Below are 55,606 nucleotides of genomic sequence, written 5' to 3'. Positions count from 1 at the left end.
ACGACATCCTGCTGGTGATGCTCACCGGTATCAGCAACGCGCCAAGCAAGGTCATCGCCCGCAATGCCGGGGTCAAGCGCATCCTTGCCAAGCCGGTGGCCGGCTACACCCTCAAGACCACCCTGGCCGAAGAGCTGTCCCAGCGCAGCAAGGGCCAGCCGAGCATCCCGGTGCAGACCGGGCTGTCGGCGCCACTGAACCTGCCCAGCGATTTCCGCATCCTGGTGGCCGAGGACAACAACATCTCGACCAAGGTGATCCGTGGCATGCTCGGCAAGCTGAGCCTGGAGCCGGACACCGCCAGCAATGGCGAGGAAGCCCTGCAGGCGATGAAGGCCAACCATTACGACCTGGTGTTGATGGACTGCGAAATGCCAGTGCTCGATGGCTTCTCGGCCACCCAGCAACTGCGCATCTGGGAAGTCAGCAACCAGCGCCGGCGCACACCGGTGGTGGCCCTGACCGCGCACATCCTCGCCGAGCACAAGGAACGCGCACGCCTGGCCGGCATGGACGGGCACATGTCCAAGCCGGTGGAACTGTCGCAGTTGCGCGAGCTGATCGAGCATTGGGTGGCGCATCGCGAAGCCGAATCAAGTCAGATTCCAACCCCGTAATTCGCATACACTTGCTCCACATCACCCTTGCCGCGAGCCTCGACCATGCTCCATGAGTTGTTCAGCGTCTACCTGAAAATGCTCGTGCTCTACAGCCCGTTCTTCGTGCTCTCGTGCTTTATCAGCCTGACCCGCGGCTACTCCAGCAAGGAGCGCAAGCAACTGGCCTGGCGCGTGGCAATCGCCGTGCTGATCGCCAGCGTATTGCTATACCTGTTCGGCAGGGTGATCTTCGGCATATTCGGCATCACCGTGGATGCATTTCGCATCGGTGCCGGCAGCGTGCTGTTCATTTCCGCGCTGGGCATGGCCCAGGGCAAGTCGGCGGTGCAGACCGACAACGTGCAGCAGGATGTAACCATCGTGCCGCTGACCATCCCCCTGACCGTCGGCCCTGGCACCATCGGTGCACTGCTGGTAATGGGGATTGGCCAGCCGCACTGGGACGACAAGCTGCTGGCCATCGTCAGTATTGCCATGGCCAGCTTCACCGTCGGCCTGGTGTTGTACCTGTCGAACCGTATCGAGCGGATTCTCGGCGACCAGGGCCTGCAGATTGTCAGCCGTTTGATGGGGTTGTTTGTCTGCGCCCTGGCGGCGCAGATCATCTTTACCGGAATCAAGGGTTACCTGGTGCCCTAAAGCTCCAGTTCAAGGATTTCCCGCAGGGCGATAGTCGCCAGGCTCCGCTCCACCTTGCTTCTGAACTGTTGATCGAACAGACGGGTGTTAAAGCGCACCAGCTCGGCCCTGACCTGCTGGTGCCGGCGTTTACGAAACAGAAAGCCGGCGGTGATTTGCGATTGCTCAAGCTCTTCGTAATACAGCACCATATCCACCGAGCCATTTCGGCCCGGCGCACACGGCAACAACTGAAACACGCCCTGCTCACGCGTACGCCGCTCAAACTGTACCAAGGCCCTGGCGTCCTGCTTGAGCCCCCGCATGGCCAATTCCGTCGAACTTGCATACTGGCTGCCGGCGACGGCCGAGATGGCCTTTAGCGCGCTATCGACAACATCCGAGCGCTCGTTGCCCGGCCAATGGACCTCGCTAGGCGGCACCGCGTCCCAGCCGTAGAACTTCAGCTTGTTCTTGTAATAGCTGAACCAGTCCTGAACCTGGCCCTGCTCGTGGACAAAGCGCGTTTCCTGCTCGGCCTGCAGTATTGCCAGCTGTACCGAGCTGCGCTGCCCCGGCGACAAGCCGGGCATGAATGACATCAGGCTTGCGCCCACTACGGCTACCTGTTGTTCACTCATGGATGCCTCCTGGCAGATTCCTGGTCAACGAAGGATGCTCTTGTTGCTTACGCTCGATCAAAGCTCGCAACTGAACACGCTGCGGCTCGTACTGCTGACCATCCAGATGCGCCACCAGCCCTTTGACCAACACCTCCCCCTGAAACCCCTTGGCAAGCAACGGCCCCTCGATACTGACCTGCTCTACCGGCTCCGACGCATGCAAGGCGATGCTGCACAGGCTGATGACAGGCCCTGGATGAACCAGGCCAATCTCAAGGGCAATACGCGTGCCACACTCGCGCCCCTCGAAAGTGAAGTCGCGAAACTCATCCAGGCTGCTCTGCGTGCCCTTGAGTGTGCTCAAAGCCGCTTCAATGATGCCGTCCGCCGTCTCGTACTGGCTGTCCAGCCAAAGGCGCAACGGCTGAATGGGCGCCAACAACGAGCCGGCGCTTGCAGACTGCGTATCGTGGTAGAACTGGGTGATGATCCACCCCCGCGCCGAGAGTTCCTTTCGGTAACTTCCAAACCAGGCTTGATAGTGCTCGAAGCGCGACCCGGCCAGCTTGTTGGCCCGTAACTGCGAATACAGCAGCGAGTCGAACACCGCCTGGCGCTGGGCAGGCGCCACTTGCGGGGCAATCAACAGCAAGGTGCCGCCAGCCGTGCATACCGAATAGTCATCCGTTTCCATGGTCTTTGCTCCTGCAAAGGCAGGATGGCCCACCTGGCGAGCCATCCCGAACAATCAGATCTCGTAGTCCAGTACGTTATTGATGCTGCGCTCGCCGAGTCTCCCTTCAATGGTGGCGCGTACGCCCTCATACACTGACTTGTTGAACGACAGTGCTGCAGAGCCGGTGTAGAACTCGGCAGAGCTGCTGTTCCATTCCAGAACGAAGACATCCAGGTCCTTGGCAGAGGTGTCCGAATGTAGGCAGCTCATGGCCAGGACCACTTCACCCTCAGAGGTTTCGATACAGGAGGCCAGACCGATGGTGGCGGTTTTTTTGTTTTTGACGTTGCGATCAAACAGCTTCTGCGCCTGCTCGACCTGCCCCAGCTTTGCCAGTGCATCGCCAGTCAGCTTGTTCAGCGCCACACCGACGGGGCCGCCCATCACCGCAGTGCCTATCGCGCCCAGCGCCTTGGAGGCGACGGCACCGACAGTCAAGGTCTTGGAGGAAGTAAATTCGCGCTCATAGCTACGACGTGCGGTGACCCAGCCGCAGTCCTGCAGAACTTTAAGAAACTGCTTGAACCAGGCTTCACCCTGGCCTTCCTGGTCATACAGCTTGCTGGCCACCAGCGATGCGAACTGGTAGGAGTTTTTCACGTCGGTGCGGCTTTGCACGGACATGCCGGCACCAAACGCCATCAGCGATTGTTCCAGAACTGCAGCGGTATTGGTGCTCAGAATTTCGGTGGTGTCGTTCATCTCGAATAGTCCTTTTCATGAAGCCCCGGTCGCTATCGACGGGGGCTTCACGCTATTCGAGACGGCCGCTTCAATCAGGATCGAAAGCCTTCCACGGCAGCATCAATGCTGCGGTGGATACCAACGCGGGGTATAGACCCACTGACCACCGTCAGCGCGGGCAAACTCGCAGGTCGTCGAGGATCCGACCAGCACCATGGTGCGCATATCGACCATGTCCGTTTGCAGCTCACCGAGACTGACCACCCTCAGTGTCTGACCCGGCCTACCGATGTCGCGGCCAAGGACTACAGGAGTCAGCTCGGCTCGATGCTGGCGGACAATTTCCAGGGCCCGCCCGAGCTGCCACGGCCGCGAGCGCGAGATCGGGTTGTAGAAGGCCAGCGCCAGGTCGGCCTGGCAGGCCAGGTCCAGGCGCTTCTCGATGATCGACCAGGGCTTGAGGTTGTCCGACAGCGACAGCACGCAGAAGTCGTGGCCCAAGGGAGCGCCGGCCTGCGCTGCAGTTGCCAGGGAAGCGGAAACGCCGGGCAGCATTTCCAGCTCCACTGCGTGCCAATCCGGATCGTTCGACTCGTGCAGCGCTTCGAGCACCGCCGCGGCCATGGCGAACACACCAGGGTCGCCCGAAGACACCACCACTACCGAACGCCCTTGCGCCGCCAGCTCGAAGGCATGCCGGGCACGCTGCATCTCTTCGCGGTTGTCGGTGCAATGTAGCACCTGATCGGCACGGAACGGCCCGGCCATGCGCACATAGGTTTCATAGCCGAGTACGTCGTTGGCCCGCGCCAGCTCCGCCTTGACCGCCGGCACCATCAGGTCGGCAGCGCCAGGCCCGAGGCCGATCACCGCCAGGCGCCCGCGGGCGCGGCCGATCTGCTGCGGGTCGATCGGCTGGTTCGAGACCACGATGGCCAGGCCATCGCTCACCGACTGCGGTGGCAGCAATTGCGGCAGTGCCTGAGCGGCCAGGGCGCTGGCATCACCAGCGCCTGGGGCAAAGCGCAGGGCCACACCCAGCTCGGCAGCAGCCGCGTGCAGGGCCGGGTTGGCCATGTGCGGCTCTGCGGCCAGCAGGCAAGCCAGCGCCGGCTCGGCAATGCGCGCCGCCTGCAGGGCAGCGCGAATGGCCTGGGCCAGTTCCGGCAGCACTTCGCTGACCGCGACCATGACACAACGCGGGTAGATCACCAGCTCATTGGCCGAGGTTGCACGGGCATCACAACCAACATGAATCGCCAGGTGCGCCTGCTCGCTTTGCGGCAGCTGCGCCTGTTCAAGCCAGGGCGCAGCGCCGTCGATACGCACGCTTTCGCCGGCCAGCAGGTCGGAGACGAAACGCTTGCCCAGCTCAAGGTCGGCCAGGGCATAACCGCTGGGCGGGTTGAGCAGGCAGGTACCGAAACGCAGCTCGCCACTGGTAGTGATCGCCGCCGCCACGCCCAGGCCGGCGCCGATTTCCCGGGCCATGCGATTGACCCCGCCGAGCCCGCCGAGCAGCGGCACCACAGCGCTGCCATCCTCGGCCACCGCCAGCACCGGCGGCTCGGCGCCCTTCTCAAGCAACAGGCCGGCCAGGGTGCGGATGACGATACCGGCAGCGCACAGGGCGATGATCGGCGTGTCGTGCTGATAGAGCTGGCGCACGGTGGCGCCGAATTCCTGGTAACTGCGGTCGGCGCCTTCGACCCGGCCCTCAAGGCCATGAATCAATGCGTCCGGGTACAACTGCTGGATCTTGCGGGCAGTGGCCAGGCTGCCGTTGCCAAGGATGACAATGGCCGGAGCTTTACGGGTCATCAACCTTGCCACCTTTCACCGGGCACGATGATCAGCGAGAAGTACGGCGAGGACTGCGGATCGACCTGGTCCAGGGCGACGATCTTCTGGTTGGCCATGGTTGCCCGCTCCACATACAGGGCACGCTCGGCCAGGCCGAGCTCGGCCAGCACATCGCGAACCTTGGGGAAGTTACGCCCAAGTTTCATGATCACCGCGGCATCGGCATCGGCCAGGCGGCGCTTGAGTTCGTCATGCGCCAGCACGCCGGAGAGTACCGACAGGCTCTGGTTGCGATACACCAGCGGCGCACCGAGCACCGAGGCGCCGCCGAGCATCGAGCAGACCCCCGGGATCACCTGCGCATCGTAGCGCTCGGCGAGGCGGTCGTGCAGGTACATGTAGGAGCCGTAGAAGAACGGATCGCCTTCGCAGATCACCGCCACATCGCGGCCGGCATCCAGGTGCGCGGCAACCTCGAGGCTGGCGGCATCGTAAAAGTCGCTGATGACCTGTTCATAAGACAACGGCGCCGGCAGCACCTCGGTGGTCACCGGGTACACCAGCGCCAGCAAGGTCTGGGCTTCCTGCAGATGGCTTTCGATGATGCCGAAGGCGTTGCCGCGCTTGCCCTTGGCGACAAAGTAGGCCACCACCGGCGACTCGCGCAGCAAACGCAGCGCCTTGACGGTAATCAGTTCTGGATCGCCGGGGCCAACGCCCAGGCCCAGCAAACGTCCACGAGCCTGCATCATTCGACCTCCGTGGCCAGGGCATTGACCGCGGCGGCGGCCATGGCGCTGCCGCCCAGGCGCCCTTGCATGATCACGAACGGCACGCCACGGCTGTCGGCAGCGAGCATCGCCTTGGACTCGGCGGCGCCAACAAAGCCCACCGGGAAGCCGAGAATCAACGCCGGTTTAGGCGCGCCAGCGTCGAGCATTTCCAGCAGGTAGAACAGCGCGGTCGGCGCGTTGCCGATAACTACCACGCTACCTTCCAGGTGCGGCCGCCACAGCTCCAGGGCCACCGCCGAGCGGGTGTTGCCCAATTCTCGGGCAAGTTCCGGCACCTGCTCGTCGCGCAGGGTGCAGATCACCGGGTTGTTGGCTGGCAGGCGTGCACGGGTAATACCCTCGGACACCATCCGCGCATCGCAGAGGATCGGCGCGCCGGCGGCCAGGGCATCACGCCCGGCCTTGCCGGCACCCGGGGAGAACTGCAGGCCATCGATTGCATCGACCATGCCGCAGGCGTGTATCACGCGGACCGCAAGCTTTTCCAGATCGGCCGGGATGCGATCGAGCCGGGCTTCCTCTCGAATGATCGCGAAGGAATTGCGATAGATCTCCTGACCATCGCGGATGTAATCAATCATCAAGGGTGCTCCGTGAGCAGGCGTCTAGCAGTGCGCCGGCTTCTTTTAGTGTGAGGTTGCGTGCGCGCAGGCGGCCGAAGCCAGGCTCAATTGCATCACGCAGGTACAAGTCGTAGTGGCCGGGGCTTTGCGCCAGCAAGGTGGCGGGCGCCACGTGGGCCATGGCGCACGAGCGCAGGCAGCCGCTCAAGTGCACGCTGGCCGGTGCTCCGGGCGCCAGCATGGTGGCCAGCAGGCGCGCATCGCCCTTGGTTTCGGCCTGGCCTTTGGCGCAGCCGGCGCAACCGGTGCAGGCGACCAGGCGCGCCAGTCGATCATGGGTCGAGACCAGCAGCCCCAATCGGGCCAGGCCGTCGACCACCTGCCCGGCGTGATGGTGACCAATGTTGGGCAGCAGCACGCCCTGCCAAGGGGTCATGCGCAAGGTGCCGTCGCCCTGCTCCCGTGCCAGCCGGGCCGCAGCGCGCAGCATCGAAGGGTTCAGACGCCCCAGGGGCGCTGCCGAACCGACGGCGCTCAGGCCGTGTTGCAGCTGTGGATAAATCCCCAGATAGCCCGCCGTTACCGGCGAGCGACGCCACTGGCAAACCGCCGCATCCGCCCGCACCGGCAAAACCAGCCCGGCGATAAACGCCTCGGGCGTATGTTCGCTGAGCAACTGGCGCATCCGCGTCTGCTCTGGCCGGGCCAGATCGAGAAAGCGCTTGAGTACCGCCAGTACCAGTTCGTGCCCGCGTGTCAGGGGTACAGCACCCAACGGCGCATCCGCGGCCGGGCAACCGGCAAGGCCGAATGCCAGCCACAGTTCGTCGTCAAGCTTCAGCGGGCTGAGCCACAGGTCATGGGGGTGTTCAAGCATCGCCAGGGCCTCGCCGCCATCCAGCTGCACGGCGAACTTGGCCGAGAGCTGATGAAAACGCGGGGTGGTTTCCAGCGACTGCAGCACCTGCTGCGCCAAAGGCCGGGTATCGAACAGCATCTGCCGATCAAGGCCGGCGACGGGGCTGAGCATCAGGTTGCGCACATCGTCGCCGGCGGCCTCGCGCGGGCCCAGGCCTGCGGCCAGCAGCCCTTCGATCAGCCCGGCGTGGTCGCCGCCGATGCCGCGAATCTGCAGGTTGCCACGGTTGGTGACTTCGATTTCACCACCGGCATAACGCTCGGCCGCAGCGGCCACGGCCTCGGCCTGAGCCGCCGTCAGCGCCCCGCCGGCCAGCTTGATCCGGCAGATGCCGCCGTCCAGCGCCTGGACGATGCGCCACAACCCCGGACAGGCCGAGGGACGCAGCGAAGCTTGGGGCTGGTGGGCCGATACAGGCTGGTTCAAAAGGTCACCCGGCAATCGTGAAAAGGCACTTCAGTGTAGAAGGCGCGGTATTATGCCTGCTTTGTCCGAAGGCATGAAAAGCCTGCCGGTCGGATTGCGTTGAATTGAGGAAATCCATGTCGCCCTGGCTGACAATAGTAGGTATCGGTGAAGACGGCTTCAGTGGCCTGGGCAAGCAGGCCCGGCGCGCGCTGCTGGGCGCTTCACGGGTGTTTGGCGGCCAGCGCCAGCTGGACCTGCTGCCGCACTGCATCAGCGGCGAACGCCTGCTGTGGCCCAGCCCGTTTTCCCTGGCGCCGGTACTGGCCCTGCGCGGCGAGCCGGTGTGCGTGCTGGCCAGCGGCGACCCGATGTTCTATGGCGTAGGCGCAAGCCTTGCGCGCCAGCTCGATGTCAGCGAAATGAACGTGTTGCCGATGCCCTCTTCCTGCGCCCTGGCCGCCGCCCGCCTGGGTTGGCCACTGCAGGAGGTGCTGACGCTCTCGCTGGTGGCGCGGCCGATCGCTGCGCTCAACGCCCACCTGTACAGCGGCGTGCGCCTGCTGGTGCTGAGCAACGATGGCAGCAGCCCGGCCGCGATCGCCGCCCTGCTGCGCGAACGCGGTTTCGCGCTGAGCCGCCTGCAGGTCTTCGAGCACCTGGGCGGCAGCGCCGAGCGTCGCCTTGAGGGCACTGCCGCGCACTGGCCGCACCCGCAAGTTGCCGACTTGAACCTGGTCGCCATCGAATGCCTGGCCACGCCCGATGCACCGCGCCTGTCGCCGCTTGCCGGTCTGCCAGACAGCGCCTTCAGGCACGACGGCCAGCTGACCAAGCGCGATGTGCGCGCCATCACCCTGGCGCGCCTGGCCCCGCAGCCGGGCGAACTGCTCTGGGATGTCGGCGCCGGCAGCGGCTCGATCGGTATCGAGTGGATGCGCGCCCACCCCAGTTGCCGGGCGTTGGCGATCGAGTCAGACGAGGGCCGCCAGCAACTGATCGAACACAACCGCGATGCCCTCGGCGTGCCTGGCCTGCAGTTGATCCGGGGTCGTGCGCCGATGGCCCTGCAGGGCCTGGAACGCCCGGATGCGATCTTCATCGGTGGCGGCGTGACCCGCGAAGGCGTGCTGCAACACTGCTGGCAGCAACTGCGCCCGGGCGGCCGCCTGGTGGCCAATGCCGTGACCCTGCAAAGTGAACTGGCGCTGGTCAACTGGCGCGAGCAGCATGGCGGCGAGCTGACCCGCATCCATATCGCCCAGGCCCAACCCCTGGGCGAGTTCGACACCTGGCGCCAGGCCCTGCCGATCACCCTGCTAGACGCGGTCAAGCCTGCCGATGCGTGACGAAACCCACGAACAACCCGCGCCACTGCGCAGCGGCCTGACCACTGGCAGTTGCGCCACCGCCACTAGCCTGGCGGCGGCGCGGCTGCTGCTGGGCGGCCAGAGCAACGATGCGGTGCAGATCACCTTGCCCAAGGGCAAGGTGGTGCAGATGCGCCTGGAGTTTTGTCGCCTGCACGAGAACGGCGCCGAAGCCGGCACCCTCAAGGATGCCGGCGATGACCCGGACGTGACCCACGGCGCCCTGCTCTACAGCCGCGTGCGCCTGCAGGCCGAACCCGGTGTGCGCTTTGTTGCCGGCCACGGCGTCGGCACGGTGACCCGCCCAGGCCTGGTGCTCGGCGTGGGTGAACCGGCGATCAACCCGGTACCACGCAGGATGATGACCGAGCACCTGCTGCGCCTGGCCGCCGAATTCGCCTACAGCGGCGGCTTCGAGGTCACGGTAAACGTGCAGGACGGTGAGAGCCTGGCGCTGAAGACCATGAACCCGCGTCTGGGCATTCTTGGCGGCCTGTCGATCCTCGGCACCAGCGGCATTGTCCGGCCGTTCTCCTGCTCGGCCTATATCGCCTCGATCCACCAGGGCATCGACGTGGCCAAGACCAACGGCTACCAGCACATCGCCGCCTGCACCGGCAATGCCAGCGAAGACACCATGCGCCGGGTCTACAACCTGCCGGAAATCGCCCTGATCGAAATGGGCGATTTTGTCGGCGCGGTGCTCAAGCACCTGCGCAAGGTGCCTGTGGATAAACTCAGCCTGTGCGGCGGCTTCGGCAAGATCAGCAAGCTGGCCGCCGGGCACATGGACCTGCACAGCCGCCATTCGAGCATCGACCTGCCGCAGCTGGCCGACTGGGCTGCAGCCATTGGTGCCGACCCGGCGTTGCAAGACGCTATTCGCCAGGCCAACACCAGCCAGCAGGCCCTGGCCCTCGCCAGTGCCGCCGGCATTGCCCTGGGTGATGCGGTCTGCGCCCACGCCCTGACCTTTGCCCGCAGCGTGGTGCCGGCGCAGGTGCAGGTGGAAGTGTTCGCCATTGATCGTCAGGGCGGCATCGTTGGCCATGCGGGGGGCTTTGCATGACGCGCATCCTGTTGCTCGGCGGCGTCACCGAGGCGCTGGCCATTGCCCGCACCCTGGGCCCACAGCACGTCTACAGCCTGGCCGGGATCGGCCGGGTGCCTACTGACCTGGACTGTCAGGTACGGGTCGGCGGGTTTGGCGGCGCCGAGGGCCTGGCCGCTTACCTGCGCGCAGAACGCATCGACCTGCTGATCGACGCCACCCACCCCTATGCCGCCCGCATCAGCGCCAACGCCGCCCACGCCGCGCAACTCACCGGTGTGCCGTGCTGGGCGTTGCGCCGCCCGGCCTGGCAAGCCCAGGCCAGCGATGACTGGCGCGAGGTGAGCGACTGGGCCGAACTGATCGACGCCCTGCGCCCGTTCCAGCGCCCGCTGTTCACCCTCGGCCGTGAGCCGTTGCAGCATCTGCACGAAATTCCCGCCCATCAATTCTGGACCTTGCGCGCCCTCGAAGCCTGCCCCGGCAATGCACGCTGCGAAGTGATCGGCGCCCGCGGGCCATTCCACCTGGAAGACGAACGAGCGCTGTTCGAGCGTCGGCAGATCGATGTGCTGATCAGCAAGAACAGCGGCAGCGGAGCGACCGAGCCTAAACTTGAAATCGCCAGGCAACGGCGAGTGCCGGTGTTAATCCTCAAGCGACCAATGCTGCCGGAAGTTGACAGGGAGTTCTTCAGCCCATCAGAGATGCTGGCAGACCTGCCTTGATGGCTTCCTTTGCACCACTGAGCTTGCCAGCGATCGACCGCAGAACGGTCGCAGTCCAGACAACACAGCTTTATCGCCTTGTCTGGCCACATCGCTGGCAAGCCAGCCCCCGCAGAAAACGGAGGCATTTCAATACAAGCACGGCTAACTAACGATTAAAGCCTACAACTAACAAAGATTTTTCTCACTTGGATCAACATTCCCATCCAATATTCCAGGTAACGTCTATCCAGCCAAAATGCCGCCTCTCACTATAAAGAGGATGATTGCATGTCATACTCAAACATCTCATATATCCCCCCTGGTACCCGTCATATCTGTGTTACGAGAAGGCCACCAGCAGGGCCCTCAAAACTGTCATGGGGTCGTTGGTTCGACATGCCACCTCCTAGTCAAGATTTCATGGAAGACAGAGAGCAACCTAGACCCAGCCAAGAAGCCGCGCCGCATAGCCCATAGCTACTCCACTGCCTTACAATACCCCCCCTCCTCCCCCGGAAGACTTCACCCATATGGAAATGCAATGGTGGATCTGGCTGGTATTCGGTTTCGGCCTCGTAGTGCTCGAACTGGTCCTGCCAACCTTCTTCATCCTCTGGTTCGGCATTGGTGCCGTGCTGGTTTCGTTCATTGCCTTCCTGGCGCCGAGCCTGCAGCTCGATATGCAGGTGCTGCTGTGGGTGGTGTTCTCATCGATCACCACGCTGCTGTGGTTCAAGGTTTTTCGCAGGAAGCAGCCGGACACCCGCTGGACTGCCGATAGCGTGATCGGCGAAGTCGGCCTGCTCACTGCCACGGTTTCCGAATTCCACAAGGGCCGCGTGCGCTTTCAAAAGCCGATTCTCGGCAATGAAGAATGGGTGTGCGTCGCCGATGCCGAGATCCCGGCCGGCGAGCGCGTGCGCCTCACTGCCATCGAAGGCAATACCGCCCGGGTTGCCCGGGCCTGATCAGTAAAAGGAAGCATTGACTCATGACCAGCCTTATCGTCGTCGGCACCATCGCCGCATTCGCCCTCATCACCCTGTTCAAGGGCGTGCGCATCGTGCCCCAGGGCGAGGAGTGGATCGTCGAGCGCCTGGGCCGCTACCACAGCACCCTCAAGCCGGGCCTGAACCTGCTGATCCCGTACATGGACGTGGTCGCCTACCGCCTGCCGACCAAGGACATCATCCTCGACGTGCAGCAGCAGGAAATCATCACCCGCGACAACGCGGTGATCGTCGCCAACGCGCTGTGTTTCGCCAAGGTCGTCGACCCGCAAAAAGCCGCCTACGGCGTGCAGGACTTCAGCTTCGCGGTCACCAGCCTGACCATGACCTCGCTGCGTGCCATCGTTGGCGCCATGGACCTCGACGAAGCGCTGTCGAGCCGCGAGCAGATCAAGGCGCGCCTGCGCGAAGCGATGTCCGAGCAGACCGAAGACTGGGGCGTGACCGTGCGCTCGGTAGAGATCCAGGACATCAAGCCGTCGCAGAACATGCAGGCGGCCATGGAGCGCCAGGCCGCCGCCGAGCGTGAACGCAAAGCCGACGTCACCCGCGCCGAGGGCGCGAAGCAGGCCGCCATTCTCGAAGCCGAAGCGCGCCAGCAGGCGGCCAAGCTCGACGCCGAGGCGCAGATCAACCTCGCCGAAGCCTCGGCGCGTTCCATCACCCTGGTTCGGGACGCGGTCGGCACCGAAATCACCCCGGCCATGTACCTGCTCGGCGAGCGTTACATCGGCGCCATGGAAAGCCTTGCCAGCAGCGACAACGCCAAGGTTGTGGTGCTGCCGGCCGACCTGCAGGAAACCGTGCGCGGCCTGATGGGCCGCAACAAACAGGCCTGATGCGAACCGGGAGTGCGGCACTTCACCGCACCCCCGGTAATTTTTCCTATACTGGGCGCTACAATAGCCACCTCTGATTCCTGACCGGATCTTTCCATGTCCCCATATCGGCCCGCCATCGCCTGGATTGCCTGCTTCGCAGTGCTGTTCAATCTGCTGGCCATGCCGTTGGCGTCCGCAGCCCCCAAGGGGCCGGCCGAACAACTGCTGTGGGGGGCCTTCTGTTCGAGCGTCGGGGCCAAGGCCAATCCGGCAATCATGGCCCTTGGCAAGATCGACCTCGGCCAGCAAGGCGATGACCATTCGAACATGCAGCACTGCTGGTGCTGCTCGGGCGCCGCGCCGTTGCTGGCGCTTCCCGGGCATGCGCCGCAACTGAGCAAACCGCTGGCCCTGTCGATCGGGCTCGAACCGCTGCTCACCGCCTATCAACCCACGCCACGCCAACAGTGGCCGGCCCTCAACCCCCGCGCCTCCCCTCTGGTCTGAGTTCACTACGCTACCTGTTGCGAACCTGAGTCGACTGGAGAATCACCATGTTCAAGAACGCCCTGCTGCTGGCCGCGCTGATGCTGCCGGCGACCTTTGCCACTGCCCATGAATACACCGTCGGCGAGCTGCATATCGCTCACCCGTGGTCGCAGGAGTTGCCGCCGAACGCGCCCAACGTTGCCGCCTATTTTGTCGTGCATAACAACGGCAAGAGCGCCGACACCCTGACCGGCGTCGACAGCCCGATCAGCGACGATGCCCAGCTGCACGAGCATGTGCACAAAGATGGCCTGATGAAAATGCAGCAGGTAATGAGCGTCGAAGTGCCTGCAGGCGGCGAGCTGAAATTCGCCCCCGGCGCCTACCATGTGATGCTGATGCAGCCCAAGGACCGCAGCCTGCTGGCTGACGGCAAGCGCTTCCCGCTGACCCTGCATTTCAAGCACGCCGGTGACATCACCGTCGAGGTCGCGGTGCAGAAACAGGCACCCGACGAGGCAGCCGCTCACAATCACTGATCGCTGAAGGCTGCCCGGCGTGACTAGCGCCCGCAGCAGGTTCACCCGCCCCGCACGTCCTGGTTCCAGGACGCTTCGCGGCAGCTGGCTGAGCCTGTTTGCCATGTTGATGATCTTTATCGGCCCACTGGTTTCCCAGTCGATGCCGATGGATCACCGTGCCATGCCGCCAGGCATGAACATGAGCATGGCCATGGACAGCGCCGCCGATTGCCATGCCGACAACCATCACGGCGGCAGCCCGGCGCTGAAGGTGATCTGGGAGAAGTGCGGTTACTGCAGCCTGTTCTTCCATTGCCCGGCGCTGCCCCAGGCCCTGAGCCTGCTCAACACCGAAGCCGTACCCGCCAGCAACCGGCTGATCGTCTACCCGCGCCAGGGCCATGCCCGGCAAACGGTATTCCCCGGCGCCCGCAGCCGCGCGCCGCCACCCTTCATCGTCGTCTGAGTTCACTCCCTGCGCCCGAAGTCCGGCATCAGCCGTCGACTGCGCGCACCCTTATGACTGATCGATGTTGGAATCATTATGTCCGGCTGCACCGCTGTTTTTCGTCTGTCCCTGCAAGGGACCATCGCCGTGATCTGCGGCACCCTGCTCAGCCCTCTGGCCCTGGCCGCAAGCCAGGCCGAAGACGCACATGTCCATGACCAGGCCGAGCTGAGCCCGACGGTGATCACCGCCGTGGCCCCGAGCTCGCCGCTGACTATCGTCACTAACCCCAAGGACCCACGCCAGCCGGTGCCGGCCAGCGATGGCGCCGACTACCTGAAAACCATCCCCGGCTTCTCGGCCATCCGCGCCGGCGGCACCAATGGTGACCCGGTGCTGCGCGGCATGTTCGGCTCGCGCCTGAACATCCTCACCAACGGCGGCGTAATGCTTGGCGCCTGCCCCAACCGCATGGACGCCCCGACCTCGTACATCTCGCCGGAGACCTACGACCGCCTGACCGTGATCAAGGGCCCGCAAAGCGTGATCTGGGGCCCGGGCGCATCGGCCGGGACCATCCTTTTCGACCGCGAGCCGGAAAAATTCGGCGAGCTGGGCAGCCGCGTCAACGCCAGCCTGCTGGGCGGTTCCAACGGCCGCTTCGACAAGGTTCTGGATGCCGCCACCGGCAATCGCTACGGCTATGCGCGCTTCGTCGGCAACCAGTCGCGCTCGGACGACTATGAGGACGGCAATGGCGACACCGTGCCGTCGCGCTGGGACAAGTGGAACGGTGACGTCGCCCTGGGCTGGACCCCGGACGCCGACACCCTGGTGGAACTGACCGCCGGCAAGGGCGACGGTGAAGCGCGTTATGCCGGGCGCGGCATGGACGGCTCGCAGTTCAAGCGCGAAAGCCTTGGCCTGCGCTTGGAGAAGTCCAACATCGGCGAAGTCTTCGACAAGCTCGAAGCCCAGGTCTACTACAACTACGCCGACCACGTGATGGACAACTACAGCCTGCGCACGCCCTCGGGCATGGGCATGATGGGCATGCCGATGGTCAGCAACGTCGACCGCCGCACCCTTGGCGGGCGGATCAAGGGCACCTGGCGCTGGGATGACCTGCAACTGATCAGCGGCATCGACGCGCAAACCAACGAACACCGCCAGCGCAGCGGCATGGGCGTCGATGCGCACAAGCACATGGCCTGGACCAAGGACGCCGACTTCCACAACTACGGGGTGTTCGGCGAGCTGACCTGGTACGCCGCCGAACAGGACCGGCTGATCACCGGCGCGCGCCTGGACCGCGCCTCGGCCAAGGATTACCGCGCCACCAGCGCCACCCGTGGCGACACCCGCGCCGATACCCTGCCCAGCGGTTTTATCCGCTACGAGCACGACTTGGTAGATATCCCCGCCACCACTTACCTCGGCCTCGGCCACGCCCAGCGCTTCCCCGACTACTGGGAGCTGTTCTCGCCCAAGTCCGGCCCGGCAGGTTCGGTCAATGCCTTCGACAGCATCAAGCCGGAGAAAACCACCCAGCTCGACTTCGGCATCCAGTACCAGACCGACACCGTCGACGCCTGGGCCTCGGGCTATGTCGGGCAAATCCGCGACTACATCCTCTTCGACTACCGCCCGGGGATGATGGGCATGCCAAGCTCGCAAGCGCAGAACATCGACGCGCGGATCATGGGCGGCGAACTGGGTGCGGCGTACAAATTGACCAGCAACTGGAAAGCCGACGCTACCCTGGCCTACGCTTGGGGCAAGAACAGCAGCGACGGCAAGGCACTGCCGCAGATGCCACCGCTTGAAAGCCGCCTGGGCCTGACCTACAGCCGTGATGTGTGGAGCGCCGGGGCCTTGTGGCGCCTGGTGGCGGCGCAGAACCGCATCGCCGAAAACTCCGGCAACGTGGTGGGCAAGGACTACGAGAAGAGCGGCGGTTTCGGCGTGTTCTCGCTGAACGGCGCCTACAAGGTCAGCAACAACCTCAAGCTCAGCGCCGGGGTCGACAACCTGTTCGACAAAGCCTACGCCGAGCACCTGAACCTGGCGGGCAACGCCGGCTTCGGCTACCCGGCCACCGACCCGCAGCCGATCAACGAGCCAGGGCGTACGTTCTGGACCAAGGTCGACCTGAGTTTCTGATCCAACCCGGGCGCGATCGTTGATCGCGCCTTACCCAGGCAACACGGGAGCGCTGCATGAGCAAACCGCACATATCCTTCTACAACCTGGCGTGGCGCTGGCATTTTTACGCCGGGTTGTTCGTCGCGCCGTTCATGATCCTGCTGGCGATCACCGGGATCATCTACCTGTTCAAGCCGCAGCTCGACCCATTGCTGTATCGCGACTTGATGGTGGTCGATGCCTTGCATCACCGGCACAACGCCGACAGCCTGCTGCAACAGGTGCAGCAGGCTTACCCCAAGGGCCAGGTCAGCCAGTACCTGCCGGCAATCGCCAGTGATCGCAGTGCCCAGTTCGTGGTGCACAACGCTGGCCGTGAATTGAATGTGTTCGTCGACCCCTACAGCGGCCAGCTGCTCGGCGAACAGGACGCGAAAAACAACCTGCAGGCCGTGGCCCGTGCGCTGCACGGTGAACTGATGATCGGCACCACTGGCGATCGCCTGGTGGAACTGGCCGCCGGCTGGGGCGTGGTGCTGGTGGTCTCGGGACTGTACCTGTGGTGGCCGCGCGGCAAGCGCAGCGCCGGTGTGCTGTGGCCTCGCCTGAACGCCCGTGGGCGCCTGCTGTGGCGCGACCTGCATGCGGTCACAGGCTTCTGGGGCGCGGCGCTATTGTTGTTGATGCTGCTCAGCGGCATGACCTGGACCGGCTTCTGGGGCAAGCAGTACGCCGACCTGTGGAACCGTTTTCCGGCGGCAATGTGGAACGACGTGCCGCAGTCCGACCAGCAAGCCCGGGCGCTCAACAGCGCCAGCCGCCAGACCGTGCCCTGGGCCATGGAAAACACACCGATGCCGCAATCCGCCGCCCACGCCGAGCATGCCGGCCACAGCATGGGCTCCAGCGCCCCGGCGGCGCCGCAGGTCAGCCTGCAACAGATCGAAGAGCTGGCCACTACCCGCCGCGTCGAACCTGGCTACAGCATTACCCTGCCAACCAGTGCCGAAGGCGTGTACACCATTGCCGTGTTCGCCGACGACCCGCGCAACGACGCCACCTTGCATGTCGACCAGTACACCGGCCAGGTGCTGGTGGACGTACGCTGGCAGGATTACAGCAACGTCGCCCGCGCCACCGAGCTTGGGGTGATGCTCCACGAAGGCAAGATGTTCGGCACGCTGAACCAGCTTATTGTCCTGCTGATCTGCCTGATGATCCTGCTCGGCTCGGCCAGCGGCCTGGTGATGTGGTGGAAACGCCGCCCCGAAGGTGGCCTCGGTGTACCGCCGCTGCGCCATGACTTGCCGCGCTGGAAGACCGCGACCGTGATCATGCTGATTCTGGGGGCGGCCTTCCCGCTGGTGGGCGGCTCGATGCTGCTGGTGTGGCTGGTGGATCGTTATGCACAACCGCTGGCGCGGACAAATCCGCTAACATGAGCGCCCGTTTTCGATACGGGCCTGTTTTTGGCGTCATCGCCCGCAGGCCCGCAGGACCTTGATGAGCACCCTGAGTATCAGCGACCTGCACTGGTCGCCCCTGGGCCACGGCCATTGCCACCACCAGTTCCAGCTGCGCGACGTCGAGTTGCAGGTCGGCGCCGGCGAGTTCGTCGGCCTGATCGGCCCCAATGGCAGCGGCAAGACCAGCCTGCTGCGCTGCGCCTACCGTTTCAACAAGCCGGAACGCGGCCAGGTGCGCCTGGGCGAGCATGACCTGTGGCAGCAGTCGCCGCGCTGGTGCGCCCAGCGTATCGCCGTGGTGCTGCAGGAGTTTCCCGATGCCTTCGGCCTGAATGTCGAGGAAGTCGTGGCCATGGGCCGCACGCCGCACAAAGGCCTGTTCGACGGCGACAGCCCAGCCGATCGCCAACGGGTCCAGGACGCCTTGCAGGCAGTCGGCCTGCAGGGCTTTGACGACCACACCTTCGCCAGCCTGTCCGGTGGCGAGAAACAGCGGGTGATCCTCGCCCGGGCTCTGGTCCAGCAACCGCAGGTGCTGATCCTCGACGAGCCGACCAATCACCTTGACCCGCGTTACCAGCTGGAGCTGCTGCAGCAGGTGCGGCGCCTGGGCATCGGCACCCTGGCGAGCATCCATGACCTGAACCTGGCGGCGGCCTTTTGCGATCGCCTGTACGTGCTCGACCACGGCCGCATCGTCGCCAGCGGCACGCCAGACCAGGTGCTGACCGCCGAATTGCTGCAGGCGGTGTTCGGCGTACAAGCGCTGATCGACCGCCACCCTCTGGCTGACCACCCTCGCCTTACCTGGATAACCCAGCGATGATTCGATCCATCCTGTTGCTCGGCCTGGCCTTGCTGCTGGCCAGCCCCGGCGCTTTCGCCGAGGCCACCCAATACCCGTTGACGGTGCAAAGCTGCAACCGCCAGGTGACTTTCACCAAGGCCCCGGAGCATGCCCTGAGCCACGACATCAACATGACCCAGATGATGCTCGCCCTCGGCCTGCGTTCGCGCATGGTCGGCTATAGCGGTGTCAGCGGCTGGAAGGCGGTCACCCCGCAGCTGCGCAAGCAACTCGACGGCCTGCCGGAACTGGCGGCCAAGTACCCGTCGGTGGAAACCCTGCTCAACGCCAATGTCGACTTCCTGTTCGCCGGCTGGGACTACGGCATGCGCGTCGGCGGCGACCTCACCCCGCAAAGCCTGGCGCCGCTGGGCATCCCGGTGTACGAGCTGACTGAATCCTGCGCCTTTGTCATGAAGCGCCCGGCAGCCAGCCTCGATGACACCTACACCGACCTGCGCAACCTGGGCAGGATCTTCGACGTGCAGGCGCGTGCCGAGCAGTTGATCGGCGACATGCAAGCGCGCGTTGCCGTGGTCCAGCAGCAGTTGCCGGCCGAGCGTCCACGGGTGCTCCTCTACGACAGCGGTGAAGACCGGGCCATGACCTCCGGGCGCCTGGGCATGCCCGAGGCACTGATCGCCGCCGCCGGCGGGCGCAATGTGCTCAATGACATCGAAGCCAGCTGGACCCGGGTCAACTGGGAGAGCGTGGTCGAGCGCAACCCCGAGGTCATCGTCATCGTCGACTACGGCGAAGTCAGCGCCGCGCAGAAACAGGCGTTCCTCGAACAGCATCCGGCCCTGCAATCGGTGGAGGCGATCCGCAACAAGCGCTTCGTGGTCATTCCCTACGTGGCGGCCACGCCGAGCCTTGAGAACGTCGAAGCCATCGAGACCATCGCCAAGAGCCTGCACGGCGCATGAGGTCGGCAAACTCCCGGCAGCGGTTGTTGCTGCTCGCGCTGCTGGCCCTGCTGCTGGTGTCCTGCGTGGTGTCCCTGGGCTTTGGCTCGGCACCGGTGCCGGTCGAGGTGGTGTGGCGCGTACTGCTGTTCAAGCTGTTCGGCGTTACCCCCGAGACACCGGCGTGGACCACGGGCCAGGAACATATCGTCTGGCTGATCCGCGTGCCGCGCATGCTTCTGGCGGCGCTGGTGGGCGGAGGGCTGGCGATGATCGGCGCGGTGCTGCAGGCGGTGACGCGCAACCCGCTGGCCGACCCGCACTTGCTCGGCGTCACTTCCGGGGCAACCCTGGGTGCGGTACTGGTGGTGCTGCATATCGGCGAGCTGCTCGGCGTGCTGACCTTGCCCCTGGCCGCCTTTATCGGCGCGCTGTGCAGCATGCTGCTGGTGCTGGCCATTGCCAGCCGCCACGGCCGCCTGGACAGCGACCGCCTGCTGCTGTGCGGCGTGGCCGTGGCTTTTGTGATGATGGCGGCGGCCAACCTGCTGCTGTTTCTCGGTGACCACCGGGCAAGCTCGGCAGTGATGTTCTGGATGCTCGGTGGCCTGGGCCTGGCGCGCTGGGAGCTGCTGCCGATTCCGGCGATCAGCGTATTGCTCGGCCTGGCCTTGTTGCTGGGCATGGCCCGCTCGCTGAATGCGTTGATGGCCGGCGAGCAGACCGCCGTGACCCTTGGCCTGAACGCGCGCAAGGTGCGCCTGCTGGCGTTTCTGATCTGCTCGCTGCTGACCGGCGTGCTGGTGGCGATCAGCGGCTCGATCGGCTTTGTCGGCTTGATGGTGCCGCACATCGCCCGGCGCCTGGTCGGCGCCGAGCATAGCCGCCTGCTGCCGGTGTGCCTGCTGCTGGGCAGCCTGTTCCTGATCTGGGTCGACGTCGCCGCACGTACGCTGATTTCGCCCGAGGACCTGCCGATCGGCATCGCCACTGCCGCCATTGGCGGTCTGTTCTTTATCGGCCTGATGCGCCGACGTTGATCACGGTCAACACCGCCCCCGCGTTGAGACGTATTGTCGCGCTAGCGCCAGGAAGGCGCGTGTTAGCCTAGCGGCGCACAACAAGACTGAACTCAACGGAATGCCTGCCTATGACCGCGAACCTGCCCCCGCAACACCCCACGCCGGAAAACCATGACCACCTGCAACGCAGCCTGTCCAACCGCCATATCCAGCTGATCGCCATCGGTGGCGCCATCGGTACCGGGCTGTTCATGGGCTCGGGCAAGACCATCAGCCTTGCCGGCCCGTCGATCATCTTCGTCTACATGATCATCGGCTTCATGCTGTTCTTCGTCATGCGCGCCATGGGCGAGTTGCTGCTATCGAACCTCAACTACAAGTCGTTCATCGATTTTTCGGCCGACCTGCTCGGGCCCTGGGCCGGCTACTTCACCGGCTGGACCTACTGGTTCTGCTGGATCATCACCGGCATCGCCGACGTCATCGCGATATCGGCCTATTCGCAGTTCTGGTTCCCCGACCTGCCGCAGTGGGCGCCGGCGATTGCCTGTGTCGGCCTGCTGCTGTCGCTGAACCTGATCACGGTGAAGATGTTCGGCGAGATCGAATTCTGGTTCGCCATGATCAAGATCATCGCCATCGTCGCCCTGGTCGGCACCGGCCTGTACATGGTCATGGCCGGCTTCCAGTCGCCGGCCGGACGCACCGCGGACCTTGCCAACCTGTGGAACGACCAGGGCATGTTCCCCCATGGCCTGATGGGCTTCTTTGCCGGTTTCCAGATTGCCGTGTTCGCCTTTGTCGGCATCGAACTGGTGGGCACCACCGCCGCCGAAGCGAAGAACCCGGAGCGCAACCTGCCACGGGCAATCAACTCGATCCCGATCCGCATCATCGTCTTCTACGTGCTGGCGCTGATCACCATCATGGCGGTGACGCCGTGGCGTGACGTGGTACCGGGCAAGAGCCCTTTCGTGGAGCTGTTCGTGCTCGCCGGCCTGCCGGCGGCGGCCAGCATCATCAACTTCGTGGTGCTGACCTCGGCGGCCTCGTCGGCCAACAGCGGCGTATTCTCCACCAGCCGCATGCTCTTCGGCCTGGCCCAGCAGGGGGATGCACCCAAGCGTTTCGAGCAGTTGTCCAAGCGCAGCGTACCGGCCAGCGGCCTGCTGTTCTCGTGCACCTGCCTGTTGGCCGGGGCGCTGCTGATGTACGTGATTCCGGACCTGGTCGAAGCCTTCACCCTGGTGACCACGGTGTCGGCGATCCTGTTCATGTTCGTCTGGTCGCTGATCCTGCTGTCGTACCTGAACTACCGCAAACAGCGCGCCGCGCTGCACCAGGCCTCGAAGTACAAGATGCCTGGCGGGCGCTTGATGTGCTGGGTGTGCCTGGCGTTCTTCGCCTTCATCCTGGTGCTGCTGAGCCTTGAGCACGACACCCGCCAGGCGCTGATCGTCACGCCGTTGTGGTTCGTGCTGCTGACCGTCACTTACCAGTTTGTGCGGCGCAATCGTCAGGCCCAGCCCGAAGGCCTCGGCTCGCGCCAGGGCTGATCAGCCCTCGCTGGCCTCAAGTAACTTGGCCAGTACCGCGTCGGCCTCCTTGCGTTGGGCCGGCGTCGGTGCCTGGGCAAACTGGCTGCGGCCGTTGAGGGTCAGGTAGGCGTTGTCGCCGTCACCCCAGATGTACGAATAGACCAGCATGAAGCTGTCGGAGTCGGCGGCGCAGTACGGCGCGACACTACGCAGTGGCGCCAGCATGGAGATCATCGCCCCGTAGTTTTCGCTGAACTGCAGCAGGGCGAAGCGCCACACGCCGGTTTTTTCGTCGTACTCCGATAGCGAGCCGTAACGGCTGCCGCCGGCGATCTGGCTAAGGGTCTCGGCCGGCATCGGCCGCAGGTCGTCTGTATCGACCTTGCCGCCACCGTACATTTCCTTGCTATCGAACCACTGCTGCCAGTCAGTGAATGCCGCGGCCTCGCCCGGCCGGGCGGCCATGACCGTGGCGTACTGCGCCTTGGTCATGCTGCAGCGAAAATACAGCGAGGACGGCTCACTGGCCTGTACCTGCCCCATCGCGGCCCACACGCCGGCCATCACCATCCCTGCACGGGCGAATCTGTTCACTGTCGTCATCCCTGAACTGCGTTCAAAGGCGGCGATGATACCTGCGCGAACCAAAGCTGTGCAGACTTGTTTGCCGCGCACCGGGCACAGCGCCATCACGGTGCAAGCATGCTCGCCCGCTATCGCCAATCGCCGTGCAAACCCCGCACCAGACAGCTGCGCGCCACTCGGCACAGCCCTTGCTAACGCTCTTGGGCGAAGTCGCCATCTGCCCAACAGAACATCCGATTCCATGGAGAGAGCACTATGAAGCGTCGCAGTCTGATCAAGGCCTTTACCCTCAGCGCGTCCATCGCGGCGATGGGCCTGAGCTGGAGCATCCAGGCCGCCGAGACCATCAAGGTCGGCATCCTGCATTCGCTGTCGGGGACCATGGCGATTTCCGAGACTTCGCTCAAGGACATGGCCCTGATGACCATCGAGCAGATCAACGCCAAGGGCGGGGTCAACGGCAAGCTGCTGGAACCGGTGGTGGTCGACCCGGCGTCGAACTGGCCGCTGTTCGCCGAAAAGGGCCGCCAGTTGCTGACCCAGGACAAGGTCGCGGTGGTATTCGGCTGCTGGACCTCGGTGTCGCGCAAGTCGGTGCTGCCGGTGTTCGAAGAGCTCAACGGTCTGCTGTTCTACCCGGTGCAGTACGAAGGCGAAGAGATGTCGCCGAACGTCTTCTACACCGGTGCCGCGCCCAACCAGCAGGCGATCCCGGCAGTGGAGTACCTGATGAGCGAAGACGGCGGCGCCGCCAAGCGCTACTTCCTGCTCGGTACCGACTACGTCTACCCGCGCACCACCAACAAGATTTTGCGCGCCTTCCTGCACAGCAAGGGCGTGGCCGACAAGGACATCGAAGAGGTGTACACGCCGTTCGGCCACAGCGACTACCAGACCATCGTCGCCAACATCAAGAAGTTCTCTGCTGGCGGCAAGACCGCGGTGATCTCCACGGTCAACGGCGACTCCAACGTGCCGTTCTACAAGGAGCTGGCCAACCAGGGCCTGAAAGCCACCGACGTGCCGGTGGTGGCCTTCTCGGTAGGCGAGGAAGAACTGCGCGGCATCGACACCAAGCCGCTGGTGGGACACCTGGCGGCGTGGAACTACTTCGAATCGGTGGATAACCCGGTCAACAGCCAGTTCGTCGCCGACTGGAAAGCCTACGCCAAGGCCAAAAACCTGCCGGGCGCCGACAAGGCGGTGACCAACGACCCGATGGAGGCCACCTACGTCGGCATCCACATGTGGGCCCAGGCGGTCGAGAAAGCCAAGTCCACCGATGTCGACAAAGTCCGCGAAGCCCTGGCCGGGCAGACCTTCAAGGCGCCATCGGGCTACACCCTGACCATGGACAAGAGCAACCACCACCTGCACAAGCCGGTAATGATCGGCGAGATCCAGGATGACGGCCAGTTCAGTGTGGTCTGGGAAACCGAGCAACCGCTGCGAGCGCAGCCGTGGAGCCCGTTCATTCCAGGTAACGACAAGCGGCCGGATTATGCGGTGAAGGGCAACTGAGCCCATCGCGGGTCAAGTCGGGTCGTCGCACCGCCGCTCCCACTGTAGGAGCGGCGGTGCGACGACTCGACTTGACCCGCGATGCGGCCGTACAGCACACCACAAGGAAACCGTCATGTCCAAGGCCCTCCTGTGCCTTTTCCTCAGCCTCCTGCTGTTGCCCCTGACTGCCCAGGCCAGCGACGCAGACTACTTCATCGCCGCCAAGGCCAATGAGCAGGCGCGCCTGCTCCAGGACTGGGCGGCGCAACCGGACCCGGCCCGTCTTGAGCTGCTAAGCGCCCTGCAACAAGGCCGCATCGCCGCCGGCGACACCCGCAAGCTGCGCCTGAACAACCGCCTGCGCGGGCTTGTGGATAACGCCCTGGCCAGCCATCAGTTGCTCAGCGCAGATAGCACAGTGCGCCTGGCGGCTGCCCAGCAACTGCAAAAAAGTGCGCAGCCGGCCCAGGTCGCCTTCCTCGACCGGCGCTTCGCCAGCGAAGCAGACGCCGCCGTACATGCCGCCCTCGGCCTGGCCCTGGCCAACCTGCAATTGGTCGACAGCGACCCGGCGGTACGCCTGGCCGCGGTGCGCCTGCTCGGCGAAACCGGCGATCCCATGGCCCGCACGCGCCTGGAGGCCTTGCTCACACCCGGTGTCGAAAACAACGCCGGGGTGCGCACCGCGGCCGAAACCAGCCTGGCCCAGGTCAAGCGCAAGCTGTTGTTCGGCGAGTTGCTCGGCCAGGCCTTCAGCGGCCTGTCGCTAGGCTCGATTCTGCTGCTCGCGGCCTTGGGCCTGGCGATCACCTTCGGCCTGCTCGGGGTGATCAACATGGCCCACGGCGAGATGCTCATGCTCGGCGCCTACGCCACTTACGTGGTGCAGATACTGGTGCAGCACTACGCCCCCGGAGCCATCGAGTTCTACCCGCTGATCGCCCTGCCGGTGGCCTTCGCTGTCAGCGCCGGGGTCGGCATGCTGCTGGAGCGCACGGTGATCCGCCATCTGTACGGGCGGCCGCTGGAAACCCTGCTGGCGACCTGGGGCATCAGCCTGATCCTGATCCAGGCCATCCGCCTGCTGTTCGGCGCGCAGAACGTCGAAGTGGCCAACCCGGCCTGGCTTTCCGGTGGCCTTCAGGTGCTGCCTAACCTGGTGCTGCCCTACAGCCGCCTGGTGATCATCGCCTTCGCCCTGTTCGTGGTGCTGCTGACCTGGTTGCTGCTCAACCGCACGCGCCTGGGCCTGAACGTGCGCGCGGTCACCCAGAACCGCAACATGGCCGCCTGCTGCGGGGTGCCCACCGGGCGGGTGGACATGCTCGCCTTTGGTCTCGGCTCGGGGATCGCCGGGCTCGGCGGCGTGGCCCTGAGCCAGATCGGCAACGTCGGTCCGGACCTGGGCCAGAGCTACATCATCGACTCGTTCCTGGTGGTGGTGCTCGGCGGCGTCGGCCAGCTGGCCGGCAGCCTCTGGGCGGCCTTCGGCCTGGGCATCGCCAACAAGCTGCTGGAGCCGCAGATTGGTGCGGTGCTCGGCAAGATCCTCATCCTTGCGCTGATCATTCTGTTCATCCAGAAACGCCCGCAAGGCCTCTTCGCGCTCAAGGGACGGGTAATCGACTGATGAACCAGCCTCTGCTTGTATCCGCCAGCCAGAAGGCCGGCCCGCGCTGGACCCTGGCCATCGGCGCCGCTGTGCTGCTGGTGCTGCTGGCCCTGCCCGTGTTGTCGCTGCTGCCCGCCGGGCACAGCCTGCAGGTCTCGGCCTACACACTGACCCTGGTCGGCAAGATCCTCTGCTACGCCATCGTCGCCCTGGCCCTGGACCTGGTCTGGGGCTACGCCGGGCTGCTGTCGCTGGGCCATGGCCTGTTCTTCGCCCTCGGCGGCTATGCCATGGGCATGTACCTGATGCGCGAAGCGGCCGCTGATGGCTTGCCGGCGTTCATGACCTTCCTGTCGTGGAGCGAGCTGCCCTGGTACTGGGCCGGCACCCAGCACTTTGCCTGGGCCCTGTGCCTGGTGGTGCTGGCGCCCGGCTTGCTGGCGCTGGTGTTCGGCTTTTTCGCCTTCCGCTCGCGGATCAAGGGCGTGTACTTCTCGATCATGACCCAGGCCCTGACCTTCGCCGGCATGCTGCTGTTCTTTCGCAACGAAACCGGCTTTGGCGGCAACAACGGCTTCACCAACTTTCGCAGCATCCTCGGCTTTGAAATCACTGCGCAAAGCACCCGCGCAGTGTTGTTCCTGCTTACCGTCGCCTTGCTGGTGGCCAGCCTGTACCTGGGCTGGCGCCTGGCCCGGAGCAAGTTCGGCCGGGTATTGACCGCGCTGCGCGATGCCGAGAACCGGCTGATGTTCTGCGGCTACGATCCGCGTGGTTTCAAGCTGTTCGTCTGGGTCTTGAGTGCGGTGCTGTGCGGCCTGGCCGGGGCCCTGTACGTGCCGCAAGTAGGCATCATCAACCCCAGCGAAATGTCGCCGACCAACTCCATCGAAGCTGCGGTGTGGGTGGCCCTCGGCGGGCGCGGCACGCTGATCGGGCCGCTGCTGGGCGCCGGGCTGGTCAACGGCATGAAAAGCTGGTTCACCGTGGCCTTTCCCGAGTACTGGCTGTTCTGCCTGGGTGCGCTGTTCATCCTGGTGACCCTGTACCTGCCACGGGGCGTGATCGGTCTGCTGAAGAAAAGGGGCGAACAATGAGAGCCATCCCGCTAGCGCCGGTGCACCCGGAATTCATGCTTGAACCGATCCTCGACGCCGGCAGCGGCCGCGATGCCATCGGCCTTGGCCAGCGCCGCGGCGAAGGCCTGGACGTGCGTCACGGCACGGTGCTGACCCTGGAAGACATCAACGTCAGCTTCGACGGCTTCAAGGCGCTCAACAGCCTCAACCTGTACATCGGCGTCGGTGAACTGCGCTGCATCATCGGCCCCAACGGCGCTGGCAAGACCACGCTGATGGACGTGATCACCGGCAAGACCCGCCCCACCAGCGGCAAGGCCTGGTTCGGCGACACCCTGGACCTGACGCGCATGAGCGAAGTGCAGATTGCCCAGGCCGGGATCGGCCGCAAGTTCCAGAAGCCGACAGTGTTCGAGGCGCTGAGCGTGTTCGAGAACCTGGAGCTGGCGCAGAAGGCCGACAAGTCGGTGCTGGCCAGCCTGGTTGCGCGCTTGAGCGGCGAGCAGCGCGACCGTATCGACGAGATCCTGCAGACCATTCGCCTGAGCGGCTCGGCCCAGCGCCAGGCCGGGTTGCTCTCCCATGGCCAGAAGCAGTTCCTCGAGATCGGCATGCTGCTCATGCAAGACCCGCAATTGCTGCTGCTCGATGAGCCGGTGGCAGGCATGACCGATGCCGAAACCGAGTTCACCGCCGAACTGTTCAAGCGCCTGGCCGGCAAGCATTCGCTGATGGTGGTCGAGCACGACATGGGCTTTGTCGGCAGCATCGCCGACCACGTCACCGTGCTGCACCAGGGCAGCGTGCTGGCCGAAGGCTCGCTGGAGCAGGTGCAGGCGGATGACCGGGTAATCGAGGTTTATCTGGGGCGATGAGGCCAACACAGGACGACAACATGCTGAAAATCGATTCCCTGCACCAATACTACGGCGGCAGCCACATCCTGCGTGGCTTGTCGTTCGAGGCCAAAGTTGGCGAGGTGACCTGCCTGCTTGGGCGCAACGGCGTCGGCAAGACCACCCTGCTGCGCTGCCTGATGGGCCTGCTGCCCACCCGTGAAGGCAGCGTGCACTGGGAAGGCCAGGCAATCACTACGTTCAAGCCGCACCAGCGGGTGCACGCCGGTATCGCCTACGTGCCCCAGGGCCGGGAGATCTTCCCGCGCCTGACGGTCGAGGAGAACCTGCTGATGGGCCTGTCGCGCTTCGGCGCCGGCCAGGCCAAGAGCGTGCCGGCGTTCATCTACGAGCTGTTCCCGGTACTGGAGCAGATGAAGCAGCGCCGTGGCGGCGACCTCTCCGGCGGCCAGCAGCAACAACTGGCCATCGGCCGTGCCCTGGCCAGCCAGCCGCGGCTGCTGATCCTCGACGAACCCACCGAGGGCATCCAGCCGTCGGTGATCAAGGAGATCGGCGCGGTGATCGCCAAGCTGGCTGCCCGTGGCGACATGGCGATCCTGCTGGTCGAGCAGTTCTACGACTTTGCCGCCGAGCTTGCCGACCAGTACCTGGTGATGTCACGCGGCGAAATCATCCAGGCCGGGCGTGGCGAAAATATGCAAGCCGAGGGTGTGCGCGGCCTGGTAACCATTTAACCTGAGCCGATCACTGTGCCCCTGTTCGAGACCCTGCCATGACCTACCTGCTGCGCGATGCTGTGCCTGCCGACCTGCCGGGCATTCGCGAGATCTACAATGATGCCGTGCTCAACACCACGGCGATCTGGAACGAGCAAGCGGTCGACCTCGCCAACCGCCAGGCCTGGTTCGACGCCCGCCAGGCCCAGGGCTACCCGATCCTGGTGGCGGTCGACGCTGGCGAGCAGGTACTGGGCTATGCTTCGTTTGGCGACTGGCGGCCGTTCGAAGGCTTTCGCCATACTGTCGAGCACTCGGTGTACATCCGCAGCGACCAGCGCGGCAACGGCCTGGGCCCCAGGCTGATGCAAGCGCTGATCGAACGGGCCCGCGCCTGCAACAAGCATGTGATGGTCGCCGCCATCGAAAGCGGCAACAGCGCCTCGATTCGCCTGCACCAGCGCCTGGGCTTCACCCTCAACGGGCAGATGCCCCAGGTCGGGGTGAAGTTTGGCCGCTGGCTGGACCTGACCTTCATGCAGTTGATCCTCAACCCCAATGCCCCACCGCCGACAATGGAGTGACGCCTGTGAATGCTGCGCAGCTCAACCGTGTAACCCATGAAAGCTTTGCCTATTACCGCGACGGCCTGGTGGCGTTGCTGCTCGATGCCGTGCAACACGGGGCTTCGGTGGGGTTTCTGGCGGATATCGATGCGCAGCAGGCCGAGCACTACTTCGAAGAGGTGCGCCAGCGCCTGGTCAGCGGCGAGCTGTTGCTGTGGGTGGTGGGCAAGGACAAGGAAGTGCTCGGCAGTGTGCAGTTAGGGCTGTGCCTGAAACCCAACGGCTTGAACCGCGCAGAGGTACAAAAGCTGCTGGTGCACAGTGCCGCGCGGCGTCGCGGCCTCGGTCAGCAATTGATCCAGGCGCTGGAACTGGCGGCGCGGCAAAAGCAGCGCGGCATGCTTTACCTGGATACCGAGGCCGGCTCCGGGGCCGAGGACTTTTATCGCTCGCTGGGGTACAGCAAGGCGGGCGAGATTCCGGATTACGCCTGTGGCCCGGATGGGGTTTATCGGGCGACGGCGTTGTACTACAAATTGCTTTAGGGACTCATCGCGGGGCAAGCCCGCTCCCACAGAGATTGTGTGATCCTGTAGAAGCGCCCCGCGATCAGCCCTGCACAAACCGCCCCAGGCGCTGCCTGAGCATGCTGTTCTCGCTGCGCAGCTGCTGCACTTCCTCCAGCAGCTCCAGCGCCAGCGCCACCCCTTCCCACTCCAGTTGCAAATCGTGATGCAGTTTGGCCGCGCGCTTGGCCAGCACCGGCGCCTGATCGTCAAACAGCCAGTCTTCCGGCGTTCGCCCGGAAGGCTCGACAATGCCGTGTTCGACGATTTCGATCACGTAGGCCGCCGGCAGATCGGCTTCCTGACAGAGGGTCTGCATGTCCAGTTGAACGATCAGGGTACTGCTCATGATCAGCTACTCCATTGTGTCCTCGGGTTGAACGCAGCCTTTTCCGACAACTTGCTCCACAGCTCACGGGCAGCGGCATCGGACTGGCTCGGCATCACCACCTTCAATTGCGCATACAGGTCGCCACGCTGGCCCTGCTTGTTGCTCAGGCCCATGCCCTTGATCCGCAGGCGCTGGCCGTTCTGGCTGTCCGGACGGATGGTCAGGTTGACCTTGCCGGTCAGGGTCGGCATCTCGACCTTGGTGCCCAATGCGGCTTCCCACGGTGCCAGCGGCACGGTGATGATCAGGTCATGACCTTCGACATCGAACAGCGGGTGCGGTGCCATGCGAATGGTCAGGAACAGGTCGCCATTGGCGCCGCCACCAACGCCCGGGGCGCCCTGGCCCTTGAGGCGGATCTTCTCGCCGTCGCTGACGCCGGCCGGGATCTTCACGTTCAAGGTCTTGGTGGTGAAGCCGGTGCGCTGGCCGCTGGCGTTGTGCTGCGGCACCTGGAAGCTGATCTGCTTGGATTCGCTGGACAGGGTTTCCTCAAGGAAAATCGCCAGTTCCATTTCCACGTCCTGCCCCCGCCGTCCGGCACTGCGTTGCTGGCCGCGGCCAAAAGGATTGCCGTTGCCACCGCGCGAACCGAAGATCGAGCTGAAGAAATCGGAAAAATCGCCACCGTCGCCGAAGCCCTCGGCACCTGCCGAACCACGGCTTTGCCAGCCCGGCGGGCCCTGGAACGGCCGGCCATGCTGGCCGTACTTGCGCAGCTCGTCGTACTCGGCGCGTTTTTCCGGACTGCTCAGGGCTTCATAGGCCTCGTTGGCCTCCTTGAATTTCTCCTCGGCGTCACGCTCTTTGCTGACGTCGGGGTGATACTTGCGCGCAAGCTTGCGGTAGGCGGTCTTGATCGCCTTGTCATCCGCAGTGGGCTCAACGCCAAGAATCTTGTAATAGTCTTTGAAGTCCATCTAAGGAATCACCATGGGTTAATCGAATGCTTGTGTAGATTGGGGTCAAGCATAGCCTTTCAAGGTGCCCATGGGTTTGCCGCAAAGCAGATAATCGGTCTTGATTCTGCTGCCAGCTGGCATAAACTGCGCGGCCGTTTTTCCCCGGAAGTACAATCCATGAGTCAAGCATCCCCGGCCCGTGCCTGCGGCATCGACTTCGGCACCTCCAACTCCACCGTCGGCTGGCACCGCCCGGGCGTGGAGTCGTTGATCGCCCTGGAAGACGGCAAGATCACCCTGCCGTCGGTGGTGTTCTTCAACATCGAGGAGCGCCGCCCGGTGTACGGCCGCCTGGCCCTGCACGAATACCTCGAAGGCTATGAAGGCCGCCTGATGCGCTCGCTCAAGAGCCTGCTGGGTTCCAAGCTGATCAAGCACGACACCAGCGTGCTGGGCACCGCGCTGCCGTTCAAGGACCTGCTGGGCATGTTCATCGGCGAGCTGAAAAAGCGCGCCGAGGCCAATGCCGGCCGCGCCTTCGACGAGGTAGTGCTGGGCCGCCCGGTGCATTTCGTCGATGACGACCAGGCCGCCGACCAGGAAGCCGAGGACACCCTGGCAGAAGTGGCGAAGAAAATCGGCTTCAAGGACGTCTCGTTCCAGTACGAACCGATTGCCGCCGCATTCGACTACGAGTCGAGCATCCAGGGCGAAGAGCTGGTGCTGATCGTCGACATCGGCGGTGGTACCTCGGACTTCTCCCTGGTACGCCTGGCCCCGGAGCGGCACATGCTCGACGACCGCCAGCAGGACATCCTCGCCACCGGCGGCGTGCACATCGGCGGTACCGACTTCGACAAGCAGCTGAGCCTGCAGGGCGTGATGCCGCTGTTCGGCTACGGCAGCCGGATGAAAAGCGGTGCCTTCATGCCCACCAGCCACCACATGAACCTGGCCACCTGGCACACCATCAACTCGGTGTACTCGCAAAAATCCCAGCTGGCCCTGGGCAGCATGCGCTACGACATCGAAGACACCGACGGCATCGACCGCCTGTTCAAGCTGATCGAACAGCGCGCCGGGCACTGGCTGGCGATGGAAGTGGAAGAGACCAAGATCGAACTGACCCACAACGACCGCCGCCTGGTCGACCTCAAGCGGGTGCAGCCGGGGCTCAGCGTCGATCTGACCCGGGCGCTGTTCGAAGAGTCGATCGACAACCTGCTCGAGCGCGTGCGCGGCAGTGTCAGCGAGCTGCTGGCCAAGGCCGGCGTGGGTGTGGCGCAGGTCGATACGGTGTTCTTCACCGGCGGCTCCAGCGGCATTCCGGCGCTGCGCCAGAGCGTGGCGGCGATGCTGCCCAATGCCCGGCATGTTGAAGGCAACATCTTCGGCAGTATCGGCAGCGGCTTGGCGATCGAGGCGCGCAAGCGATACGGTTGAGATAGCCGGGGCCGCGTTGCGGCCCTTTCGCCGGCAACGCCGGCTCCCACAAAGTATTGCTGCACACTATCCCTGTGGGAGCCGGCGTTGCCGGCGATAGCCTTCAGATCACACCAGCTCTTGCTGGCGCAACTCACTCTTCAGGTAGGCGTAGTAAATCGGCCCCGCCACCACCCCCGGCAGCCCGAACGCCGCCTCGCACACCAGCATCGCCAGCAGCAACTCCCACGACTTGGCACTGATCTGCCCGCCAACGATCCGCGCGTTGAGGAAGTACTCGACCTTGTGGATAACAATCAGATAACCCAGCGCCGCCATCGCCACCCAGATCGACAACGACAGGCCGACGATGGTGATCAGGGTGTTGGACATCAGGTTGCCGATCACCGGCAGCAGGCCGAGCAGGAAGGTCAGCACAATCAGGGTCTTGGTCAGCGGCAGGTGCACACCGAACAGCGGCAGCACCACGGCGAGGAAGATGCCGGTGAAGAAGGTGTTGAGCAGGGAAATCTTGATCTGCGCAAAGACGATGTTGCGAAACGCCTGCACCAAAAGCGCCAGGCGGTTGAACAGCGCCGCCGCCAGGGGCTTGCGCTTGGAGATGTCGGGAATGCGCTGCAAGGCGACGATGGCGCCGAGGATCATGCCGATCAGCAAGGTGACGAACATGTGCGCCGCGCCCTTGCCCACCAGTTGCAGCTCGCCCAGGTGGGTCTTGAGCCATTCGCCGATGGCCACCTTGAACTCCGAGGCACTGGCCGGCAGGTAGGCGTCGATGAACGGCGGCAGTTGCCCGCGCGCCTGGTCGACCAGGAGCATGAACTTGTCCAGCGATGCCCCGGGGTTTTCAGCCTCGTGCAGCAAAAAACTGATGGCGCCGGCAAACAGCAAGGTCAGGGTGCTGACCACCAGGGTGCCGAGCAGCGCGACCGCCAGCCAGCGCGCCCGTTGCCCGGCAATCAGGTGCTGCAGCTTGGGCGTGAGCATGTTGACCAGTTCGAACACCAGCAGCCCGGCCAACAGGCTTGGCAGCAACTTGAGCGGCAACACCAGCAACAGGCCGGTGAAGACGATGATCCAACTGGCCAGGGTGATCTGGCGCTGAGTAAAGGTCATACAACCTCGAAAGGCGACGGCATGGAAAACCGGCAGTCTGCCAGCCTTCGCCCGGCAGGCATAGTGGCACGCAGCGGCGTTGCGGCTGGTAATGCCGCCCTGATGTTTCTATGATTGCCGCCCCCAATGGAATGGCGGCGCCGCGCTGGCGCATTCGCAGGCAGGCGAAACAGGAATCCCTCTGTGCCTTCCCACCTTCAAGGCACAGAGTTCAAAACCATGCGCAAACTGCTTGTCCTGCTTCCCCTGTTGCTGCTTGGCGGCTGTTCGGAAGATTTCGCCACCCTGCATTTCGCCCAGCCGGTAAGCGCCTACTATGGCGACCTCAAACAGCAGTACGGCGATGACCTGTACCAGGCCATCCTGAAACTCGGTATCGACCCGAAGGACATCGAGGTCGAACTCGACAATGACCACCGCCAGGACTTGCTCATCAGCGTCTCGCGCTCGCTCGATGCCGGTAAGCGTCAGGCCCTGCGCGAGTTGTTCGACGAAATCCCCCGGGCCCGAGCGGCCACGTCCTGGGAAGTCGACGTCACCCTTGAACCGCAGTCACTGGAGCCCCAGTACCAGGTCTGGCGCGAGGCGCTGGAAAAGATCAAGGGCCCGGTCACCCTCGAGATCAAGCTTGGCAGCCGTATCGAAGCGCTTTCCACCGCCACCCTCATGGACAGCATCCAGGCCGCCGAGAAAAAAAGCGAAGTGTCGAGCATCATCACCTGCCACGTGCTGGCCGAAGTCTCGCGCGGGCCATTCAAGCTCAGGTCGATCGTGCAGCTCGAGGAAGGCCCGTCGGAACGTGCGCAGGTGGTCATCGAGTACGGTCAGATGCGTTATGCCACGGTGCCTGCACAGTTCGACTTCAAGGACCCGGTCCTGAAGGAACGAATCCGCAACGGGCAGATCAAGGCCTGGCAAGCCGAACGGACGCTGCAGCGCAATCCGTACGGCCCGTTCGAGATGGCCTTCGAAATCGGCTCGCTGGGCAAGCAGAGCGTTAACCTCTACTCAGGCACCGACCAGCGCATCAGCATGCTCCAGAGTGACTGCCGGGAGCTGGCCGACCACGCCGGCCGGCCGTTCTCGCTGTTTATCGGCCAGGGCCTGGACCGGCTGGAGTCGGTGACTTACGCCAACTGACGCAGGTTACTTTTTCTTCAGGCAGTCGCTCATGTACGCCTTGCGCTCATCACCCTTGAGCGCTTTGGTGGTGGCGTCGGCGTTGCAGGTTTTCATTTTGTCCTGCTGGGTCGCAGGCTTGGCTTTCAGGCAGGTGCTCATGAACGCCTTGCGCTCGTCGCCCTTGAGCGCCTTGGTGGTGGCATCGGCGTTACAGGTTTTCATTTTCTCCTGTTGCGCCGTGGCGGCAAATCCTTGGGAACACATCAGCAAACCGAGCAACAGCAACGGCACACGCACCATCTTCATGGCGTTTTCTCCTGGTCGCTGCGCACCACGCGCAGCCTTGGCCGAAGTGTAGACAAATATTCTTACAAACCTCCAGCGCGAGCCTGCCGCCGGTACTGCTCCGGGGTGCAATGGGCCTGGCGCTGGAACATGGCGATAAATGCCGAGGCGCTGCTGTAGCCCAGGTCGAAGGCAATCTGCTGGGTCGGCAGGTTCTGCTCCAGCGCCTCGATGGCACGCAAAAAGCGCAGGCGCAGGCGCCATTCGCCAAAGCTCATGCCCAACTCGCGAATGAACTGCCGGGCCAGGGTGCGTTCACTGACATGCACGCTGGCCGCCCAATGGCCGAGCGGGCGATTGTCGCCAGGCTCGCCGTGCAGCGCCTGCAACACCTCAGCCAAACCGGCGCTGCGGGCGTAGGGCAGGTAACAGGTCTGGGCCGGGGCGCGGCGCAGTTGGTCAACCAGCACCTGGGCCAAACGCTGGTCGGTTTCATCTCCAGGCACCTTGACGTCACGGGCGGCAAAATCGCCGAGTATGGCTTTGAGTATGTCACTGATCACCAAGGTGCAAGGCTCGCCTGGCAGCCCTTTGCACACCTCGCGATCCAGGTACACCGAGCGATAGACAATGGCCTGGGGGTTGTAGCAGCTGTGCTCGGTGTCGGGCGGCACCCACACCGCATAGTGCGGCGGCGAGATGAAGCGCTGGCCGGCGATCTCCAGGTGCATGATGCCGTGGGCCGCATAGTTGAGCTGGCCCCAGGCGTGCCGGTGGGCGGCGCTGTGGGTGTCGGCGCCGAATTCGTCATAGCGAAAATACACCGGGGCCGGCAAGGTCTCGAATTGCGGGATGTTCAGGTACTTTATCGGCATGCTGTCTGGATCTATGCGCAGGTTGTCTGGATACAAGTATAAGCAACGGGACAGACAAGTGGATAATTGCCGCCTGTATCCTCAAGAGTTCCCGTTTCATGAATTATGCGTTTCCGTTGCTGGCAATCTTCATCTGGGCCGGCAATACCGTGGTCACCAAGATGTCCGCCGGGGCGATCTTCCCGGCCGAGATCGGTTTCTATCGCTGGCTGCTGGCCGGCCTGCTGTTCACCCCCTTCCTGCTGCGCCCGGTGCTGCGCAACTGGGCAGCCATCGGCCCGAACCTGGGCAAGATCTTCATCCTCGGCGTGCTCGGCATGGCGGTGTACCAGAGCCTGGCCTACTTCGCCGCCGCCATCACCAGCGCCACCAACATGGGCATCATCCTCTCGCTGATGCCGTTGATGTCCCTGGCCCTGGCGATCATCAGCCTCGGCCAGCGGCTGACCATCGGCGCGCTGATTGGCGCCGTGGTGTCGTTCGTCGGTGTGCTGGTGGTGGTCTCGGCCGGTGATCTGGCGGCGTTGGTGCAACACGGCGTAAACAGTGGCGATGCGCTGATGCTGATTGCCACCCTGGCCTATGCGGTGTACAGCACCCTGCTGAAAAAGTGGCAGTTGCGCATCGCGCCGCTGCAACTGCTGTACCTGCAGGTGCTGGTGGCGATCATCGTGCTGTTTCCGCTGTTCGTGTTTTCACCGAAGACCGGCCTGGGCGCTGGCAATATCGGCCTGGTGATCTATGCCTGCGTACTGGCCTCGATGATCGCGCCGCTGGCCTGGATGCAGGCGGTCAGCCGCCTCGGCCCGAGCCGCACGACGCTGTTCTTCAACCTGCTACCGGCAGTCACGGCAGTGATCGCCGCCATGGTGCTGGGCGAGCAACTGGCGCTCTATCACCTGGTCGGCGGGGTGTTGACCCTGGTCGGGGTGATCCTCGCCGAACGCTGGAAAACACCCCTGCACCGCCGCGCTACAGCCCCGCAGCCTTGAGCCTGGCGGCATGCTCGGTAAACAGCCGTACCGGCTCCGCGCCCTTGCCCACCGCCCCTAGCGACTGGTTGACGATGTCCAGGTGATCGAGCGGATAGTCATCGCCGATCACCTGGCCCAGGTGCGAACTGAAGCGCCCGACCATGCCGTCGCACTGGCCCTTTTCCCGTACGAAGGTGCGGGCGAACAGGCGGCAGAAGCGGTTGCTGCCATCCAGGCGGTTGAGACCGCGATCGGTCAGGCCCGGTTGCAAGGTGCCGGACCAGGAGTAGTAACGCACACCATTGACCTCGGCCGGGCCCTCGCCGCCCCAGGTCGTCGGCAGGCCCTGTGGATAAACCTGGTTGAAGCGCGCCACGCCGGCACTGGTGAGCGACTGGTGCGAGGCGTGCACGTCGATCGGCAGTTTCGGTCCGCGCCAGCCGGTTTCCAGCCAACCCATCAATACCGCCAACCCGTGCAGCAAAGCCTTGAGCACACGGCCGCGGGCAGAGTGGGCGGGGTAATAGTCATGCAGGTGATCGGCCAGCTCCGAGCCGTGATTGGGCCCGGCAATCGAGGTGACCGAGGCCACCCATTCCGGCCGTTTGGCCGCCGCATAACGCGCGGTCAGGGCGCCCTGGCTGTGGCCGAGCAGGTTGACCTTGTCGGCGCCGGTACGCTGGCGGATATCGGCGATGATCAGCAGCAACTGCTCGCCGCGCACTTCGCAGGAGTTCAGCGGCGAAACCTGCACGGCAAACACCTGGGCACCGCCCCGGCGCAACGCCGAAACGATCCCGAACCAGTAGGGATACAGCAGCAAGCGGACAAACCCGAGCATGCCCGGCACCAGCAGCAGTGGATAACGCGTGGCGAGCCCTTGGGCCATGGCTGCATTCCCCGTTCCGTGGACAGTCGGCCAACCCTACAGGCAATTCGATGGCAATCGCAATCGAACTCCCGCCGCTCGCTGGGGTTCCAAGCCAATAGACCCTCAGCAAGGAGCTCAACCATGTACAAGCATACCCTGGCCATTCTGCTGACCACCGCCACCCTGGCCGCCTGTGGCAGCCGGCCGGAGAACCCGGTGGACTACGTCACCTACCACGAGGAACCGCTGGTCAAGCAGGTCGAGAACGGCATGACCATGCAGCGGGTGATTGCCATTGGCGGCAGCCCCTCGACGGTGATCGACCTGCCCCATGGCGGTACCTGCAACAACTACATCCTCAACCGTGACGGCAAGCAGCAGGCCTACTACGTGCGCTTCGACGCCACCGGCCATGTCGACGCCAAGGGCTTCAAGACCTGCGAACAACGCCAGGTCGACGACGATGCCGTCGACAAGGCCAAGGCCAAGCTATAAAACTTTTCCGCGTGCCGGGGACTCACAGCTTAAGTAACCAGCGCGCCGACAGAGCGTGAAGATCGATCCGTTTTCAGCCTGGAGATGATGATGAGCAACGTTGAACTGACCGATGTTAAAACCTTGCGCGAACGCGCCCGCCAGCATGTCGAGCAGGGCGCGGTGACCGAGGGTTACAGCGCCGACCGGGAGAAAATCCTGCGCCTGCTCAACGAGTCGCTGGCCACCGAGTGGGTCTGCGCCCTGCGCTACAAGCGCCACTACTACATGGCCAGCGGGATCAAGGCCAGTGTCGCCGCCGACGAATTCCTCGAACATGCCACCCAGGAGCTGCAGCATGCCGACAAGCTGGCCGAGCGCATTGTCCAGCTGGGCGGCGAGCCGGACCTGAACCCCGACAACCTGAGCAAGAACTCCCATGCCCAGTACGTCGCTGGCAACAACCTCAAGGAAATGGTCCTGGAAGACCTGATCGCCGAGCGGATCGCCATCGATAGCTACCGCGAGATCATCCAGTACATTGGCGAAAGCGACCCGACCACCCGGCGCATCTTCGAAGATATCCTGGCCCAGGAAGAAGAGCACGCCGACGACATGGCGGATTTGCTGCAAGGTCTGTAGACCTTATCGCGGGTCAAGCCCGCTCCCACAGGTCTGGTGCACTCAGTTCCATTGTGGGAGCGGCGGTGCGACGGCTCGACTTGACCCGCGATTGCTTCCCCTCAACCCGCCTTCACCGCCCGCGGCGCCTTGCCAGCCTTCATCTGCTCCAGCAATGGCGTGCACTGGTTGGGCACATCACCACTCGGCGCAATCAACGCCAGCAAGCCGGCTGCCGGGCCGGCAACCACGCCCAACGCCACCATCCCCGCGCCCCGCAGCGCCAGCGGCAGCGCCTGCACGCCGGCACTGGGCTTGGCAAACGGCCCGCGCACATACAGCGGCGAGCGCAGCGAGAACAGGCGCACGCCCTTGGACTCGGGGTTGATCTTCAGGTCCAGTTGCTCGCTGGCAAAGTTGGCCGTGCCATCGATATAGATGATCGCGTTCTCGGTATCAAAGACGAACACCCGGGTCGTGGCCAGACCGTCCTTGATGCCGAAATCGGCCGCCGCGCAGTTGATCTTCACTTCCTTGTCGCCAAACAGCTTGCCGACCACATAGTTGCCGACGTTGAGCCCGGCGATTTCCATCAGTCCGCGGCTGATCGCACCGTCATTGATGAGCATCTTCAGGTCGCCATTGGCGGTGGCCAGCAAGGCTGCGACCGAGTTGCCGCGCCCACTGATGTCGGCGTCGCCATTGAGCTCGCCGAAGCTGGTCTTCATCGGCTCGAAGGTCGGGAACAGTTGCTTGAGCTTGAAGTTGCGCGCACTCAATTGCGCCCGTCCCTGCAACGGCACGCTACGGCCATCGAGGCGTACCTGGGCGTCGAGTTTGCCGCCGGCGATGCCAAAGCGCAGCGGCTCCAGGCGCAGCACACCGTCATCGAGGACGAAGTGGCTGGACAGGTCAGTGAACGGCAGCTCGGCACTGTGCACGATGCGCTTGCCGCTGAAGGTCACGTCGGCGTCCATGGTCCGCCAGCGTTCGGTACGAAACTCCTCGACCGGCAACACCTTGCCTGCCGGTTGCTTGCTGGCACCGCCGCGAGCTTTCTGCTGGGCATTGGAGTCGGCGCCGATCAGCGGTGCGAGGTCTTTGAACAGCAACTGGTTGGAAACCAGCTTGCCGGTCAGCTTCGGCCTTGGCTGGCTGGAGACGAACGCCAGGTCGCCATGGATATCGCTGTCGCCGATCTTGCCGTTGAAGCCTTCATAGCGAAACACCGCGCCACCGGGTTCATGCAGCTTGGCGGTCAGATGACCGTCGGTGGCGTAGGGCGGCGAATCGGGCAGGGTCACGCCGGTCAGCGGATACAGGTTAGCGAGGCTTGCGCCCGACAGGCGCAGGCGCAGGTCGAGGGCACCGAGGTTGCGTGGGTCGGTGAGGGTGCCGGCGACGGCGATGCGGGTATCGCCAATGGCCATGTCGGCCTGCAGCGGGAACGGTTGCGAGGCGTCCTGCAGGGCCAGCAAGCCGCCGATCTTGCCGGTACCGGCCAATGCCTGGCCTTTGTAGCGCCCCTTGAGTTTGAGGCCGAAGGCGTAGTCCTGGGCGGCACCGGCCTTTTGTGCCGAAGCCTTGCCGACGATATCGCTGAAAGGGATCGGCTTGCCCAGCGGGTCGATGAGCATGTCCAGCCGGGTCTTCAGGGTCTGGTCATCGAGGCTGACCTGGCCCTTGTCAAAGCCGATGGCGCCGATGTCCAGCACCCACTTCGACGGCTCTGCCTGCTCATCCTTGGGGCCGAAGTCGAAGGTCCAGTTGGCGCGACCATCGGCCAGGCGCTTGAGGCTGGCGGTCGGCTGGTTGAGGTCGATGCGCGCAATGACGATCTGCTGCTGCAGCAGCGGCAGCGGCGCCAGGCGGAACTCGACGCGCTTGAGGCCGACCATCTGCGGCTCTTTGAGCCAGTCGGGGTTGCCCAGGGTCAGGTCTTCGGCGATGAAGTGCGGCCATGGCAGCCAGGCGCGCCAGCCGCCCTGCTCCGGTTCGCGCTGCCAGCGCACTGCAAGGTTGCCGTTAATGGCGAAGGACCGGTGCAGCGCTTCGGAGACCTTGGCATTAAGGGTGGGCTTGACCCGGTTCCAGTCGAAGGTAGCGATGACGATTACCAGCACCGCCAGCACCAGCAGCAGGCTGGCGAGGGTCCAGGTGATGATTTTGGCGGGGCGCGTCATTGCACGATTCTCCTGATGACTGCATGGCAAAAGCGGGCGCGTTGATGGCACTTATCTGTTCGGACTGATGAAACGCCGAGGGGTTTAATCGATTGGCCATGATAACCAGGTTTTTTCTGACCTTTTTCTCAACTTTTGTCGATTGTTAGCGTGCTCGCCGACCTTGGTAACGGCTCCGCCGCAGTTGCTCATGGCGCCACAAACCACGTTCTAGAGCGGCTGGCGCGAAGCATCAATTGCGTTGATTGTTACCATTATCTTTATGAACTTTTATCTGGCGTTTCCCGGCGTAGCATTGGCTCCGTACCCACTTTCCAGCCCCGCCGAGGAGCACCGAATCATGAAACGCCAATTACTGCTGAGCCTGTCCCTGTCCATCCTGGCCGCCAACGCCTTTGCCGTACCTGCCGCCGACCAGGCGCTGACCGCCGAAGCGCGTTCGAGCTCGACGGTCATTGCGCAACCGCTGAACCCGCTGGCCGAAGGTGGTTCCGATCGCCTGATCGACCGTAACAACCGCGTTGCCGAAGGTGGCTCCGATCGCCTGCTGGAACGTAACAACCGCGTTGCCGAAGGCGGTGCTGATCGCCTGAACGACCGGGTCAAAGTCGCCGAGGGTGGTGCTGATCGCCTGAAACAGTATTACAAAGTAGCCGAAGGTGGTTCTGACCGTCTGAAAGCACGCTTCGAGGTCGCAGAAGGTGGCTCTGATCGCCTGATCGAAAACCAACGCGCGAGCTGAAGCCTATGCCAGACAACAAGACACATCAGCGCTGTAGCAGCTCCCCTCCCAGCCCGGTCCATTGACCGGGCTTTGTTTTTCTGGCGCCAGGCTATTAGAGTGCAGGGCTGTTTCACTGCCTGCCGATACTTGCCATGCTGCCGCGCGCCGAACAAAAGCAACAGACCCGCCACGCCCTGCTGGATGCCGCCCGCAACCTGATGGAGAGCGGTCGAGGCTTCGGCAGCATCAGCCTGCGCGAAGTGGCAAAAACCGCAGGCATCGTCCCTACCGGTTTTTACCGGCACTTTACCGACATGGACCAACTGGGCCTGGCCCTGGTCAATGAAGTGGGCGAAACCTTCCGCCAGACCATCCGCCTGGTGCGCCAGAACGAATTCGAGCTGGGCGGCATCACCGACGCCTCGGTGCGGATCTTTCTCGATGTGGTGGCGGCCAACCGTGCCCAGTTCCTGTTTCTCGCCCGCGAGCAATATGGCGGTTCGCAACCGGTGCGCCAAGCCATCGGTACCCTGCGCCAGGGCATCAGCTCGGACCTGGCCACCGACCTTGCGCGCATGCCGCGCTGGCAGCATCTGGACGCCGCGGCCCTGGCGGTGATGGCTGACCTGGTGGTGAAAACCGTGTTCGCCACCCTGCCAGAGCTGATCGACGAGCCAAGCGACAACGCCGGTGAACCGATCAGCGCCCAGGAGAAGATCACCCAGCAGCTGCGCTTCATCTTTGTCGGTGCCAAGCACTGGCAGGGGCTCAGTGCGCTGTAGGCAGTCTGCTGTGCTGGCTGTACTGGCCTCATCGCGGGGCAAGCCCGCTCCTGGCCCGCGATGAGGCCGGCAAAGTCAGCGCCTTTTCCTGCTACCATTGCGCGCAAACGCACCGACCGCGACGAAATTTTCCATGCCCGACCTTCATACTGCCCAGCCTGAACTGCCCGCCCTGCTCGCCGAGGTCCAGGCGCACTTTGACCAGCGCATCGTGCCGCTGTGGCAAGGCCCGGGCTGGAATGCAGAGATGGCCCTGCCCTTCGAAGCCCTCGACCCGCAACAGCAACCCATGCCGGTGCAACGCTACCGGGCCATGGCCTGCGCGCGCCAGCTGTACCTGTTCAGCAGCCGCATCGAGCAACCCGGCGCCAGCGAACGCGCCGCCGCGCTGTTTCGCTCGTTGCAGCGGCATTTCCATGATGCCGAGCACGGCGGCTGGTTCTACAGCATCGACGCCCAGGGCAAGCCGCTGGACCGGCGCAAAGACCTCTACACCCATGCCTTCATCGTCTTTGCCTGCGCGCATTACTGGGGCAAGGTGCATGAGCCACTGGTCGAATCGGCCCTCAATGCCGCGCTGGAAGTGGTAACCGAGCAGTTCGCCCGTGATGACGGCCTGTACGAGGCGAGCCTTGGCGAAGACTGGTCGGACCTGGCCAGCGGCCCGCTGCAGAACCCGCTGATGCATCTGGCCGAAGCCTTCCTCGCCACCCTCTCGGTGCGTGACGACGAGGCCGTCGAACAAGCCCTGCAAAGCCTGGCTGCGGCGATGCAGGAACACTTCATCGACCCCGTACACGGGGTGATGCTGGAGAAACCACGCGGGGCTGTGGATAACTGGTTCGAACCCGGTCACCAGTTCGAATGGTTCTACTTGCTGGAGTCTTCACCGCTGCTACGCGGTAGCGAGCTGCATGCCTCGCTCAGCCGCGCATTTGCCTATGCCGAACAGTGCGGTGTGAAGGACAGCGCCGTGCTGGCCATGCTCAGCGCCGAGGGCCAGGTGCGCGACGCCACCCAGCGCATCTGGGCCCAGGCCGAATACCTGCGCGCCCTGACCTTGCGCCCGGCCAGCGCCGCCACGGTGCTGGCCCAGCTCAAGGCGTTGCAGCAGAACTTCCTGCATGCCGGTGGCTGGCACGAGTGCCGCGATGCCAGTGGCAAGGTCAGCCGCGCCGATATGCCGTCGACTACGCCTTACCACCTGGCGACTTGCCTGGAAGGGCTGCAGCGTCAGGTTTGACGCTGTCGCGGGTCAAGCCTTGGCTGAACGATCGATCGAGAACCCTGCCCACGCCTGGCTCACCGGCATCAGCTCAAGGCTGTTGATGTTGATGTGCGCTGGCTGGTTCATGATCCAGAAGATGGTCTCGGCGATATCCTGCGGCTGGATCGCCTCAGCGCCGGCATAGGTGGCATCGTAACGCGCCTGGTCGCCAGCGAAACGCACCAGCGAGAACTCGCTCTCGCACAGGCCCGGCTCGATGTTGCTGACCCGCACGCCAGTGCCCTGCAGGTCGCAGCGCAGGCTCAGCGAGAACTGCCCGACGAATGCCTTGGTGCCGCCATACACATGGCTACCCGGATAGGGGTAATTGCCGGCTACCGAGCCGACGTTGAGGATGGTCGCGCCACGGCCGTGGGCGATCAGCCGCGGCAGCAGCAGGCGGGTGCTGTACATCAGGCCCTTGATATTGGTGTCGACCATGGTTTCCCAGTCGTCCAGGTCGCACTTGGGCGCCGGGTCGGCGCCCAGGGCCAGGCCTGCATTGTTGATCAGCCCGCGCAGCTTGGCGAACGACGGTGGCAGGTTGTTGATGGCTTCTTCCATGGCCTTGCGGTCACGCACGTCGAGTACCAGGCCGTGCACTTCGGTTTGTTGCGACAGCTCGGCACACAGCGCTTCCAGGCGCTCCTGACGGCGACCGGTCAGCACCAGCGACCAACCGGCTTGCGCAAAACGACGGGCGCAGGCTTCGCCGAAGCCGGAAGTTGCGCCAGTGATGAATACGGTAGAGGTCATGCGGGTCTCCTTGATGAGGCTGATCACAGGGGTTGCAGCATGCCCGCGGCCGCGTTCGGCAGCAAGCAATTCGCATCACTGTACAAAAAACGATCAAAGCTGTGAAAGCCCCGGTATAGAAGGCCTGCGGCAAGCTTTACGCATGTTATCCACAAGCCCTTCCACAAAATCCGGGGGCAACTCGAAAACCCTGCAAGCCGCGTAATCCGGGGCTTGCGCAAGTATTTCCCTTGACCTCTGGCGCAGGCCTTGACCTAAGGCCGGCAACAGGCGTCGAAGGCGTGGATTTCCATGATGGCTCCAGGCCTGTAACGACGCTGTCTTCGCCGATCTTTCCAAGGCTTGCCCACAGAGTTATCCACAGGCCGGAAGCGCGCTTTAATCGCCATTTGCGCTAAGGACAAAACACTTGACAAACCCCGATGCGAAAGCCGCGAAAAAACCTGATCAAAAAACAACCACACCTCTGTAAGCCTTGTAAACAAAGGGCTTCAGCAAGCTGCACCCAAGTTACCCACAGTCGGTTCCACACCAATGGTGGACAACTCAAACCCCCATGAAAACGCCCGCTGAAGCGACGTTCTGTCGCGCCCAAAAGAATGTCTGGACAATGTTTTCCACAAAACTGTGGACAAAAAAACGCCCCGTCAGCCGGGGCGCTTTTTTTCACCAACGATCAGTGCCCGCCCAAGTAAGCGTTGCGCACCTCCTCGTTGACCAACAGCTCCTGGCCAGTACCGGTCATGCGGATATGACCGTTGACCATTACATAGGCGCGGTCCGAGAGCTTCAGCGCATGGTTGGCGTTCTGCTCCACCAGGAAGATAGTCATGCCGGTCTGCGCCAGCTCGCGCAAGGTGGCGAAGATCTGCTTGACCACGATCGGCGCCAGGCCCAGCGACGGCTCATCGAGCAGCAGCAATTTGGGCCGGCTCATCAAAGCCCGGGCGATGGCGAGCATCTGCTGCTCGCCGCCGGACATGGTCATGGCGCGCTGGTTGCGCCGCTCCTTGAGCCGCGGGAACAGTTCGAACATGCGCTGCATGTCCTCGCTGGCGAACTTGTCGCCGATCGGGATGGTGCCCATCATCAGGTTCTCTTCCACCGACATGTCGGGGAACACCCGGCGACCTTCCGGCGACTGGGCAATGCCGTTGGAAGCGATGTAGTGCGACGATTTGTGAGTAATGTCGGTGCCACGGTAGATGATCTGCCCGGCTGCCGCCCGCGGCTGGCCGAAGATCGACATCAGCAGGGTCGACTTGCCGGCACCGTTGGAGCCGATCAGGCTCACCGTTTCGCCTTCATCGATGTACAGCGAGACTTTCTTCAGGGCCTGGATCGGCCCGTAGAACACGTCGATCTCTTTCAGTTCGAGGATCGGTGTACTCATACCAGTTCCTCTTCATCGGCGCCCAGGTAGGCAGCAATCACCGTCGGGTTGTGACGGATGTCCTGTGGCGCGCCTTCGGCGATCACGTTGCCGTGGTCAAGCACCACGATATGGTCGGAAATGCTCATGACCATGCCCATGTCGTGCTCGATCAGCACCACGGTCAGGTCATGTTCGTCGCGCAGCACGCGGATCATCTTGCTCAGCGCTTCGGTTTCCTGCGGGTTGAGGCCGGCAGCCGGTTCGTCGAGGCAGATGATCTGCGGCCGCGTGCACATGGCCCGGGCAATCTCCAGGCGCCGCTGCTGGCCGTACGACAGCTCACCGGCCAGGCGGTTGGCGCAGTCGACCAGGTCGACCACTTCCAGCCAGTAGAAGGCATGGTCGAGGGCATCGCTTTCGGCCTTGCGGTAGCCCTTGGTGTTGAGCACGCCGGCCAGCAAGTTGCGGTTGACCCACATGTGCTGGGCCACCAGCAGGTTCTCGACCACCGACATTTCCCGGAACAGGCGAATGTTCTGGAAGGTCCGCGCCAGACCTGCGCGGTTGACCAGGTGAGTACCACCGAACATCTTGTAGTGCAGGCGGTTGATGAAGCGCTTGGGCGAGACGAAATCGCCCAGCTGAAAGCGTTCGCCCAGCAGCTGGATGACATTGGTGCGGGTGCCGCGCAGGTTCAGTTCGATCTTGCCGCCACTGGCTTTGTAGAAGCCGGTCAGGCAGTTGAACACCGTGGTCTTGCCGGCACCGTTGGGGCCGATCAGGGCGAAGATCTGGTTGCGTCTGACCTTGAGGCTGACATCGCTGAGCGCCTTGATGCCGCCAAACTGCATCATCAGGTTTTCAACCGAGAGAATCACGTCATCGCTCATGGCGCCACTCCTTTACGCGGGACTACACCGGTACGGCTGATACGAATCAGGCCGCGCGGTCTCCAGATCATCATCAACACCATCAGCACGCCGAACAGCAGCACCCGGTACTCGGAGAAGCTGCGCAATAGCTCCGGCGCCACGGTCAGCACGAACGCAGCAATCACCACGCCGACGGTCGAGCCCATGCCGCCGAGCACGACGATGGCAAGGATCAGCGCCGACTCGAAGAAGGTGAACGACGACGGGTTGACGAAGCCCTGGTAGCTGGCAAAGAACACCCCGGCAAGGCCGGCGGTAGAGGCGCCGAGGGTGAAGGCCGAGAGTTTCACCAGCACATGGTTCAGGCCCATGGAACGGCAGGCGATCTCGTCTTCGCGCAGCGCTTCCCAGGCGCGGCCGACCGGCATGCGGGTCAACCGGTGCTTGATGTACAGCACCGCCAGCACCACCAGGAACAGCACGATGTAGATGAACAGGAATTTCACGTTGGGGTTGTAGGCAATACCGAAGAACTCGTGGAACGGCACCCCGCCGTCCTTGGCCCGACGGCCGAACTCCAGGCCCATGAAGGTTGGCGACGGCACCGGCATGCCGTTGGGACCGCCGGTGAACGACAGCCAGTTGTTGAGCACCAGACGGATGATCTCACCAAAGCCGAGGGTAACGATGGCCAGGTAGTCGCCATGCATCCTCAGCACCGGAAAGCCCAATATGCACCCGGCCAGCGCCGCAGCGATTGCCGCCAGGGGCAACACCGTCCAGAAGCCCAGGCCCAGGTACTGGTAACCCAGGGCCAGGCCGTAGGCGCCGATGGCGTAGAAGGCCACGTAACCCAGGTCGAGCAGGCCGGCAAGACCTACCACGATGTTCAGGCCCAGACCCAGCAGTACGTAGATGAGGCCGAGGATGACCACGGTCAGCAGGTACTTGTTGGCGAAGAACGGGAAGACGATGGCAATCACGATCAGTGCCGGAATGATCCAGCGCAGCCGCGACTTGTAGTCCGGCGCCAGCACGTGCACGCCGGAACCATTGCCCTCGAAGCCCTGGAGAATCGACTGGCCCTTGGGCGTCTGCAGGAACAGGCTGAGGAAAAACCGCCCGACCATCACCCCGGCCACCAGCCAGGCGACACGGGCCGGTTCAAGGTTGAAGCTGTAGCCGTCGAGCACCACGCCGACGATGGGCCCGAAAACGATCAGGGAAATCAGCCCGGCGAGGACCGTATCGATCAGGCTGCGCTTGATATCGAATGTAGTTGTTTTGGCAGCAGACATACTTACACCTTCGCCACGAGTGGGCGACCCAGCAGGCCTTGGGGACGGAAGATCAGGATCAGCACCAGTAGCGAGAAACTGAACACGTCTTTGTAGTCGGAGTTGATCAGCCCGGAGAACAGCGACTCGGAAATCCCGAGGATGATCCCGCCGAGCATGGCGCCCGGCAGCGAGCCAATGCCACCGAGCACCGCGGCGGTGAAGGCCTTGATGCCGATGATAAAGCCCGCGTAGAAGTCGAAGGTGCCGTAGTTCATGGTGATCAGCACGCCGGCCAGGGCCGCCATGACCGCACCGATGACAAACACATAGGAGATCACCCGGTCGGTGTTGATACCGAGGATCGAAGCCATCTTGCGATCCTGCTGGGTGGCCCGGCACATGCGCCCGAGCTTGGTGAACTTGATGATGTAGGTAAGCGCCGCCATGCCGACGAAGGCCGCCACCAGGATGAAGATCTTGGTGTAGGTCAGTTGCACGAAACCGGTGCCCACTTCGACGCGCCAGGCGCCTTCAAGCAGGGTCGGTACGCCTTGCTGGCGTGCGCCCTGGCTGATCTGCGCGTAGTTCTGCAGGATCAGCGAGATGCCGATGGCACTGATCAGCGGCGCCAGGCGGGTGGAGTTGCGCAGGGGTTTGTAGGCGATGCGTTCGATGGTCCAGCCGTAGACTCCGGTGACCACCACCGTGAAGATCAGCGTCCCGAGCATCAGCAAGGGGAAGGATTCGATACCGAAATACGCCAGCAATGCCAGGCTGATTGCCGCCAGGTACGCGGAAATCATATACACCTCGCCGTGCGCGAAGTTGATCATGCCGATAATGCCATAGACCATTGTGTAGCCGATGGCGATCAGGCCATAGACGGACCCGAGGGTCAGCCCGTTGACCAGTTGCTGCAGGAAAATACCATCCATAACGCAATCTCACGTATTTGAGATTGCACAAGCGCCGACTACGGTGAGCCCCGGATGAAGCGGCCCTCGCAGCGCAGGGTTGTGCAGATCTACGAGAAAAGACAGGTACGGCGCAAAACCGGGTAGCGACCCGGGCTCAGGCCCGGGTCGCCTACCGTTGTTATTTTTGTTTTTCCAGTTGGTGGTACTTGCCGTCCTTGTCCCACTGGTAGACCACATAGTCGGAGACCGTCAGGTCGCCCTTGCTGTCCCACTTTTTCTCGCCCATCACGGTTTGCACCGGGTTGGCCTTGAGCCACTTGGCAGCGTCTTCGCCCTTGTTCGACTTGGCGCCGTTGAAGGCTGCAGCCAGGGCCTGGACCGAAGCGTAGGCATACAGGGTGTAGCCTTCTGGCTCGGTGCCGCCTTTGCGGAACTCCTCGACCACCGCCTTGCTGTCTGGCAGCAGGCGCGGGTCGGCGCCGAAGGTCATGTACACGCCATCGACGTATTGCGCGCCACCGGCAGTGGCCACCAGTTCGTCGGTTACGATGCCGTCGTCGGACATGAACTTGACGTCTTTCAGGCCCGCTTCACGCAGTTGTCGCACCAGTGGACCGGCTTCCGGGTGCAGGCCACCGAAGTAGACGACGTCGGCACCGGCACCACGAATCTTGGTGACCACGGCGCTGAAGTCTTTCTCGCCACGGGTCAGGCCTTCGTACAGCACCGGTGTCACGCCGCGTTTGACCAGTTGAGCCTTGGTCGCATCGGCCAGGCCCTGGCCGTAGGTGTCCTTGTCATGCAGGACGACAACCTTCTTGCCCTTGAGCACGTCGACGATGTAGTCGCCGGCGACGATGCCCTGCTGGTCGTCACGTCCGCACATGCGAAACATGCCAGTCAGGCCGCGTTCGGTAACCGCCGGGTTGGTCGAGCCCGGGGTGATGGCGATGACACCGGCTTCGTCATACACCTCAGACGCCGGAATGGTGTTGGACGAACAGAAGTGCCCGACCACACCGATCACCTTGTCCTGGTCGACCAGGCGGTTGGCCACGGCCACGGCCTGCTTCGGCTCGCAGGCATCGTCGCCCTTGACCAGCACGATCTTCTCGCCGTTGACGCCGCCCGCGGCATTGACCTTGTCAGCCGCTGCCTGTGCACCTTTCATGTACTGCTCGCCAAACGCTGCGTTGGCACCGGTCATCGGGCCTGCTACGCCGATCTTGATGTCGGCCTGAACATACGAAGAAACGCCCAGCGCCGTAGCTACGGCGAGGGCCAGAAAGCCTTTCTTGTAAAACGTCTGCGACATGAGGTGGTGCTCCTGGAGTTTTTTTTGGTTGGCACTACAACTTTCAGCAATTGCTCTGAGCAAGGGCCGTGCCATTGGTTTTTTATTCTGGAAAAACTCGTGAACAAGTTGCGCAGCCAGGATTCACGGCCTTTTTTTACTGGTCGTGCAACCGTCTGCCTCACGACAAGCGCCACCGGACACGAGAAAAAAGAGCAACCGCGAAGTGCCATCATTGCAACCCTGGGTTGTGGTTACGTGCAACCAGCCTGTAACAGGATGCGTAACCGAACTGCACATCCTTGGTGCGCGACTGCTACAGCGGGCACCATTACAGGCTAGCCGCTGCCCGACAAAAGCGCCGCTACCTGTAGCCTGCTACCGAATTACCCCGGCCTCGGCCTGCCCGCGTGGAGGCAAAGGCTGGCACAATGCGCAGGTCTGTGCGCCGTCGCTGGCGGTGATGGCGCGCGCCCCCTTTGGAGCCCCCTATGAGCGAGAGTGCATTTGCCGATCGCATCGTGCAGAACCTGCTCGACACCGATTTCTACAAGCTGACCATGATGCAGGCCGTGCTGCACAACTACCCCAACGTCGACGTGGAATGGGAGTTCCGCTGCCGCAATGGTGAAGACCTGCGCCCTTATCTGGCGCAGATCCGCGAGCAGATCGAGCAGTTGTGCGAACTGAGCCTGGGTAATGGCCAGTTGGGCTTCCTCGAGCAGATCAGCTTCATGAAGCCGGACTTCCTGCGCTTTCTCGGCCTGTTCCGCTTCAACCTGCGCTACCTGCAACTGGGGGTCGAGAACGACCAGCTGTACTTGCGCCTGCGCGGCCCCTGGCTGCACGTGATCCTGTTTGAAGTACCTTTGCTTGCGATCATCAGTGAGGTGCGCAACCGCCATCGCCACCCCCAGGCCAAACTCAGCGACGCCCGCGACCAGCTGTACCGTAAGTTCGACTGGCTCAAGGCCAATGCCAGCAGTGAGGAGCTGGCCGAATTGCAGGTCGCCGACTTCGGCACCCGCCGACGCTTCTCCTACAAGGTTCAGGAAGAAGTGGTACGGGTGCTCAAGGAAGATTTCCCCGCGCGTTTCGTCGGCACCAGCAACGTGCACCTGGCACGGAAACTGGATATCAAGCCACTGGGGACCATGGCCCACGAATGGATCATGGCCCACCAGCAACTGGGGCCGCGGCTGATCGACAGCCAGATTGCCGCGCTCGATTGTTGGGTGCGCGAGTACCGCGGGCTGCTGGGCATCGCCCTGACCGATTGCATCACCATGGATGCTTTCCTGACCGATTTCGACCTGTACTTCGCCAAGCTGTTCGACGGCCTGCGCCATGACTCGGGCGATCCGGTGCAGTGGGCGGAAAAGGCCATCAGCCACTATCGCAAGCTGGGGATCGACCCGATGACCAAGACCCTGGTGTTCTCCGACGGCCTGAACCTGACCAAATCGCTGGAGATCTTCCGGGCCCTGCGCGGGCGCATCAATGTCAGCTTCGGCATCGGCACCAACCTCACCTGCGATCTGCCCGGGGTGGCGCCGATGAGCATCGTGCTTAAAATGACCGACTGTAACGGCCAGCCCGTCGCCAAGATTTCCGATGAGGCGGCCAAGACCCAATGCCGCGACGAAAACTTCGTCGCCTACCTGCGCCACGTCTTCAAAGTGTCCAAGGAGTAATTCATGCAAGCCGTCCAGCGAGAGATTGCGCAAGCGCTCAAGGTCCAGCCGCCGTTTGCCGACAGCGCCGCGCTCGAAGCCGAAGTGGCCCGGCGCGTGGCCTTCATCAAGACCTGCCTGCACAACGCACGGCTCAAGACCCTGGTGCTGGGTATCAGTGGTGGTGTTGACTCGCTGACCGCCGCGCTGATGGCGCAACGGGCGATCAATGAACTGCGCAGCGAGACGGCTGATGAGCAGTACCGCTTCATTGCCGTGCGCCTGCCGTACCAGGTGCAGCACGACGAATACGATGCCCAGGCCTGCCTGGAGGTGATCAAGGCCGACGAGGTGCACACTGTCGACATCGCCCCGGCCGTGCGTGCCCTGGCGACCGAGGTCAAGGCCCTGGAAAACGGCGCGCCGGCGATGGTCGATTTCGTCGTCGGCAACACCAAGGCGCGCATGCGCATGGTTGCCCAGTACACCATCGCCGGCGCCCGCCAGGGCCTGGTGATCGGCACCGACCATGCCGCCGAAGCGGTGATGGGCTTCTTTACCAAGTTTGGTGATGGTTCCTGCGACCTGGCACCGCTCAGTGGCCTGGTGAAAAACCAGGTGCGGGCCATCGCGCGCAGCTTTGGCGCGCCGGAGTCACTGGTGGAGAAGGTGCCGACTGCAGACCTTGAGGACCTGGCGCCAGGCAAGCCGGACGAAGCGTCCCACGGCGTCACCTATGCGCAGATCGATGCGTTCCTGCATGGCGAGGCGGTGAGCCAGGAAGCGTTCGACATCATCAGCGCCACCTACCGCAAGACCCAGCACAAACGCGAGATGCCGTTCGCGCCTTGAACGCATCGCGGGGCAAGCCCGCTCCTGTGGGAGCGGGCTTGCCCCGCGATCAGGTACCCGAATTACTTCAGGGTAACAGTGCCTTTCATCATCGAGATGTGGCCAGGGAACGAGCAGAAGAAGCCGTACTTCTCGTCAGCTTTCAGCTTGGACACGTCGATGGTCAGCGAATCCTTCTCGCCAGCGCCGATGATCTTGGTGTGGGCGATCACGCGCTCGTCGCCTTCTTTCAGGTAGCTCTTGTCGATGCCGGCAGCCAGGCCGTCGGTGGCGATCGGCTGCATGTCAGCTTCTTTGCTGATGACCAGGTTGTGGCCCATGACGTTCTTCGGCAACGAACCGGAGTGGGTCAGTTCGACAGTGAAGGTCTTGCAGCTCTTGTCGATTTCGATGGCCTTGGTGTTGAAGGACATCTGGTCGGTGGAGTCGATCGTCGCCTTGCACTCAGCGGCAAATACCTGAGTGCTGGCGAGGGTCAGCAAGGATACTGCGACAACTTTGGCAAACATCGTGAATCTCCATGGCAGGGGTTTTTTATCAGTTTGCAGACTGCCTGAAACCGCAAGGCCGGCCCATGATGTGGGTCAAGCACTGGCCGAAGAGCCAGGCAGTGAATTTGTTCTATGGATTGTATACAGGAAATCTAAGTGCCCATCATGCACCTTTGAGGGAGGATGAGACAACCTCTCATTTAGGAGTAAACGATCATGTCCTTTGGTACTTTCTTCAATGGCCTGCTGGCCGCCTACGCCTGCGGCGCTGCGGGCGCCTCATGCGAATTCGCCCGGCCGGAGTAACGACTGCGGGCTTGGAAGCGAGCGGCCAGCACCTTACTCTGTGTGCGCTTGTAACCGGAGAGAAGCAATGCCCGTACGTTCCGTTTGTGTGTTCTGTGGCGCCAGCACCGGCGTCAACCCGGCCTACCGCGAGGCGGCCATCGCCCTCGGCCAGGCCATCGCCGCGCGCGGCCTGACCCTGGTGTACGGCGGTGGCGCCGTGGGCCTGATGGGTATCGTTGCCGATGCGGCCATGGCCGCCGGTGGCGAAGTCATCGGCATCATCCCTGAAGCGCTGAAAAACGCCGAGATCGGCCACACCGGCCTGACCCGCCTGGAAGTGGTCGACGGCATGCACGCGCGCAAGGCACGCATGGCCGAACTGAGCGACGCATTCGTGGCCCTGCCCGGAGGCCTGGGCACCCTGGAAGAGCTGTTCGAAGTCTGGACCTGGGGCCAGTTGGGTTACCACGCCAAGCCCCTGGGCCTGCTCGACGTCAACGGCTTCTACAGCAAGCTGGGCAGCTTCCTTGACCATGTGGTGGAAGAAGGCTTCGTACGCCCGCAACACCGCGCCATGCTGCAACTGGCCGACTCGCCAGCCGAGCTGCTTGAGGCCATGGACAACTTTAAAGCCCCGGTGCTGCCCAAGTGGGTCGACAAGAAGCCTGATTGACCCGCCTCATCGCGGGGCAAGCCCGCTCCTACAAGGCTGTGGCCTCATCCAGCGGCATCACCGTGACCTGCACCTGCGGGTCATGGCTGCCGCCACCGAGGATCACCCCGCGCAGCGGCGAGACATCGGAAAAATCCCGGCCCCAGGCCAGGGTGATATGTTCCAGCGCCGGGCGCAGGTTGTTGGTGGGATCGAAATCGATCCAGCCCTGCCCCGGGCAAAACACTGAAATCCACGCATGCGAGGCATCGGCGCCGATCAGCCGTGGCTGGCCGGGTGGCGGCCGGGTCAGCAGGTAGCCGCTGACATAACGCGCCGCCAGGCCGCGCGAGCGCAGGCAGGCGAGCATCAGGTGGGCAAAGTCCTGGCACACGCCGCGGCGGCGCTCCAGCACCTCCACCAGCGGCGTGGCGACCTGGGTCGCTTCGGCATCGAAGGTGAACTCGCTGAAGATCTTCTCCATCAACGCCTGCACGCCTTCCAGCAATGCCCGGCCAGGCTCGAAAGAGGATTCGCTGAAGGCCACGAAGCGCTGCTTGAGGCGTACATAAGGCGACTCGAATCGATAACGGCAGGCTTCCAGAAGCGCCGCTGCCATCGGCTGACTGGCATAGGTCAGGGCCTCGCGCACCTGCTCCCAGGCCGGCGAGGCGGCAAAGTCCGGCGCCGCCCGCTCGAGCACTTCAACCTGCAAGCGCGCCACCACCCGCAACTGCTCATGCTGGCGCTCGAACGCCAGGCGCGTCAGCGGGTTGCCGAACACGTCCCACTCATCGCGCCGCTGGGTTGTTGGCTGCGGGCTGACCTGCAGGGCCTGGGCCGTGCAGCGTTGCCAGGCGCAAGGCCGTGGCCACAGGTGCGCCAGCTGCTGGGCCAGGGACACCGGGCTGTCGTAGCGGTAATGGGTGTCGTGGATAATCTGATAGCGCGCACTCATCACAGCGACACCGTCTGCTGGCTGACATCGTCGACGTGAGCGAAATGGCGCAGGGCCAGGCGCTCGGAAATCTCGCCACTGGCCAGGGCCACCCCTTGCAGCAGGTCAGCAAGCCCCGACAGCACCGCTTGTACACTGGCGCTGCCGAACAACGGGTCTTCCAGGCTGCGCAGGTCGAAGTGACGCAATTGCTCGGCCAGTAGCGCCAGAGCCGGGTCGCGCGGGCTGTCGAATTCCTCGCTCAAGCGTTGGTTGGCACGCACCAGCAGTTTGAGCTGGAACAGCACGGCGTGGGGGTTCTGTTCATCGAGCAGGAGCAGATCGAGCACCGGGATCAACTGCGCCACCGCCAGGTAGCGCGAGCGGTAGGTGATGCTGCTATTGCCCAGCTCCAGCAACCATTCAAGCCCGGCCTGGTCGTACACCGCCGGCCCGCGCAGAAACGCCGCCAGGCTGCTGCACAGTGACTGCAATCGCTCGATACGCCGGCCAATCATCAGGAAGCGCCAGCCTTCGTCGCGGGTCATGTCGTCGAGGGCAAAACCCGACAGCGCCGCCAGCGACATCACCAGG

Annotated in this window: 58 protein-coding genes (2 of these 58 running past the window's edge); 34 read left to right on the top strand and 24 right to left on the bottom strand. The window is 63.6% G+C overall.

The features are described 5' to 3' along the window. Positions 1-617, top strand: partial view of a hybrid sensor histidine kinase/response regulator gene (locus LOY34_RS02850; protein WP_045196995.1) — the 3' end only. 2,155 nt of this gene lie to the left of the window's left edge; only the last 617 of its 2,772 coding nucleotides appear in the window; the start codon falls outside the window, past its left edge; the stop codon is at positions 615-617. Positions 618-662: 45 nt separating this feature from the next. Next, entirely contained in the window at positions 663-1,259 is a 597-nt protein-coding gene (locus tag LOY34_RS02845) for a MarC family protein (RefSeq protein ID WP_093376541.1), read from the top strand. Here LOY34_RS02845 and LOY34_RS02840 read toward each other — a convergent pair. The 7 genes from LOY34_RS02840 to cobG all read right to left on the bottom strand — a co-directional run bounded on the left by LOY34_RS02840 (position 1,256) and on the right by cobG (position 7,786). Continuing rightward, positions 1,256-1,879, bottom strand: a complete 624-nt coding sequence (locus tag LOY34_RS02840; protein WP_093376545.1) for a hypothetical protein — start codon at positions 1,877-1,879, stop codon at positions 1,256-1,258. The two genes, LOY34_RS02845 and LOY34_RS02840, sit on opposite strands and share 4 nt — an antisense overlap. Then, the gene (locus LOY34_RS02835; protein ID WP_195885589.1) at positions 1,872-2,555 is read right to left on the bottom strand and encodes a hypothetical protein; all 684 of its coding nucleotides are present in this window, start codon (positions 2,553-2,555) and stop codon (positions 1,872-1,874) included. Before LOY34_RS02835 ends, LOY34_RS02840 begins: the two co-directional genes overlap by 8 nt. Positions 2,556-2,609: 54 nt before the next feature. Then, positions 2,610-3,299, bottom strand: coding sequence for a hypothetical protein (locus LOY34_RS02830; RefSeq protein ID WP_195885588.1), 690 nt, complete (start codon positions 3,297-3,299; stop codon positions 2,610-2,612). Between the two features lie 102 nt (positions 3,300-3,401). Next, positions 3,402-5,102, bottom strand: a complete 1,701-nt coding sequence (gene cobJ, locus LOY34_RS02825) for a precorrin-3B C(17)-methyltransferase (RefSeq protein WP_195885587.1) — start codon at positions 5,100-5,102, stop codon at positions 3,402-3,404. Further along, the gene (locus LOY34_RS02820; RefSeq protein WP_195885945.1) at positions 5,102-5,833 is read right to left on the bottom strand and encodes a precorrin-2 C(20)-methyltransferase; all 732 of its coding nucleotides are present in this window, start codon (positions 5,831-5,833) and stop codon (positions 5,102-5,104) included. The genes cobJ and LOY34_RS02820 overlap by 1 nt, the downstream gene beginning before the upstream one ends. Continuing rightward, positions 5,833-6,459 (bottom strand): precorrin-8X methylmutase, encoded by a 627-nt coding sequence (locus LOY34_RS02815; RefSeq protein WP_123565000.1) that lies wholly within the window; start codon positions 6,457-6,459, stop codon positions 5,833-5,835. The genes LOY34_RS02820 and LOY34_RS02815 overlap by 1 nt, the downstream gene beginning before the upstream one ends. Beyond that, positions 6,452-7,786, bottom strand: coding sequence for a precorrin-3B synthase (gene cobG / locus LOY34_RS02810; RefSeq protein ID WP_309475819.1), 1,335 nt, complete (start codon positions 7,784-7,786; stop codon positions 6,452-6,454). Before cobG ends, LOY34_RS02815 begins: the two co-directional genes overlap by 8 nt. 116 nt (positions 7,787-7,902) lie before the next feature. On the opposite strand from cobG, the gene cbiE reads away from it, so the two are divergent. The 14 genes from cbiE (at position 7,903) to cycA (ending at position 22,126) form a co-directional block, all read left to right on the top strand. Further along, positions 7,903-9,114 carry a precorrin-6y C5,15-methyltransferase (decarboxylating) subunit CbiE gene (gene cbiE, locus LOY34_RS02805; protein ID WP_195885584.1) on the top strand — a complete coding sequence of 404 codons (1,212 nt, stop codon included), beginning with the start codon at positions 7,903-7,905 and terminating at the stop codon, positions 9,112-9,114. Then, positions 9,107-10,204, top strand: coding sequence for a cobalt-precorrin-5B (C(1))-methyltransferase (locus LOY34_RS02800; RefSeq protein ID WP_195885583.1), 1,098 nt, complete (start codon positions 9,107-9,109; stop codon positions 10,202-10,204). The genes cbiE and LOY34_RS02800 overlap by 8 nt, the downstream gene beginning before the upstream one ends. After that, on the top strand, positions 10,201-10,914 hold the full coding sequence (locus LOY34_RS02795; protein ID WP_195885582.1) for a cobalt-precorrin-6A reductase: 714 nt from the start codon (positions 10,201-10,203) through the stop codon (positions 10,912-10,914). Before LOY34_RS02800 ends, LOY34_RS02795 begins: the two co-directional genes overlap by 4 nt. A 512-nt stretch (positions 10,915-11,426) precedes the next feature. After that, complete coding sequence (locus tag LOY34_RS02790; protein ID WP_045196974.1) at positions 11,427-11,864, top strand: NfeD family protein; 438 nt, start codon at positions 11,427-11,429, stop codon at positions 11,862-11,864. Between the two features lie 23 nt (positions 11,865-11,887). Further along, positions 11,888-12,745: an SPFH domain-containing protein gene (locus LOY34_RS02785; protein WP_045196972.1), complete on the top strand. Its 858-nt coding sequence runs from the start codon at positions 11,888-11,890 to the stop codon at positions 12,743-12,745. A 96-nt stretch (positions 12,746-12,841) separates the two neighbouring features. Beyond that, complete coding sequence (locus tag LOY34_RS02780) at positions 12,842-13,234, top strand: DUF2946 domain-containing protein (RefSeq protein ID WP_045196971.1); 393 nt, start codon at positions 12,842-12,844, stop codon at positions 13,232-13,234. Between the two features lie 47 nt (positions 13,235-13,281). Further along, entirely contained in the window at positions 13,282-13,755 is a 474-nt protein-coding gene (locus tag LOY34_RS02775; protein ID WP_045196966.1) for a copper chaperone PCu(A)C, read from the top strand. Between the two features lie 19 nt (positions 13,756-13,774). Continuing rightward, positions 13,775-14,203 (top strand): DUF2946 domain-containing protein, encoded by a 429-nt coding sequence (locus LOY34_RS02770; protein WP_093376587.1) that lies wholly within the window; start codon positions 13,775-13,777, stop codon positions 14,201-14,203. Between the two features lie 78 nt (positions 14,204-14,281). Beyond that, positions 14,282-16,348 carry a TonB-dependent copper receptor gene (locus LOY34_RS02765; RefSeq protein ID WP_258664257.1) on the top strand — a complete coding sequence of 689 codons (2,067 nt, stop codon included), beginning with the start codon at positions 14,282-14,284 and terminating at the stop codon, positions 16,346-16,348. A gap of 56 nt (positions 16,349-16,404) precedes the next feature. Then, the gene (locus tag LOY34_RS02760) at positions 16,405-17,772 is read left to right on the top strand and encodes a PepSY domain-containing protein (RefSeq protein WP_195885580.1); all 1,368 of its coding nucleotides are present in this window, start codon (positions 16,405-16,407) and stop codon (positions 17,770-17,772) included. Between the two features lie 61 nt (positions 17,773-17,833). Then, entirely contained in the window at positions 17,834-18,622 is a 789-nt protein-coding gene (locus LOY34_RS02755) for an ABC transporter ATP-binding protein (protein WP_195885579.1), read from the top strand. Beyond that, complete coding sequence (locus LOY34_RS02750) at positions 18,619-19,569, top strand: ABC transporter substrate-binding protein (RefSeq protein ID WP_195885578.1); 951 nt, start codon at positions 18,619-18,621, stop codon at positions 19,567-19,569. The genes LOY34_RS02755 and LOY34_RS02750 overlap by 4 nt, the downstream gene beginning before the upstream one ends. Next, on the top strand, positions 19,566-20,588 hold the full coding sequence (locus LOY34_RS02745; protein WP_045196952.1) for an iron ABC transporter permease: 1,023 nt from the start codon (positions 19,566-19,568) through the stop codon (positions 20,586-20,588). The genes LOY34_RS02750 and LOY34_RS02745 overlap by 4 nt, the downstream gene beginning before the upstream one ends. A gap of 110 nt (positions 20,589-20,698) precedes the next feature. After that, entirely contained in the window at positions 20,699-22,126 is a 1,428-nt protein-coding gene (cycA, locus tag LOY34_RS02740; RefSeq protein ID WP_195885577.1) for a D-serine/D-alanine/glycine transporter, read from the top strand. Here the strand turns inward: cycA and LOY34_RS02735 are convergent, their stop codons facing one another. Continuing rightward, entirely contained in the window at positions 22,127-22,702 is a 576-nt protein-coding gene (locus LOY34_RS02735) for a hypothetical protein (protein WP_230090917.1), read from the bottom strand. It abuts the gene before it with no gap. 246 nt (positions 22,703-22,948) lie between these two features. Between LOY34_RS02735 and urtA the strand changes: the two genes are divergently transcribed. From urtA to LOY34_RS02700, 7 genes are all read left to right on the top strand, one after another. Further along, on the top strand, positions 22,949-24,214 hold the full coding sequence (gene urtA, locus LOY34_RS02730) for an urea ABC transporter substrate-binding protein (protein WP_195885576.1): 1,266 nt from the start codon (positions 22,949-22,951) through the stop codon (positions 24,212-24,214). A 115-nt stretch (positions 24,215-24,329) separates the two neighbouring features. After that, positions 24,330-25,826, top strand: a complete 1,497-nt coding sequence (gene urtB / locus LOY34_RS02725; RefSeq protein WP_195885575.1) for an urea ABC transporter permease subunit UrtB — start codon at positions 24,330-24,332, stop codon at positions 25,824-25,826. Then, entirely contained in the window at positions 25,826-26,905 is a 1,080-nt protein-coding gene (urtC, locus tag LOY34_RS02720; protein ID WP_258664250.1) for an urea ABC transporter permease subunit UrtC, read from the top strand. The genes urtB and urtC overlap by 1 nt, the downstream gene beginning before the upstream one ends. Further along, a complete protein-coding gene (urtD, locus tag LOY34_RS02715; protein WP_371128632.1) occupies positions 26,902-27,762 on the top strand; it encodes an urea ABC transporter ATP-binding protein UrtD in 861 nt (286 codons plus the stop codon). Before urtC ends, urtD begins: the two co-directional genes overlap by 4 nt. Before the next feature lie 20 nt (positions 27,763-27,782). Next, positions 27,783-28,481, top strand: a complete 699-nt coding sequence (gene urtE, locus LOY34_RS02710; RefSeq protein ID WP_195885573.1) for an urea ABC transporter ATP-binding subunit UrtE — start codon at positions 27,783-27,785, stop codon at positions 28,479-28,481. Between the two features lie 38 nt (positions 28,482-28,519). Then, complete coding sequence (locus LOY34_RS02705; RefSeq protein ID WP_195885572.1) at positions 28,520-29,047, top strand: GNAT family N-acetyltransferase; 528 nt, start codon at positions 28,520-28,522, stop codon at positions 29,045-29,047. Positions 29,048-29,052: 5 nt separating this feature from the next. Beyond that, on the top strand, positions 29,053-29,574 hold the full coding sequence (locus tag LOY34_RS02700; RefSeq protein WP_195885571.1) for a GNAT family N-acetyltransferase: 522 nt from the start codon (positions 29,053-29,055) through the stop codon (positions 29,572-29,574). 64 nt (positions 29,575-29,638) lie between these two features. Here the strand turns inward: LOY34_RS02700 and LOY34_RS02695 are convergent, their stop codons facing one another. Together LOY34_RS02695 and cbpA are read right to left on the bottom strand one after the other, a co-directional pair. Further along, positions 29,639-29,944: a chaperone modulator CbpM gene (locus LOY34_RS02695; RefSeq protein WP_045196932.1), complete on the bottom strand. Its 306-nt coding sequence runs from the start codon at positions 29,942-29,944 to the stop codon at positions 29,639-29,641. A gap of 2 nt (positions 29,945-29,946) precedes the next feature. Continuing rightward, positions 29,947-30,906 carry a curved DNA-binding protein gene (gene cbpA, locus LOY34_RS02690; protein WP_045196930.1) on the bottom strand — a complete coding sequence of 320 codons (960 nt, stop codon included), beginning with the start codon at positions 30,904-30,906 and terminating at the stop codon, positions 29,947-29,949. A 159-nt stretch (positions 30,907-31,065) separates the two neighbouring features. Between cbpA and LOY34_RS02685 the strand changes: the two genes are divergently transcribed. Beyond that, complete coding sequence (locus LOY34_RS02685) at positions 31,066-32,331, top strand: Hsp70 family protein (protein WP_195885570.1); 1,266 nt, start codon at positions 31,066-31,068, stop codon at positions 32,329-32,331. 108 nt (positions 32,332-32,439) lie between these two features. Here the strand turns inward: LOY34_RS02685 and LOY34_RS02680 are convergent, their stop codons facing one another. After that, positions 32,440-33,447, bottom strand: a complete 1,008-nt coding sequence (locus tag LOY34_RS02680; protein WP_045196927.1) for an AI-2E family transporter — start codon at positions 33,445-33,447, stop codon at positions 32,440-32,442. A gap of 219 nt (positions 33,448-33,666) precedes the next feature. Between LOY34_RS02680 and LOY34_RS02675 the strand changes: the two genes are divergently transcribed. After that, complete coding sequence (locus tag LOY34_RS02675) at positions 33,667-34,587, top strand: hypothetical protein (RefSeq protein ID WP_143013252.1); 921 nt, start codon at positions 33,667-33,669, stop codon at positions 34,585-34,587. 6 nt (positions 34,588-34,593) lie between these two features. Here the strand turns inward: LOY34_RS02675 and LOY34_RS02670 are convergent, their stop codons facing one another. Further along, the gene (locus LOY34_RS02670) at positions 34,594-34,875 is read right to left on the bottom strand and encodes a PsiF family protein (RefSeq protein WP_045196923.1); all 282 of its coding nucleotides are present in this window, start codon (positions 34,873-34,875) and stop codon (positions 34,594-34,596) included. Between the two features lie 62 nt (positions 34,876-34,937). Continuing rightward, the gene (locus tag LOY34_RS02665; protein WP_195885569.1) at positions 34,938-35,729 is read right to left on the bottom strand and encodes a helix-turn-helix transcriptional regulator; all 792 of its coding nucleotides are present in this window, start codon (positions 35,727-35,729) and stop codon (positions 34,938-34,940) included. Between the two features lie 98 nt (positions 35,730-35,827). Between LOY34_RS02665 and LOY34_RS02660 the strand changes: the two genes are divergently transcribed. Further along, positions 35,828-36,721, top strand: a complete 894-nt coding sequence (locus LOY34_RS02660) for a DMT family transporter (protein ID WP_195885568.1) — start codon at positions 35,828-35,830, stop codon at positions 36,719-36,721. Here LOY34_RS02660 and LOY34_RS02655 read toward each other — a convergent pair. Beyond that, positions 36,702-37,592: a triacylglycerol lipase gene (locus LOY34_RS02655; RefSeq protein ID WP_195885567.1), complete on the bottom strand. Its 891-nt coding sequence runs from the start codon at positions 37,590-37,592 to the stop codon at positions 36,702-36,704. The two genes, LOY34_RS02660 and LOY34_RS02655, sit on opposite strands and share 20 nt — an antisense overlap. A 123-nt stretch (positions 37,593-37,715) precedes the next feature. On the opposite strand from LOY34_RS02655, the gene osmE reads away from it, so the two are divergent. Then, positions 37,716-38,069, top strand: a complete 354-nt coding sequence (osmE, locus tag LOY34_RS02650; protein ID WP_045196915.1) for an osmotically-inducible lipoprotein OsmE — start codon at positions 37,716-37,718, stop codon at positions 38,067-38,069. A gap of 90 nt (positions 38,070-38,159) precedes the next feature. Further along, positions 38,160-38,690, top strand: coding sequence for a bacterioferritin (locus LOY34_RS02645; RefSeq protein WP_045196913.1), 531 nt, complete (start codon positions 38,160-38,162; stop codon positions 38,688-38,690). A gap of 101 nt (positions 38,691-38,791) precedes the next feature. Here the strand turns inward: LOY34_RS02645 and LOY34_RS02640 are convergent, their stop codons facing one another. Then, a complete protein-coding gene (locus LOY34_RS02640; protein ID WP_258664247.1) occupies positions 38,792-40,852 on the bottom strand; it encodes an AsmA family protein in 2,061 nt (686 codons plus the stop codon). Between the two features lie 340 nt (positions 40,853-41,192). Here LOY34_RS02640 and LOY34_RS02635 point away from each other — a divergent pair, with 340 nt between their 5' ends. From LOY34_RS02635 to LOY34_RS02625, 3 genes are all read left to right on the top strand, one after another. After that, entirely contained in the window at positions 41,193-41,594 is a 402-nt protein-coding gene (locus tag LOY34_RS02635) for a hypothetical protein (protein ID WP_195885565.1), read from the top strand. 134 nt (positions 41,595-41,728) lie between these two features. Continuing rightward, entirely contained in the window at positions 41,729-42,358 is a 630-nt protein-coding gene (locus tag LOY34_RS02630) for a TetR family transcriptional regulator (RefSeq protein ID WP_195885564.1), read from the top strand. A gap of 133 nt (positions 42,359-42,491) precedes the next feature. Then, the gene (locus LOY34_RS02625; RefSeq protein WP_195885563.1) at positions 42,492-43,601 is read left to right on the top strand and encodes an AGE family epimerase/isomerase; all 1,110 of its coding nucleotides are present in this window, start codon (positions 42,492-42,494) and stop codon (positions 43,599-43,601) included. A gap of 12 nt (positions 43,602-43,613) precedes the next feature. On the opposite strand, the gene LOY34_RS02620 is transcribed toward LOY34_RS02625, so the two are convergent. The 6 genes from LOY34_RS02620 to LOY34_RS02595 all read right to left on the bottom strand — a co-directional run bounded on the left by LOY34_RS02620 (position 43,614) and on the right by LOY34_RS02595 (position 50,140). Continuing rightward, positions 43,614-44,381 carry an SDR family oxidoreductase gene (locus LOY34_RS02620; protein ID WP_195885562.1) on the bottom strand — a complete coding sequence of 256 codons (768 nt, stop codon included), beginning with the start codon at positions 44,379-44,381 and terminating at the stop codon, positions 43,614-43,616. Positions 44,382-45,057: 676 nt separating this feature from the next. Beyond that, complete coding sequence (locus tag LOY34_RS02615; protein ID WP_195885561.1) at positions 45,058-45,774, bottom strand: ABC transporter ATP-binding protein; 717 nt, start codon at positions 45,772-45,774, stop codon at positions 45,058-45,060. Then, positions 45,771-46,646 (bottom strand): ABC transporter ATP-binding protein, encoded by an 876-nt coding sequence (locus LOY34_RS02610; protein ID WP_038997426.1) that lies wholly within the window; start codon positions 46,644-46,646, stop codon positions 45,771-45,773. Before LOY34_RS02610 ends, LOY34_RS02615 begins: the two co-directional genes overlap by 4 nt. Beyond that, entirely contained in the window at positions 46,643-47,926 is a 1,284-nt protein-coding gene (gene livM / locus LOY34_RS02605; protein ID WP_195885560.1) for a high-affinity branched-chain amino acid ABC transporter permease LivM, read from the bottom strand. The genes LOY34_RS02610 and livM overlap by 4 nt, the downstream gene beginning before the upstream one ends. A 2-nt stretch (positions 47,927-47,928) precedes the next feature. Next, complete coding sequence (locus tag LOY34_RS02600) at positions 47,929-48,843, bottom strand: ABC transporter permease subunit (RefSeq protein ID WP_010221625.1); 915 nt, start codon at positions 48,841-48,843, stop codon at positions 47,929-47,931. A gap of 160 nt (positions 48,844-49,003) precedes the next feature. Then, entirely contained in the window at positions 49,004-50,140 is a 1,137-nt protein-coding gene (locus LOY34_RS02595) for a branched-chain amino acid ABC transporter substrate-binding protein (protein WP_045196895.1), read from the bottom strand. A 470-nt stretch (positions 50,141-50,610) separates the two neighbouring features. On the opposite strand from LOY34_RS02595, the gene pncB reads away from it, so the two are divergent. Then, a complete protein-coding gene (gene pncB / locus LOY34_RS02590) occupies positions 50,611-51,813 on the top strand; it encodes a nicotinate phosphoribosyltransferase (protein ID WP_045196893.1) in 1,203 nt (400 codons plus the stop codon). Positions 51,814-51,816: 3 nt separating this feature from the next. Next, complete coding sequence (gene nadE, locus LOY34_RS02585; protein WP_195885559.1) at positions 51,817-52,644, top strand: ammonia-dependent NAD(+) synthetase; 828 nt, start codon at positions 51,817-51,819, stop codon at positions 52,642-52,644. Positions 52,645-52,706: 62 nt separating this feature from the next. Here nadE and azu read toward each other — a convergent pair whose 3' ends face one another. After that, positions 52,707-53,153: an azurin gene (gene azu, locus LOY34_RS02580; RefSeq protein WP_045196890.1), complete on the bottom strand. Its 447-nt coding sequence runs from the start codon at positions 53,151-53,153 to the stop codon at positions 52,707-52,709. Positions 53,154-53,508: 355 nt separating this feature from the next. Here azu and LOY34_RS02575 point away from each other — a divergent pair, with 355 nt between their 5' ends. Further along, positions 53,509-54,096, top strand: coding sequence for a TIGR00730 family Rossman fold protein (locus LOY34_RS02575; RefSeq protein ID WP_195885558.1), 588 nt, complete (start codon positions 53,509-53,511; stop codon positions 54,094-54,096). 28 nt (positions 54,097-54,124) lie between these two features. Here LOY34_RS02575 and LOY34_RS02570 read toward each other — a convergent pair whose 3' ends face one another. Together LOY34_RS02570 and LOY34_RS02565 are read right to left on the bottom strand one after the other, a co-directional pair. Beyond that, a complete protein-coding gene (locus tag LOY34_RS02570; RefSeq protein ID WP_195885557.1) occupies positions 54,125-55,033 on the bottom strand; it encodes a transglutaminase family protein in 909 nt (302 codons plus the stop codon). Beyond that, positions 55,033-55,606, bottom strand: partial view of a circularly permuted type 2 ATP-grasp protein gene (locus LOY34_RS02565; RefSeq protein ID WP_195885556.1) — the 3' end only. Its footprint extends 1,913 nt past the window's final position; only the last 574 of its 2,487 coding nucleotides appear in the window; its start codon lies off the right edge, out of view; the stop codon is at positions 55,033-55,035. Before LOY34_RS02565 ends, LOY34_RS02570 begins: the two co-directional genes overlap by 1 nt.

The organism is Pseudomonas sp. B21-009, assembly GCF_024749345.1.
In the GTDB taxonomy this organism is placed as follows: domain Bacteria; phylum Pseudomonadota; class Gammaproteobacteria; order Pseudomonadales; family Pseudomonadaceae; genus Aquipseudomonas.
The sequence above is the reverse complement of the archived record's forward strand: the minus strand, read 5'-3'. Positions and strand labels throughout refer to the sequence as shown.

Bases quoted from the DNA above. Each gene is read 5' to 3' on its own strand.
- LOY34_RS02755 (WP_195885579.1), top strand. From the start codon at position 17,834: ATGAGCACCCTGAGTATCAGCGACCTGCACTGGTCGCCCCTGGGCCAC.
- LOY34_RS02820 (WP_195885945.1), bottom strand. From the start codon at position 5,833: ATGCAGGCTCGTGGACGTTTGCTGGGCCTGGGCGTTGGCCCCGGCGAT.
- LOY34_RS02845 (WP_093376541.1), top strand. From the start codon at position 663: ATGCTCCATGAGTTGTTCAGCGTCTACCTGAAAATGCTCGTGCTCTAC.
- nadE (WP_195885559.1), top strand. From the start codon at position 51,817: ATGCAAGCCGTCCAGCGAGAGATTGCGCAAGCGCTCAAGGTCCAGCCG.
- LOY34_RS02570 (WP_195885557.1), bottom strand. From the start codon at position 55,033: ATGAGTGCGCGCTATCAGATTATCCACGACACCCATTACCGCTACGAC.
- LOY34_RS02670 (WP_045196923.1), bottom strand. From the start codon at position 34,875: ATGAAGATGGTGCGTGTGCCGTTGCTGTTGCTCGGTTTGCTGATGTGT.
- urtC (WP_258664250.1), top strand. From the start codon at position 25,826: ATGAACCAGCCTCTGCTTGTATCCGCCAGCCAGAAGGCCGGCCCGCGC.
- LOY34_RS02680 (WP_045196927.1), bottom strand. From the start codon at position 33,447: ATGACCTTTACTCAGCGCCAGATCACCCTGGCCAGTTGGATCATCGTC.
- LOY34_RS02790 (WP_045196974.1), top strand. From the start codon at position 11,427: ATGGAAATGCAATGGTGGATCTGGCTGGTATTCGGTTTCGGCCTCGTA.
- urtD (WP_371128632.1), top strand. From the start codon at position 26,902: ATGAGAGCCATCCCGCTAGCGCCGGTGCACCCGGAATTCATGCTTGAA.
- cbpA (WP_045196930.1), bottom strand. From the start codon at position 30,906: ATGGACTTCAAAGACTATTACAAGATTCTTGGCGTTGAGCCCACTGCG.
- LOY34_RS02835 (WP_195885589.1), bottom strand. From the start codon at position 2,555: ATGGAAACGGATGACTATTCGGTATGCACGGCTGGCGGCACCTTGCTG.
- osmE (WP_045196915.1), top strand. From the start codon at position 37,716: ATGTACAAGCATACCCTGGCCATTCTGCTGACCACCGCCACCCTGGCC.
- LOY34_RS02655 (WP_195885567.1), bottom strand. From the start codon at position 37,592: ATGGCCCAAGGGCTCGCCACGCGTTATCCACTGCTGCTGGTGCCGGGC.
- LOY34_RS02685 (WP_195885570.1), top strand. From the start codon at position 31,066: ATGAGTCAAGCATCCCCGGCCCGTGCCTGCGGCATCGACTTCGGCACC.
- LOY34_RS02815 (WP_123565000.1), bottom strand. From the start codon at position 6,459: ATGATTGATTACATCCGCGATGGTCAGGAGATCTATCGCAATTCCTTC.
- urtA (WP_195885576.1), top strand. From the start codon at position 22,949: ATGAAGCGTCGCAGTCTGATCAAGGCCTTTACCCTCAGCGCGTCCATC.
- LOY34_RS02600 (WP_010221625.1), bottom strand. From the start codon at position 48,843: ATGGATGGTATTTTCCTGCAGCAACTGGTCAACGGGCTGACCCTCGGG.
- pncB (WP_045196893.1), top strand. From the start codon at position 50,611: ATGAGCGAGAGTGCATTTGCCGATCGCATCGTGCAGAACCTGCTCGAC.
- LOY34_RS02645 (WP_045196913.1), top strand. From the start codon at position 38,160: ATGAGCAACGTTGAACTGACCGATGTTAAAACCTTGCGCGAACGCGCC.
- LOY34_RS02675 (WP_143013252.1), top strand. From the start codon at position 33,667: ATGCGCAAACTGCTTGTCCTGCTTCCCCTGTTGCTGCTTGGCGGCTGT.
- LOY34_RS02745 (WP_045196952.1), top strand. From the start codon at position 19,566: ATGAGGTCGGCAAACTCCCGGCAGCGGTTGTTGCTGCTCGCGCTGCTG.
- livM (WP_195885560.1), bottom strand. From the start codon at position 47,926: ATGTCTGCTGCCAAAACAACTACATTCGATATCAAGCGCAGCCTGATC.
- LOY34_RS02830 (WP_195885588.1), bottom strand. From the start codon at position 3,299: ATGAACGACACCACCGAAATTCTGAGCACCAATACCGCTGCAGTTCTG.
- LOY34_RS02660 (WP_195885568.1), top strand. From the start codon at position 35,828: ATGAATTATGCGTTTCCGTTGCTGGCAATCTTCATCTGGGCCGGCAAT.
- LOY34_RS02765 (WP_258664257.1), top strand. From the start codon at position 14,282: ATGTCCGGCTGCACCGCTGTTTTTCGTCTGTCCCTGCAAGGGACCATC.
- LOY34_RS02750 (WP_195885578.1), top strand. From the start codon at position 18,619: ATGATTCGATCCATCCTGTTGCTCGGCCTGGCCTTGCTGCTGGCCAGC.
- cobJ (WP_195885587.1), bottom strand. From the start codon at position 5,102: ATGACCCGTAAAGCTCCGGCCATTGTCATCCTTGGCAACGGCAGCCTG.
- LOY34_RS02800 (WP_195885583.1), top strand. From the start codon at position 9,107: ATGCGTGACGAAACCCACGAACAACCCGCGCCACTGCGCAGCGGCCTG.
- urtE (WP_195885573.1), top strand. From the start codon at position 27,783: ATGCTGAAAATCGATTCCCTGCACCAATACTACGGCGGCAGCCACATC.
- LOY34_RS02630 (WP_195885564.1), top strand. From the start codon at position 41,729: ATGCTGCCGCGCGCCGAACAAAAGCAACAGACCCGCCACGCCCTGCTG.
- cbiE (WP_195885584.1), top strand. From the start codon at position 7,903: ATGTCGCCCTGGCTGACAATAGTAGGTATCGGTGAAGACGGCTTCAGT.
- LOY34_RS02620 (WP_195885562.1), bottom strand. From the start codon at position 44,381: ATGACCTCTACCGTATTCATCACTGGCGCAACTTCCGGCTTCGGCGAA.
- LOY34_RS02840 (WP_093376545.1), bottom strand. From the start codon at position 1,879: ATGAGTGAACAACAGGTAGCCGTAGTGGGCGCAAGCCTGATGTCATTC.
- urtB (WP_195885575.1), top strand. From the start codon at position 24,330: ATGTCCAAGGCCCTCCTGTGCCTTTTCCTCAGCCTCCTGCTGTTGCCC.
- LOY34_RS02705 (WP_195885572.1), top strand. From the start codon at position 28,520: ATGACCTACCTGCTGCGCGATGCTGTGCCTGCCGACCTGCCGGGCATT.
- LOY34_RS02610 (WP_038997426.1), bottom strand. From the start codon at position 46,646: ATGAGCGATGACGTGATTCTCTCGGTTGAAAACCTGATGATGCAGTTT.
- LOY34_RS02780 (WP_045196971.1), top strand. From the start codon at position 12,842: ATGTCCCCATATCGGCCCGCCATCGCCTGGATTGCCTGCTTCGCAGTG.
- LOY34_RS02760 (WP_195885580.1), top strand. From the start codon at position 16,405: ATGAGCAAACCGCACATATCCTTCTACAACCTGGCGTGGCGCTGGCAT.
- LOY34_RS02640 (WP_258664247.1), bottom strand. From the start codon at position 40,852: ATGACGCGCCCCGCCAAAATCATCACCTGGACCCTCGCCAGCCTGCTG.
- LOY34_RS02665 (WP_195885569.1), bottom strand. From the start codon at position 35,729: ATGCCGATAAAGTACCTGAACATCCCGCAATTCGAGACCTTGCCGGCC.
- LOY34_RS02785 (WP_045196972.1), top strand. From the start codon at position 11,888: ATGACCAGCCTTATCGTCGTCGGCACCATCGCCGCATTCGCCCTCATC.
- LOY34_RS02575 (WP_195885558.1), top strand. From the start codon at position 53,509: ATGCCCGTACGTTCCGTTTGTGTGTTCTGTGGCGCCAGCACCGGCGTC.
- LOY34_RS02615 (WP_195885561.1), bottom strand. From the start codon at position 45,774: ATGAGTACACCGATCCTCGAACTGAAAGAGATCGACGTGTTCTACGGG.
- LOY34_RS02775 (WP_045196966.1), top strand. From the start codon at position 13,282: ATGTTCAAGAACGCCCTGCTGCTGGCCGCGCTGATGCTGCCGGCGACC.
- LOY34_RS02695 (WP_045196932.1), bottom strand. From the start codon at position 29,944: ATGAGCAGTACCCTGATCGTTCAACTGGACATGCAGACCCTCTGTCAG.
- LOY34_RS02595 (WP_045196895.1), bottom strand. From the start codon at position 50,140: ATGTCGCAGACGTTTTACAAGAAAGGCTTTCTGGCCCTCGCCGTAGCT.
- azu (WP_045196890.1), bottom strand. From the start codon at position 53,153: ATGTTTGCCAAAGTTGTCGCAGTATCCTTGCTGACCCTCGCCAGCACT.
- LOY34_RS02625 (WP_195885563.1), top strand. From the start codon at position 42,492: ATGCCCGACCTTCATACTGCCCAGCCTGAACTGCCCGCCCTGCTCGCC.
- LOY34_RS02795 (WP_195885582.1), top strand. From the start codon at position 10,201: ATGACGCGCATCCTGTTGCTCGGCGGCGTCACCGAGGCGCTGGCCATT.
- cycA (WP_195885577.1), top strand. From the start codon at position 20,699: ATGACCGCGAACCTGCCCCCGCAACACCCCACGCCGGAAAACCATGAC.
- LOY34_RS02635 (WP_195885565.1), top strand. From the start codon at position 41,193: ATGAAACGCCAATTACTGCTGAGCCTGTCCCTGTCCATCCTGGCCGCC.